Here is a 57,671-nt window from a genome sequence, read left to right on the forward strand (position 1 = left end):
GGACCGGCTCGGGACTCGCGAGCACCGGCGTAGAGACTGGCTGGACCGCCGCGGCGGCTCTCGCCCTGCTCGCCCGTCGCCCCGCAGGCGCCCTCCGAGAGCACCTCTCCCGACACCGAGGACGCCCCCACCGGAAGCTGACACCGGAAGCTGACACCCGACTACTCGCCCCACCCGCCCCGCTCGCGGCGGGAACGCCGACGGCCCGGAGGACACTGTCCCCCGGGCCGTCGGCGTCCGTCAGCGCGCGTCGCGGCGGCGGCGCGTGACTCCGAGCGCGAGCGCTCCACCGGCGAGCAGGGCGAGAGCCGCCGCGGCGGTCCAGCCAGTCTCTACGCCGGTGCTCGCGAGTCCCGAGCCGGTCCGCGGAGGAACGGCGCCGGCCGGAGCGGGAGTCGGCGTGCGGGTCGGCTCGGCCGTCGGCGCGACCGTGGGCTGCGCGGTCGGCTCAGCCGTCGGCGCCACCGTCGGCTCGACAGTCGGCCCCGGCGTCGGCACCGTCCCCGCCCCGAACACGGACTCCGCGGAGCCGAGCGATGCGAGCACCGTCTCGCCGTTCGCGTCGTCCACGCCGTCGTTGTCGGTCACCGCGAACACCTCGCCGGAGCCGGTGATCCCGAGGCCCTCGAGCTTCTCCTGGGTCCAGCCGTTCCCGGCCTGCAGCGCGGGCAGCACGTCGACCGCGAGCGTCTTCTCGAGCATCGGCAGCGTCTCGCCGACCGCCGCGCCGGCCTCCGTCGGCAGCGGCACCGTGTACACGGCCTTCAGCGCGGCATCGGGCCCGTTGAGCTTGTCGCGCTCGATCACCGCGAGCGTGCCCGCGGCGGTCAGCGTGATCTCCGAGAGTCCGTTCCAGTCGCCGTCCGCCCCGGAGACGGCCTCCAGCGGGTAGCCGAAGAAGCTCCAGGTGTCGGCGGCGACGTCGTAGCGCCCGATCCGGACCACTCCGTCGGCGTCGATCGAGGCCTCGCGCTGCAGCGCCGTCCAGACGATCTCACCGGCGGCGCCGTCCTCGACGGTCACTCCCTCGAAGCCCTGCTTGCCCAGCGCGGAGGCGAGCTCCGCGGGCAGGGCGATCCGCTCGGTCACCGCGGCGTCGGCGTCGAGCCGCAGGAGCGCGTTGCCGTCGCCGGTCCCGCCCTCCGTCACGGCCCAGAAGCCGCCGTCGACGCGGGCGGCGATCCCCTCCAGATCCAGAGCGGCGGGCTCGCCGCCCTCGGTCACCGTGAGCGTCATGTCGAGCAGCGCCGGCGAGACGGAGGTGTCGATCGAGTGGAGGGTGCTCGGCGCGTAGGCGCTGTCGCTCACCGCGTACAGGCGGTCGGGCGCCGCCGGATCGGTCGAGAGGCCCGAGAGCGCGCCCCAGGGCAGCGGCGATCCGTCGACGTCGGCCGACAGCACGGTCGGGAACGCGGGGGCGGAGGCGCCGAGCGCGTAGAGCTGCACGCTCGCGCGGACGGCGGCCTCGGCGTCGTCGGTCTCGCTCGAGACGACCAGCAGGTCGCGCTCGGGCAGGGCGAGCAGCCCCTCCGGACCCGGGGTCGACGGCAGCGCCTGCACGAAGCGCGGCGCGGTCGGCTCCGACACGTCGTAGACGGCCACGAAGTTGGCCCGCTCGGCGCCGACGAACACGTAGGGGACGCCGTCGAAGGTGGCCGAGAGCAGGCCCTCGGGCTCGGAGCCCTTCGCGTCGGAGCGCTTGTCCGGGTAGAGCCCGAGGCGCACCGCGAGGTGGTCGAACGAGTTCCCGACGTCCCACTGCACGGCCCCGGTCGCGGCGTCGAGGATCGACCAGCCGCGCGTGCCGCCCTTCCAGTCGCCCTCGTTCGCGATCGCGACGTGGTCGTCGCCGACCCAGCCGATCGCGTCGGGCTCGCGCGGGACGTCGGTGATCGAGCCGGTCAGCGAGATCGAGTCGTCGTCGAGCGTGTCGATGCCGCTGACGGAGGCGGTGCCCGCGGTGTACGAGGCGGTGACGGAGCGGGTGGCCAGGTCGACGATCGCGACGGCGTTGTTCTCCTGCAGCGTCACGGCGACGGCCGTGTCGGCCGGGTTGATCGAGACGTACTCGGGCTCCGGGTCCGACGGGGTGTCGAGGCCGGCGAGACCGGTGAGGTCGACGTGCTCCGGCACCCAGGCGGAGGGGTCGCCCGCGAGGTCCATCACCACGAGCTCCCCGGCGGGCGCCTGCGGGAGGTCGCCCTCCTCGCCGCCCTCGGGGGCGAGGTCCTCGTCGCGCTGGTTCTCGATCGCGATGACCGCGGTCGAGCCGTCGGTGGTGACGTCGATGGAGTCGGGCTGGCCGCCGAGCTCGATGCTCGCGACGGGCGCGAGGTCGTCGGCGTGCAGCACGCTGACGTGGCCGGAGGGGTTCGCGAAGTCGCCGTCGCTCGTGTCGACCACCGCGAGGACGTACTCGCCGGTCGCGTAGACCGAGGTCGGCTCGCCGCCCACGCCGACGCCGCCGCGCGGCTCGGGGGCGTCGGGGTCCGAGATGTCGAGGACGTCGATGCGCTGCCCGGCGGAGTCCGTCGAGTAGACCAGGCGGCCGTCGGGCGACGCGCTCGAGATCTCGGCGACGGCGGAGTCGGCGGACGGGTCGGCCGCGTTGAGGTAGGCCGGCACCGTGGCGATGCGGGTGAAGAAGGAGTCGCCCGCGGCGGAGGCGGGCAGGGCCGCGGCTCCGAGGGTGCAGCCGGCGAGGGTGACGGTGAGGGCGAGGGCGGCGGTGCGGGTGCGGGTGCGGGTGCGGGTGTGACGAGAGGACACGGGTCTCCTGAGCGGCTTCGAAGGAACCCGCCCACGCTGGCCGCCCCCGGTGAACGCCCCGCCGCCCGCAGGTGTCCGCCCGGCGAACGCGCGGTGGCGGAGCCGCGACCGGGCGGGGGTCTCGAGACGCCGGCACGGACGCCTCGAGATCCGCCAGGCGGCGTGGTCAGCGCGCGAGGCCCTCCGCGGCCGAGCCCCAGGAGCCGAGGGCCGCGCGGACGCGCTCGTCGCGCGCGAGCGTCAGCGCCTCCGCGTACCCCTCCTCCAGCACGTCGTCGAGCCGCACCCGCGCACCCGTCTCGGAGGAGCGGACCGCCGCCTCCACCATCGCGAGGCTCCGCACGTTCGAGTGCACCTCGCCCGAGGGGACCGCCCCCGAGCCCAGCACTCGCACGAACTCCGCGAGCGAGCCCGCGATCTCCTCGGGCACGGGCTCGAGCGTGGCGGTCCGCACCGGCTCCGACTCGCGCGACTGCCACTCCGGAGCGCCGTCGCCGTCCCAGTGCGCGGTGCCGCCGGCCCCGTTCACGCGCCAGTCGCCGTTCCACGAGGTCTCGAGGCCGTCGGCGCACCAGCTGCCGGTGTAGCTGAAGCGCACTCCGCCGGCGAACTCGAACACGGCGCTCGCCGCGGCTCCGTCGGCGTACCAGCTCCAGCCCGGGTTGTACTCCTCGCAGTAGACCGCGACCGGGTCGCTGTCGAGCAGGTACCGCGCCGCGTCGAAGGCGTGGATCGCCATGTCGACCAGGAGCACGTGGTCCATCTCGTCGCGGAAGCCGCCGAAGCGGGGTGCCTTCGCGAAGTGCACGGAGGCGGTGCCCAGCTGCCCGAGCCCGGCGATCTGCTCGCGGAAGGCGGTGATCGCCGAGTAGTAGCGGCGCGACTGGCTGGTCATCAGGAGCCGGCCCGAGGCCTCTGCCGTCGCCGCGAGCACCAGCGCCTCGGCGATGGTCGGCGCGATCGGCTTCTCGGAGAGCACGGGCAGCCCGGCGAACAGCGCCTCCGAGCTGACGGGCAGGTGCGCCCGCGGCACGGTCACGTTGACCACGGCGTCGGCGCCGGAGCGCGCGGCGACCTCGGCGACGGAGGTGCCGACCGCGACCGGGCCGACCCCCTCCTCCTCCGCGGCAGCCGTGGCGAGGTCGACGTCGAGGTCGACCAGGCCGACGAGCTCGGCGTCCGGGGAGTCGCGGATGGTGCGGATCCAGGCGCGGCCCATCGCGCCGGCGCCGACCTGGACGAGGCGGACCGTCATCGGACGAGCGCTCCCTCGTAGTCCTGGCCGTTGTGGAAGTCCTCGGTCTCGTAGCGCTGCAGCACCGGGAGGCGGCGCTCGGGGCGCGAGGAGCGCACCCACTCGACGCCGTTCGCGATCACGCGGCGCACCTCGGCCTGGTGGTAGACGGGGTAGTCCTGGTCGCCGGGGGAGAAGAAGAAGATGCGCCCGTGGCCGCGCTTCCAGGTCATGCCGGAGCGGAAGACCTCGCCGCCCGTGAAGGTCGAGAGGAACACGAGCTCGTCGGGCGCCGGCACGTCGAAGAACTCGCCGTACATCTCCTGCTGCGGGATCAGGAAGGGGTGCGGGATCCCCTGGGCGATGGGGTGCGTGGGGTCGACGGTCCAGACCAGCTCGCGGTCCTGCTCCGAGCGCCAGCGCAGCGTGCAGGTGGTGCCCATGAGCTTGCCGAAGATCTTCGACCAGTGGCCGGAGTGCAGGACGACGAGGCCCATGCCCGAGAGGACGTGGCGCTGGACGCGCTCGACGATCTCGTCGGAGACGTCGCCGTGGGCCATGTGGCCCCACCAGACGAGCACGTCGGTGGCGTCGAGGACGTCCTCGGTGAGGCCGTGCTCGGGCTCGTCGAGCGTGGTGGTGGAGACGGTGGCGCGCTCGCCGAGGTTCTCGCGGATGCCGTCGGCGATCGTGCTGTGCATGCCGTCGGGGTAGATCGCGCGGACCTTCTCCTCGATCTGCTCATGGCGGTTCTCGCCCCAGACGAGGACGCGGACGGGGGAGGAGGGTGTGGTCACGGTGTTCCTTCTTCGACGGTGGAGACGGTGCGGCAGTGGGCGGCCCGACACGGGGTTAACCGCTTTACCGGCCGCGTCTCCTAGGATGCGGGAGACGTCCGCCCCGCGTCAACCACGGCCCGGCGGCGCGAGCGGAGGAGGCGCGGTGGCCACGATGAGGGATGTCGCGCGCCTCGCGGGGGTCTCGATCGCGACGGTCTCGTTCGTGGTCAACGACACCAAGCCCGTCTCGCCCGAGACCCGCGAGCGGGTGCGGGCGGCGATGCGCGAGCTCGGCTTCCGGCCGCACGCCCTGGCCCGCGCTCTCGCGCGGCGCCGCTCCGGGATCATCGCGGTCGTCTATCCGCTCGTGTCGAGCCGGCCGCTCAACACCGCCACCTCGTTCCTGCTCGGAGCCGCCGAGGCCGCGGCGGAGCAGGACCACTCGATCGTCCTGTGGCCGACGGTCGGCGGCTCCGACCGCCTCGCCGACCTGCGCGCCGACGGCCTGATCGACGGCGTCGTGCTGATGCAGGTCACCAGCGAGGACGAGCGCGTGCCGGTCCTGCGGGACTCCGGCACGCCCTTCGCCCTCATCGGGCGCACCCGCGACCCGTCCGCCCTCGACTGGGTCGACATCGACTTCGAGGGCATGGTCGAGGAGGCGCTCGGCCGGCTCGCCGGCCTGGGGCACGCGCGGGTGGCGCTCGTGCTCGGCCCGGACCGCGACGCCGCGGCCGACTTCGGCCCCTACGCGCGCACCCAGGAGGCGTTCGCACTCGCCTGCGCGGCCCGCGGCGTCGAGGGCGTGCTGCTGCGCTGCGAGGAGTCGCCCGCCGGCGGCCGCACCCTCGCCCGCTCGTTCGACCCCGCCTCCGCGACCGCCGTGGTGATCGTCAACGGGGGCGCCGCCGTCGGTTTCGCGCACGAGGTGCGGCACCGCGGGCTGCGCGTGCCCGAGGACCTCTCGATCGTCCTGCTCGCCTCCGACCCCGACGTCGCCGACCTGGCCGACCCGGCGCTCGACCTGCTCGTCGCGCCCGGCCGCGAGCTCGGCCGCCGCGGAGTGGAGGCGCTGCTCGCCCGCCTCGCCGACCCCGCGGCACCGCTCCTCCAGGAGCGCATCGGCGGCCCGTGGCGCCCCGGCGGCTCGGTCGCCCCTCCGCACTGACGGGCGCCCCGGGAAGCCCCGGGAGCGCGCGTTACGGCACGATCGAGTCGATGTAGCCGCCGTCGACGCGCACGGCTGCGCCCGTGGTGGCCGAGGCGAGCGGGGAGGCGAGGTACGCCACCATGTGGGCGATCTCCTCCGGCTCGATGAGGCGCTTCAGCAGCGACTGCGGCCGGTGCAGGCGCATGAACTCGCGCTGCGCCTCCTCCCACGGCAGCTCGCGGTCGACCAGCTCGTAGACGAAGTCCTCGACGCCGCCCGTGTGGGTCGGCCCGGCGAGCACGCTGTTCACCGTCACCCCGGTGCCGGCGGCGGCCTTGGCGAAGCCGCGCGAGACGCCCAGCAGCGCGGTCTTCGACACTCCGTAGTGGATCATCTCGGCGGGTGTGACGACGGCGGAGTCGCTGCCGATGTAGAGGACGCGGCCCCACTCGCGCTCCATCATCCCGGGGAGGTAGGCGCGGGTGAGGCGCACGCCGGTGAGCACGTTGACCTCGAAGTAGCGGCGCCACTCGTCGTCGTCGATGGAGAGCGCATCGGCGGAGCCGAAGATCCCGAGGTTGTTGACGAGCACGTCCACGTCGGCGGCCGCGCGCAGGAGGGAGCCCGTGCCCTTCTCCGTCGACACGTCGGCGGCGACTCCGCGCACCCGCGCCTCCGGCACCGCCGCGCCGACCGCCTCGATCGCCCGGCGGATCGACCGCTCGGAGCGGGCGTTCACGATCACCTCGGCGCCCGCCTCCGCGAGCGTCGTCGCGATGGCCAGCCCGATGCCCTGCCCCGACCCCGTGACGAGGGCCGTGCGCCCGGTGAGATCCAACCCGATCATGCTGCTCCGCTCCGCGCCGCCGCCCGCCGGCCGCGCTCGGGGTCGAGCATGCCACCGAGCCCTGACATCCGGCCCACTCCCGGCTGAGGACGCCCGCGGGTCGCCGCGGCGTCGCTCGGAACGGCGGAGACCGTTGCCAACCGGACACTCGTGCGTTACGGTCTAACCAATCGGCAATACGTATTACCCGTGGGTAGTAGGCCGATGACCCAGACTGTCGACGAGGACGAGGCGGACGCGTGACCCCGATGCAAGCAGATGTCGCCGTGATCGGCGGCGGACTCGGAGGAGTGGCGGCGGCGATCGCCCTCGCCCGCAACGGCCTCTCGGTCGTGCTGACCGAGCAGTACCCGTGGCTGGGCGGCCAGCTCACCTCGCAGGGCGTCCCGCCGGACGAGCACACCTGGGTCGAGCAGTTCGGCGTCACCGCCGACTACCGGCGCCTCCGCGACGGCATCCGCGGCTACTACCGCCGCAACTACCCCCTCACCGCCGAGGCGATGCGCGACGACCGCCTGAACCCCGGCCGCGGACTCGTGAGCCGGCTCTGCGCCGAGCCCCGCGTCGCCGTCGCCGTGCTCGACGAGATGCTCGCCCCCTACCGCTCGAGCGGAGCGATCCGCGTCGTCACCGGCGTCGTCCCCTTCGCCGTCGACGGCGGCCCGGGCCGGATCGAGCGCGTCCTGCTGCGCGACGCGGTCTCGGGCGAGGAGCTCGCCGTCTCCGGACGGTACGTGGTCGACGCGACCGAGACGGGGGAGCTGCTCCCCCTCGCGGAGGTCGACTACGTCACGGGCTCCGAGTCGCGCGACGAGCACGGCGAGCCCAGCGCTCCCGCCGTCGCCGACCCGATGAACGTGCAGGCCGTCACCTGGTGCTTCGGCTTCGACAGCGCGGACGGCGACCACACCATCGAGCGCCCGGCCGACTACGACTACTGGCACGAGTACGAGGTGCCGTTCTGGGGCGGGAAGCTCCTCTCCTTCACCGCGCCGAACCCGAGGACGCTGCGCCCCGAGACCCGCACGATGCACGTCAACGCCGTGGGTGACACCCGCACCGCGGACCAGCGCGCGCAGGGCGGGGACACCGACCTCTGGATGTTCCGCCGGATCCTCGCGACCGAGACCCTCCGGCCGGGCGCGCTCGACAGCGACATCGTGCTCGCGAACTGGCCGATGCTCGACTACCTCGACAGCTCGATCCTCGACGTGTCGGAGCCGGAGAAGCACCTCGCCGGCGCCCGCGCGCTCTCGCTGTCGTACTTCTACTGGCTCCAGACCGAGGCGCCCCGGCCCGACGGCGGCCGCGGCTGGCCCGGGCTCCGGCTCCGCGGCGACGTGATGGGCACCGCCGACGGCCTCGCGCAGGCCCCCTACATCCGCGAGTCCCGCCGGATCCGCGCGCTCACCACCGTGCGCGAGCAGGACGTCTCCGTCGCCGCCCGCGGGACGGGGAGCCCCGCGCGCTTCGACGACTCCGTCGGCGTGGGCATGTACCGGATCGACCTGCACCCGACCACCGGAGGCGACAACTACCTCGACGTGGAGTGCTCGCCGTTCGAGATCCCGCTCGGCGCCCTCGTGCCGCGCACCCCGACGAACCTGCTGCCCGGGGGCAAGAACATCGGGACGACGCACATCACCAACGGCGCGTACCGCCTCCACCCCGTGGAGTGGAACATCGGCGAGGCCGTCGGCGAGCTGGCGGCCCTCGCCCTCGCCGAGGACCTGTCGCCCCACGAGATCGCCGCCGACCCCGCCCTCGTCGCCCGCCTGCAGGCGAGGCTCGAGTCGCGCGGCGTAGAGACCCACTGGCCCGACGTCGTCGGGTACTGACCGGGAACACCGAGAAGACCATTGGAGAAAGAGAGACGATGAGACCAGCGAAGAAGCTGATGGCCTCGCTCGCCGCAGTCGGAGTGATCGCCGCCCTCTCGGGCTGCGGCGCCGCCGGCGGCGGGGACGACTCAGCACCCGTCGCTCTGAGGATGTCCGTCTGGACCTCCGACGAGAAGCAGCTCGCCCTGTTCGACTCGATGGCCGACGAGTACATCGCCGACCACCCCGAGATCGAGTCCGTGACCTTCGAGTCCCTCCCGTTCGCGGACTACAACTCGACCCTGACCACGCAGGCCGCGGGCGGCAACGCCCCCGACCTCGCCTGGGTGGGCGACATCGCGAAGGACCTGATCGACGCCGGAGCGCTCGCTCCACTGACCGAGACCTTCGAGGGGACCGAGGGCTACGAGTACGACGACATCCTGCCCAGCGTGGCGCAGTCGTTCAGCCAGGACGGCGAGCTCTACGCGTACCCGTTCTCCAACTCGCCGTTCGCGCTGTACGTGAACCAGGACCTCATCGCGCAGGCCGGGCAGACCGTCGACCCCGCGACGCTCAGCTGGGAGGACGTCGACCGCATCGGCGCGGCCGTCAACGAGTCGACCGGCAAGGCCGGCTACATCATCCGCGACTTCGACTTCTCGGGCTGGCTGAGCCTCGCGAACCTCTGGGCGGGCTGGGGAGCCCAGCCTTGGAGCGACGACGGGACCCAGTGCACGATGGACTCGCCCGAGATGGTGGAGGCGTTCCAGTTCTTCCACGACTCGGTCTACGTCAGCGGCGCGACCCCCGGACCCGGCGTGACGGCGGACTTCTTCGCCGGCGACGCCGCGTTCACGACCGCGCAGGTCTCGCGCGCGAGCCTGCTCGACGGCTCGTTCCCGTTCGAGATCTACCCGCTGCCCGTCGGCCCCGCCGGCGAGTACGGCAACATCGGCCAGGCCGGCATGGCCGCGCTCGCAGGCGGCGACCACGTGGAGGAGGCGACCGGCTTCCTCTCGTTCATGACCAACCCGGAGAACTCCGCCAAGCTCGCGCAGTTCTTCCCGCCGCCCCGCGAGTCGCTGCTGTCCGGTGAGGAGCTGGCGAAGGTCAACACGCGCCTCAGCGCCGAGCAGCTCGACCGCGTCGTGGTCGACGAGCTCGCCGACGTGTCCGCCACCCCTCCGGTGACGAGCCCCGCCGAGATCACCTCGGTCGGCAAGACGGCGCTGGACCGCATGTGGTCGGCCGATGCCGACGTCGCCGAGGTGCTCGGAGGCGTCTGCGACGCCATCGCGCCCGTCCTCCAGGGGAAGTGATCCCGTGACCGCGACCTCGACGGACAGCCGCCGATCCGCTCCCGCCGGCGCCTACTGGAACCTCCGGCGCCGCGACGCGCTCGCCGGCTGGCTCTTCATCGCGCCCCAGCTGCTCGGTGTGATCGTGTTCGTGCTGCTGCCCGTCGGGCTCGCGGTCTGGTTCAGCCTCAACGAGTGGAACGTCTTCACCGGCTCCATGACCTTCGTGGGCGGCGAGAACTACGAGCGGGCGATCAACGACCCGAGCATCGGCGCGGTGCTCGGCACGACCGCGGTCTTCTCCGGGGGAGTGGTCGTCCTGAACCTCGCCCTCGGGCTGGGCCTGGCCGTGCTGCTCAACCGGAGGATCCCGGGCGGCGCCCTGTTCCGCACGCTCTTCTTCTCGCCCGTCGTCATCTCGGTGGTCGCCTGGACCCTCGTCTGGGGCTTCCTCCTCCAGGACAACGGCGCGATCAACGGCCTGCTCTCGCTGGTCGGCCTCGACGGGCCGAACTGGCTCCAGGAGGGGCCCACCGCGATGGCGAGCGTCATCGTCACGCAGGTCATCCGCAGCGTCGGCGTCAACATGGTGCTCTTCCTCGCCGCGCTGCAGGGAGTGCCGGGCGACCTCTACGAGGCGGCCCGCCTGGACGGCGCGAGCCCCCGCGCGATCTTCTTCCGGATCACGCTCCCGCTCATCTCGCCCACCCTGCTCCTCACCGGCATCCTCACGATCGTCGGCTCGCTGCAGGCGTTCGCGCAGGTCGCCGTCCTGACCGAGGGCGGGCCCGAGCTGTCGACGACAGTGCTCGTCTACTACGTGTTCCAACAGGCCTTCGAGTTCAGCGACATCGGCTACGGCGCGACGCTCTCGCTGATGCTGCTCCTCTTCGTCCTGATCCTCACGGTCGTGCAGTGGCAGCTGCGCAAGAAATGGGTCTTCTATGAGAACTGACGCCGTCGTCGAGGAGGGGACCCCGCTCACGCCACGCCTCGAAGCCGTCCCGGAGCCGCCCGTCAAGCGCCGCCGCGGCCGCAGCCCGCTCATGACCGCCCTGCTCGTCGTGACGCTGATCCTGCTCGTCCTGCCGTTCGCGGTGCCGACGTTCTGGATGATCGCCTCGTCGTTCAAGCCGGTGAACGAGATCTTCTCGAACCCGCCGACCCTGCTGCCGGACTCGCCGAGCCTGGCGGGCTACGCCGAGGCGTTCCGGTTCCAGCCGTTCGCGCTCCAGTACTGGAACAGCCTCTACATCGCGGTCACGGTCACCGTGGTGACGCTGCTGGTCTCGAGCCTGGCCGGCTACGCCTTCGCCCGGATCCCGTTCCCGGGACGCAACGCGGTGTTCCTCGTCGTCCTGACCGGCCTGCTGGTGCCGACGGAGGTGACGATCATCCCGCTGTTCCAGATCTTCCGGCAGCTCGGCTTCATCGACACCCACGTGCCGCTGCTGCTGGTGCCGATGGTCGGAGCGCCGGCGGTGCTGGGCACGTTCATCATGCGGCAGTACTTCATCGCGATGCCCGGCGAGCTCGAGGAGGCCGCGCGCCTGGACGGCCTCGGCCGCTTCGGGATCTGGCGGCGCATCTTCCTGCCGCTGTCCAAGCCCGCGCTGTCGGCCGTCGCGATCCTGACCTTCCTCGGGTCCTGGAACATGTACCTCGAGCCGACGGTCTACCTGACCTCACCCGAGCTCTTCACCCTGCCCCAGGCGCTCACCCGCTTCACCGACGCCTACGGCGGGGAGATGTGGGACGTGCAGCTCGCCGCGGCGACGATGACGGTCGTGCCCGTGCTGGCCGTGTTCCTCCTCGCTCAGCGGCAGTTCGTGGAAGGGCTCGCGCACTCCGGTCTGAAAGGCTGACCCGGTGTTCACGGATCGCCCCCTCGCCGCCCTCCGCGAGTTCCGTGCGGAGGTCGCGGAGCCCGAGGACTTCGACGCCTTCTGGCGGGCCACCCTCGCGCTCGGGCGGGAGGGCGGCCCCGCCGTGAGCGCCGCGCCGGTCGACGCGGGCCTCCCGCTGGTGCGGGTGCGGGACGTGCGATTCCCCGGCTTCGCGGGCGAGCCGATCGCCGCCTGGCTGGTGACCCCCGCGGTCGACCCGGGCGCCCCGCTCCCCGTGGTGATCGAGTACCCCGGGTACGGGAGCGGACGGGGCCGTCCGATCGAGCACCTCTGGATCGCCGCCGCCGGGTACGCGCACCTGGTCGTCGACGCGCGAGGCCAGGGAGCCGGCCGCCTCGCCCGCTCCGGAGCCACCCCCGACCCCCACGGCAGCGGACCCGCGTACCCCGGGGTCACGACCCGCGGCATCGAGTCGTCCGAGACGTACTACTACCGGCGCCTGATCGCGGACGCGGCGCTCGCCGTCGACGCCGTGGAGGCGCTCCCCGGGCTGGACCCGGACCGCGTGTCGGTCTTCGGCGGCAGCCAGGGCGGAGCGCTCGCGACCGCCGCGGCGGCGCTGCGCCCCCGGGTGCGCGCCGCGATCGCCCTGGTGCCCTTCCTCTCCGACGTCCTCCGCGCCACGACCGTCACGAACGAGGCGCCCTACGTCGAGATCGCCCGTTACCTGGCGACCCGCCCCGAGGACCTCGACGCCGTCGAGCGGACCCTCTCCTACGTCGACGGCGTCCACTTCTCGCGGCGCCTGGGCTGCCGGGTGCACCGCTCGGTCGGCCTGATGGACCCGATCTGCCCGCCCTCGACGGTCTTCGCCTCCCACAACGTCTCGGGCGGCGAGACGTCGATCGACGTGTGGCCGTACAGCGGGCACGAGGGCGGCGGGGTCGGCGACCGCGAGCGGGCGCTGGAGGTGCTGCGGGAGGTCCTCGGGTGACCGGACGGGCGTGACTCCGCGTCTCAGGACGCCGGCGCCTCCTCCATCCCGAGCCGCATCGCCAGGTCCATGGCACGCAGGCGGGCCGGCGAGACGTCGTAGGGCAGGCTCCGGATGATCTCGCCGGCGCTCCGGGCGCGGGAGCCCTGTGCGGGATCGGGGGCCGGCGCGGGGTCCTCGGGCGGATGCGCCTCGTCCCACGCGTCGAAGATCGCCTCGTCCTCCTCGAGCTGACCGGACTCCTCGACGACGCGCATCAGCCGGGCCTCGAAGGCGTGCCGCTCCCGCGCCACCTGCTCCACCCGGGGGTCGTCCTCGGCGACCGTGTCGTCGAGGGCCTCCTCGGCGGCGTCGACGCGGTCGGCCTCCGCCCGCAGCGCCGGATCGGCGGCCAGGACGACGAAGCGGCCGGCCTGGGAGACGGCGCCCAGCGGACCGAACATCCGCTCGGTGACCAGCAGGGTGTCGAGGTCGGCCTGGCGCAGCGAGCCCTCGGGCGCGCCCTCGAGGCGGCGCGAGACGATGTCGTCGAGCAGCCCCAGCCGGCCGCCGAGGGTCCGCATGCGCCGGACCGAGGCCCGCTTCCGCTGCAGCTCCTCCTCCTGCGCGGCGAGCGCGTCGTCCAGCCGCGCGAGGACGCCCGCGACCTCGTCCTCGCGGTCGGCGCTGTCCTCGGCGCCGGCCGGGGCTGCGACGGCGAAGGCGTCCCGGATGTCCTCGAGCGCGACCCCGGCGTCGGCCAGGCGGCGGATCCAGAGCAGCCGGATGATGTCGTCGTAGCCGTAGCGCCTGCGGCCGTCGCCGCCCCGCTCGCGCTCGGGGAGCAGGCCGAGCCGGTGGTAGTGGCGGATCGCCCGCGGAGTGACGCCGGCGAACGCGGCGGCGTCGCCGATCTGCACCTGGCGGGGCGGGGCGGGGAACGAAGGCATGGGGGACCTCTCCGATCGGGACGGTGTGCATCGAGCAGACCACATGACGCAGGGGCAGGAGCAAGCCGGCCCGGCCTGCTCCCGCCCCGCGTCCCCTCGCGCTCAGCGCGCCAGGCGCACCGTCGCGATCTCGAACGGGCGCAGCTCGAGCTGTACGTCGGCCGACTCCGCCTCGACGGAGCTCTCGATGCGGACCTGCTCGGTCTGGCGCTCCATCAGGTCGGTGCGGGTGACCGCCCGGACGGCGAAGGCGGCGCGGAGGGTCGCTGCGGCGCGGCGGCCGAGCGACTCGTAGAGCCGCACGATCACGTCGCCGCTCCCGTCGTCCGCCGCCTTCACGGCCTCGACGATGACCGAGGGGTCGTCGATCGACACCAGGGGAGCGACGGGCGCGGCGCCGGTGAGCCTGCGGACCGGGGTGTTCAGCGCGTAGCCGGCCTCGACGGCGTCGGGCAGATCGGCGCCGACCACGAGCGAGACGGCGAGGCGGTGGCGGCCCTGGTCGGCGTCCGGGTCGGGGAACAGCGGCGCGCGCAGGAGCGAGAGCCGGACCGTGGTCGTCGGGGTGCCGGCCGCGGCCCGGTCGCGGGTGATGTCGTGCCCGTAGGTGGAGTCGTTGACGACCGCGACGCCGAAGCCCGGCTCGCCGACGTGCACCCAGCGGTGCGCGACGGTCTCGAAGCGGGCGGCGTCCCACGTCGTGTTCACGTGGGTCGGGCGGTGCACGTGGCCGAACTGGATCTCGGACGTCGCCCGGTCCGAGAGCAGGTCGAGCGGGAAGGCGAGCTTGAGCAGCTTGCGGCGCTCGTGCCAGTCGATGTCGAGGTGGAGGTCGACGGCCGCCCGGCCGATCTGCAGCGAGACGGTCTGCACGACCGTGGAGCCGCCGAACGAGCGGGTGATCACGACCGCCGGCACCTCGCGGCCGAGCGGGTCGCTCACGGTGCCGGCGCGGACCGAGTCGACGCCGACGAGGTCCTCCACCGTGCGGCGGTAGTTGTCGTCGAGGTCCCAGGCGTCCCACTTGTTCGGGGTGTCGCGGTGGAGCTGGAGGAGCCCCGCGGCGGCGCCGGCGGGCACGACCTCCCGGCCGCTCGCGAGGTCCACGACCGACTCGAGGAGCCCGGAGGCGCCGATCCGCACCCGGACGAGCCCGTTGTCGAGGACGTGGGCGTCGCCGTCGGAGCGGAGCGTCGGGGCCGAGTGCTCCGCGGCGGGGTCGGCCGCGGCCGCGCCGAGCGCCGGCACGCCCCCGACGGCGAAGGGGGAGGAGTTCACCAGCAGCTCCGCGGAGCCCTCGCCGGCGAGGGCCCGGACGGTCTCGGCGATCATCTCCTCGATCCGCTGCGCGATGCGGGCGTAGTTCTCCTCCGCCTCGCGGTGCACCCAGGCGATGGAGGTGCCGGGCAGGATGTCGTGGAACTGCTGCAGGAGGACCGTCCGCCACATCTCGCGCAGCTCGTCGGCCGGGTACGGGACCCCGGCGCGGACGAGGGCCGTGGTCGCCCACAGCTCGATCTCGCGGAGCAGGTGCTCGCTGCGGCGGTTGCCCTGCTTGGTGCGCGCCTGCGACGTGTAGGTGCCGCGGTGGAATTCGAGGTAGAGCTCGCCCGACCAGGTGGGCGCGTCCGGGTACTCGGCCTGCGCCTCCTCGAAGAAGCGGCGGGGCGTGGACAGCTCGACGGTCGGCGAGCCCTCGAGGCTGCGCGTGCGGCGGGCGGCCGCGATCATCTCGCGGTTGGGGCCTCCTCCGCCGTCGCCGTAGCCGAAGGGCACGAGCGACATGGTGCCGCTGCCCTTCTCGGCGTACTGGCGCTCGGCTCGGGCGAGGTCCTCGCCGGAGAGGTCGGAGTTGTAGAGGTCGACGGGCGGGAAGTGCGTGAACACGCGGGTGCCGTCGATGCCCTCCCACCAGAAGGTGTGGTGGGGCATCGTGTTGGTCTCGTTCCACGAGATCTTCTGCGTGAGGAACCAGCGCCCGCCCGCTCCGGCGATGATCTGCGGCAGCGCGGCGGAGTAGCCGAAGGAGTCCGGGAGCCAGACCTCCTCCGTGTCGATCCCGAACTCGTCGAGGAAGAAGCGCTTGCCCTCGAGCAGCTGGCGCACGAGCGCCTCGCCGCCGGGCATGTTCGTGTCCGACTCGACCCACATCCCGCCGACCGGCACGAAGCGGCCCGCGAGCACGTGGCCGCGGACGCGCTCGAACAGCTCCGGGTGGTCGCGCTTCAGCCACGCGTACTGCTGCGCGGAGGAGGCGGCGAAGACGAAGCCCTCCTCGCGCTCGATCAGGTCGCAGACGTTCGAGAAGGTGCGGGCCACCTTGCGGGCGGTCTCGCGGGCGGGCCAGAGCCAGGCGGAGTCGATGTGGGCGTGGCCGACGGCGTGCAGGTGGTGCGCGCTGGCCGAGGCGGGGCGCTCGAGGACGGTCCGCAGCGCCTCCCGGCCCGCGGCGGCGGTGCCGGACACGTCGTCCGGATCGACGACGTCGACGGCGCGGTCGAGGGCGCGCACGATCTCGGCGCGGCGCTGGGAGGACTCGGGCAGCTGCCCGATCAGCCCGACGAGCACGGCCATGTCCTGCTCCAGCTCCCAGACCTCCCGGTCGAGCAGTCCGAGCTCGAGACGGCGGAGGCGGTAGAGCGGGTCGGACGGCAGGGCGCCGTCGGCGGGGCGGCCGCCGAGCGCCGTGGGGGTGAAGGACCAGTCGCCGGTGATGTTCGGGTTGGCGGCGGCCTCGATGTAGAGCTCGACCGTGCGGTCGCCCGCCTCGCGGCCGGGCAGCCGGTCGAGCGGGACCGACTGGTTGAACGGCTCGACGGCCTTCACGACCGTGCCGGTCGCGGTGAAGACGAGCCCCTCCGCCTCGAAGCCGGACTGGGCGCCGGTGTAGCCGAGGTCGACGACGAGCTCGGGCTCGCAGCCGTCGACGCCGACCCAGGAGGCGGGGATCTCGCCGCGCACGTGGAACCACACGGTGCCCCACGGGGCGCCCCACGGCTCCCCGATGCGGGCGGGCGCGTAGGACGCGGCCCGCGCCTGGTCGAAGGGGACCGGCTCGCCCGGAGCGGTCCACGACTCGATCCCGAGCGGCTCGACCGCCCGGTGGATAGCCGGCCGGAGGCTCTCGGCGCGGAAGCGGGCGATGCGGGCTTCGATGCGGGTGCTGTCGTCATGCATGCGTTCTGGTGCTCGTTCCGTGTGCAGTGGGGGAGGGCGGCGGCGCGGAGGGCGCCGCCGCCCGGGGTCAGGAGGCGATGACGACGCGGTGCCCGTCGGGGAAGACGGCCACCTTCCGCCAGGTGTCGCCGGAGCGCTCCCAGCCCTCGTTGACCTGTCCGGCCGGAGGGGTCGGGATGGTCTCGGGGGCGCGGGCGACCGTGGTGTAGCCGGCCGCGCGCTCCACCCGGCCGCGGCCGAGCTCGAACGAGGTCAGGCGTCCGTCGTCGACGATCAGCGAGCCCTCGTCCACTCCCGCGGCGCCGCGCTCGATGAACGGGTTCACGAGGCGCGTCTGCGAGGAGTCGCTGCCCAGCACGATCGCCTTCTGCTGCGGGAAGCGGCCGAGGCTGAGCCCGTAGAAGCCGCCGAGGACGGTGAGGTTGCGCACCTCGAAGTCCGCTCCGCCGTTCGTCAGGCCGACGCCGAGGCAGTTCGCGCCCGAGGTCGGGAAGAAGTTCGGGTTCACGATCATGTGGCTCGTGCCGGCCTCGATCAGCACCTCCCAGCCGTCGCGGGAGCCCTCCGAGCGGAAGTTGATCAGGGTCAGGCCGGAGTTGACCGAGCGCCGGTTCTCGTTGCGGATCGACCGGAGGCCGACCGTGCCGCCGATGGCCTGGCAGTCGAGCAGCGTCATGTTCGTCGGCGCGAGGAGGAAGCCGCCGAGGCCGGGGCTGATCGCCTCGACGTTGGTCATCGAGCCGCCGATGGAGGCCTTGCCCGAGTCCTCCACGCCCCAGCCGGCGGGGGCGACGATCTTGATCTTGTTCCAGGAGTTGGCGTACGAGTACTCGTCGTCGACGCCCGAGACGAAGGTGGCGCGCTCGCGGAAGATGCCCGACTTGCCGGTCTTCTGGATCCACAGGTTGCGGAACTCGCAGTTGACCAGCGAGCGCAGCGACATCCCGTGGCCACCCGAGGGCGTGCCCGTCATCTCGAAGTCGGCGAGGACGACACCGGTGGCCTTGTTGTTGTTGGCGGGGCCGGCCGCGTCGCCGGTCTGGCCGGAGACGGTGAAGATGTCGCGGGTCGAGCCCTCGATCTGGACGATCCTCGTCTGGCGCATGCCGGCGCCGACGATCTTCGGCCCGGCGTAGCCGTAGGGCGGCCCGTTCTCGGGCTGCACCGGGTAGCCGCGGTAGTCGACCGCGAGGCCCGTCACCCGGATCTCGCCGGCGGGCAGCGACACCTCGCCGCCCGGAGCGGTCATCGCCTTGTCGATGGCCGCCTGCACCGCGCGGGTGTTGTCGGCGCCGGCGCGGTCGTCCCAGCGGAACTCCTTGTCGAGCGGCGAGATCGGCCCCTCGGTGACGCTCAGGCGCTTCTTCTGCCCGGGAGCGTCGGCCGGGGGCGCGGCGGCGGCCGGAGTGGCGGCGCCGACGGCCCCTGCCGCGCCGGCGAGGGCGGCGGCGCCCCCGGCGAGGAAGAGGCGGCGCGAGTTGTCGGGCCTGCGCTGCGGATCGTGCTCGGGCTGGTGATCGGGCTTGTGCTGCCGATCGGGCCTCGGGGAGGCCGTGGTCTGGTTGTCTGGGTCTGCGGGATTCATCATCGTCGACGTTCCGCCCTCTCTCGCCCCGGATGGGCGTACGGCGATCCTTCGTCATCGGTAGCCTGAGGTCAAGACGTAATACCTATTACCAGGATGAAGCGGGGGTGTCCGGGTGCCGCGGATCACGCAGAAGGACATCGCGCGTCTCGCGGGAGTCAGCCAGACGACGGTGTCGTTCGTGCTCAACGACAAGGGCGAGCAGCTCGCTCGGGTCCCGGAGGCGACGCGGGCGCGGATCCTCAAGGCGATCCAGGAGACGGGGTACGTCGCCGACCCCATCGCGCGCCGCCTCAAGCAGGTCGGCACCGGCATGATCGGCGTCTACACCTACGAGAGCCTGTTCCCGCTCGACCGCGAGGACTTCTTCCACCCGTTCCTCGCCGGCATCGAGGAGGAGGCGCAGAACCGCGACATCGACCTCCTCCTGCTGACCAGCGGCCGCGTCGGCGGCCGCCGCGGCGGCCTGAGCGGCGGCACCACCCGGCTGCGCCTGGCCGACTCCTGCATCCTCCTCGGGCAGCACATGCCCCGTGAGGAGCTCGAGTTCCTCAACGCGAGCGGCTTCTCCTTCGTCAGCGTCGGCCGCCGCGACGACGCCGGCGGGCCCGTGCCCTACGTGGCCGCCGACTACGCGTCGATCGTCCGCGAGTTGATCTCCTGCGCGCGCGCCCTCGGCCACACCCGCTTCGCCTACGCCGGCCACGGCGAGGGCGTCGAGTCGTACACCGACCGCATGGCCGGCGCGCGGGCCGAGCTCGGCGACGGCTTCCTCCACCTCGTCCCGGGGCCGGAGGCGTCGCCGCGGGAGTGGATCCGCCGGATCGCCGCCGAGGGCGTCACGGTCGTCCTCGCCGAGCAGGAGGAGCAGTTCGTCCTCCTGCAGGAGGCCGCCGAGGCCGAGGGGGTGGCGGTGCCGGGCGACCTGTCGCTGGTGTCGCTCTCCGGATCGGCCGACCGCACCGGCTGGCAGGCCGGCTTCGAGCTGCCCCGGCGCGACATGGGGCGCCGCGCCGTGCAGATCCTCATCGAGGGCGACCCCGCGCGACGGGAGCAGCAGCTCCTCCGCTGCACGCTCGTCGACGGCGCCTCCCTGGCCGCGGCCCCGGCCTGACCGGCCGGCCCTGACCGCTCGGCCCTGAACGGCCGGGCTCAGCCCGAGTGGTGGCGCCCGATGGGCAGCACCAGCGGCGTCCGCGAGACCGGGTCCTCGATCACGCGCGACTCCATCCCGAACACCGCGCGCACCGTCTCCGGCGTCACCACCTCGGCGGGCGTGCCCGAGGCGTACAGGGCTCCGTCGCGCACGGCGACGAGGTGGTCGGCGTAGCGGGCGGCGAGGTTGAGGTCGTGCAGCACGATCACGATGGTCGTCCCGCGCGAGCGGTTGAGGTCGGTGAGCAGGTCGAGCACCTCGACCTGGTGCGACACGTCGAGGTAGGTCGTCGGCTCGTCCAGGAGGAGCACGTCGGTCCGCTGGGCGAGGGCCATCGCGATCCACACCCGCTGGCGCTGCCCGCCCGAGAGCTCGTCCACGGGGCGGTCGGCGAGCTCGAGCGTGCCGGTGTCGCGCAGCGCCTCCTCGACGATCGCGTCGTCGTCCGATCCGGAGCCGCGGCCGAACAGGCCCCGGTGCGGGTAGCGGCCGCGGGCGACCAGGTCCGAGACGGCGATCCCCTCCGGCGCGATCGGGGTCTGCGGCAGCAGGCCCACCTGCTGCGCGACCTGGCGCGTCGGGAGCCGGTGGATCGCGCGCCCGTCGAGCAGGACGCTCCCCGAGCGCGGGGTGATCAGCCGCGCCATCGCGCGCAGGAGCGTCGACTTGCCGCAGGCGTTCGCGCCGACGATCACCGTGATCCGGCCGGGCGGCACGGCGAGCGAGAGCCCGTCGACCACCACGCGCTCGTCGTAGGCGAGGGTGACCGCGTCGGCGGCGAGGGTGGGCGGGGCGTCGGTCACAGGGAGCCTCCGGAGCGGTTGCGGCGGGCGAGGAGCCAGAGCAGGAAGGGCGCGCCGAGGGCGCCGGTGACGACACCGACCGGGAAGCGCGCGCCCGAGAACAGCGCGCCGACGACGTACTGGGCGAGCAGGTCGGCGGCGAGCACCACGACCGCGCCGACCAGGGCGGAGGGGATCAGCAGCGTGCGCGCGCTCGGCAGGATCCGCCGCGCGATCGGCCCCGAGACGAAGGCGACGAACGCGATCGGGCCGGTGGCGGCGGTCGCGACGGCCACGAGGCCGACTCCGACCGCGAGCAGGGCCAGCCGGCTGCGCCGCACGTCGAGCCCGAGCGCGGTCGCCGACTCGTCGCCGAGCTGCAGCACGCCGAGCCGGCCCGAGAGCAGCAGCGCCAGCGGCACCAGCACGAGCATCGTCAGCGCGAGCGGCGGGACGGAGGGCCAGGCGGCCGAGTTGAGGCTGCCGGTCAGCCAGCGCAGCGACTCCTGGACGTCCTCGAAGTCGGCGCGGGTCTGCACGTAGGCGATCACGCTCTGGAACATCGCCGCGACGCCGATGCCGATGAGGATCAGCCGCGCCCCGATCACTCCGCCGCCCTCGGCCAGCCCGGCGATGATCAGGGCCGTCGCGAGCCCGGCCGCGACCGCGATCACCGAGACCGCGCCGCCCGAGAGCCCGAAGAACGCGATCGCGACGACGGCCGCCGCGCTCGCCCCCGACGTGATGCCGATGATGTCGGGGCTGGCGAGGGCGTTGCGCAGCATCGTCTGGAAGATCACGCCGCCCATCCCGAAGCCCACGCCCACCAGGACGGCCGTGATGGTGCGCGGCAGCCGCAGCGTGCCCACGGTGAAGGAGGCGCCCGGCACGGTCTCGCCGAGGATCACGCGGACGACCTCCGGCACCGAGTAGACCGTGCTGCCGACCGTGAGCGAGACGACGACGAGCGCCAGCGCGAGCACCGCGAGGACCGCGCAGCCGATGACCGTGCGCCGACGGCGCAGCGTGCGGCCGGCCGCGATGCCGACCGCGGCGGGCGCCTCCGCGGTCCTCACAGCGCCCGCACCTTCGAGCGGCGCACGATCGCGATGAGCACCGGGGCGCCGATCAGCGCGGTCACGATGCCCACCTCGACGTCGCTCGGCCGGGCGACCACGCGGCCGACCACGTCGGCGACGAGCAGCAGCAGGGCGCCGAGCAGAGCGGAGGAGGGCAGCAGCCAAGCGTGCGCGGGGCCGGTGACGCGGCGGGCGAGGTGCGGGACGACCAGGCCGATGAATCCGATCGGTCCGGCGATCGCGGTCGCGGCGCCGCAGAGCAGCACGGCCGCGAGCCCCGCGACCAGGCGGATGCGCCCCACGCGCCGGCCGAGGCCGGTCGCCAGGTCGTCGCCGAGCGCCAGGGCGTCGAGCCCTCGCGCGCTGGAGAGGGCCAGCACCGCGCCGACCGCGAGGAACGGGAGGACCTGCAGGATGCTCGCGGTCTCGGCGCCGCCGACTCCGCCGACCTGCCAGAAGCGGAAGCGGTTCAGCGTGGTCTCCTGGGTGAGCAGGACCGCGCTGATGAGGGAGGTGAGCGCGGCGGCGGTGGCGGCTCCGGCGAGGGCGAGCTTCAGCGGAGTGGCGCCCTCGCGGCCGAGCGAGGCGACCGCGTAGACGAACGCCCCGGCGGCGGCGGCTCCGAGGAACGCGAGCCAGATGAACTGCGGCAGGCTCGTCGCGCCGACCCCGGCGATCCCGAGCACGACCGCGAGCGAGGCGCCCGAGTTGAGGCCGAGGATGCCCGGATCGGCGAGCGGGTTGCGGGTCAGGCCCTGCATCACGGCTCCGGCGAGCCCGAGCGCGGCGCCGACCAGGATCGCGAGGACCGTCCGCGGCACCCGCCCCTGCACCGCGGCGTCGACGATGGACGCCGGATCGGGGGAGGTCAGCGCCGGCCAGACCTCGCCGAGCGGGATCTCGCGGGAGCCGTACACGAGCGAGAGGACCGAGGCGACGGCCAGCGCGACGAGGGCGACCGCCAGCGCGGTCGCCCTCGTCTTCCGGGTGGGTGCGGTGCGGGTCACGACACCTTGTCGGCGGCCGCGGCGAGGCCTGCGGTGTACTCGTCGAGCACCCACGGGATGCTGAGCAGGTTCGGCGACGAGGTGGCCATGGCGGCGGAGGAGCCGTCCTCCAGCACGTAGACGGAGCCGCGCTCGACGGCCGGGATCTTGGAGAGCAGCGGGTCGGCCTGCAGCGCGGCGAGGGTCGTGTCGTCGCCGTAGACGACGAGCACGTCGGCGTCGAGCTGGTCGGCGTTCTCGGAGCTGATGGTGCCGCTGAACGCCTCCGAGTCGCCGGAGAGCTCGACGACGCTCGGGGCGACGTCGAGCCCGAGGTCCTCGACGAACTTCACGCGCGCGTCGTTCGGCGTGTAGTAGGTGAAGGTGCTCGCGTCGGTCGGGTCGTACCAGCCGTACATGAACGTGGTGCCCGCGAGCTGCGGGTAGGACGCGGTGGTCTGCGTGATGTCGCTCTCGATCTCGCCGACCTTCGCGACGGCCTCGTCCTCGAGGCCCAGCGCGGCGCCGTCGAGCTTCGCGGAGTCCTGCCAGGTCGTGCCCCAGGGCAGGCCCGGGTAGGCGACGGTGGGGGCGATCTGGCTGAGGGTGTCGTAGTCCTGCCGGGTGATGCCGGAGTAGGCCGAGAGGATCACGGTCGGGCTGAGGTCCGAGATCGCCTCGAAGGGCACGCCGTCGGTCTCGTCGAACAGGGTCGGGGTCTCGGCGCCGGAGGCGTCGAGCGCCTCCTTCGTCCACGCCAGCAGGCCGTCGCCGTCCTCGTCGCCGTAGGAGGCGCGGGTGAAGCCGGCCGGGGTCACGCCCAGCGCGAGCGCCACGTCCTGGTTGGTCCAGCTCGTCGCGACGACGCGGTCGGCCGACTCGACGGTGGTGCTGCCGAAGGCGTGGTCGACGGTGACGGGGAAGCCCTCGCCGCTCTCGGCGGCGCTGCTCTCGGACGTGCCCTCGGAGCCGGCGTCGGCTCCTCCCGAGCAGGCGGTGAGCAGCAGCGCGGCGAGGCCGAGCGAGGCGACGGCGGTCAGGCGGAGGGGGGTGCGAGTGGCGGGCACGGCGATCCTTCGAAGGGGGTGGTGGGGGTTGCGAAGGTTAACCTAACCTAACCGCCTGGACGGGGCCAGTGGCCGGTGGGATCAGCGGCGGTGGGACGCGACCAGGCGGCGCAGGTGCTCGCGGGGAGCGTCGACGATCCGGACGGGGTCGTCGAGCACGAGCGTCGTGCGCTCGGATCCGTACTCGGGCCAGCCGGCGTCGCCCGTCGCCGCGAAGGCGGCCCAGCGCGACGAGACCTCGTCGCTGAGGCGCTGCGGGGCGGGCCCGATCGTGCCACGGGCGTCGTCGAGGCTGCGGAAGAGGAAGGGCAGCTCGAGGGAGTGGGTCGCGCCGCGGGAGTCGTCGGCGCGCCAGGCGAACAGGGCGGCGCGCGTCGATCCGGTCGCTGCGGTCCGGGCGTCGAGCAGCCGCAGACTCGGCTGCCGGTAGATCTCGTCGGCGAGGCACGCCTCCAGGGCCTCGGCGTCCGAGGGGGTGCGGCCCAGGTCGGCCGCCAGAGCCTCTCGATAGGACCCCGCGTCCCCTCCCGGAAGCAGGTCGGCGACGTGCCGGTCGAGCTGTGCGCGCAGCTCGACGGAGTCGGGAGCCCGGAGGTCGACGGAGCCCGAGCCCTCGTTGACGTTCGTCGTCACGACGAGATCCACTCCGCTCGAGGCTCCCGCCGCGACGGCGGACACCGGGTCGCGGGTCAGCAGGCGGCCGTCGAGGCCCGCCCGGAACACGGCGACGGTGTTCGGACCCGCGGCCGAGCGGCGGGCGAGCAGGCGGTCCTGCGCCTCGATCAGGCGCGTCCAGGGCAGGTCCAGGAGCCGCTCCGGCGGCGCGCCGAGCAGGTCGAGCAGCTCCGCCGTCGCCTCCTCGCCGTACTCGCGGGACCCGACGCGCTCGGGGTTCGCGCTCTGCAGCACTGCTCGCGCGAAGAGGCCCTCGGCGCGGGGCGCTGCGAGCAGCATCGCGGCCGACGTCGCGCCGGCGGACTGGCCGGCCAGCGTGATCCGACCGGGGTCTCCTCCGAACGCCGCGATCTCGTCGCGGACCCACTCGAGCGCGGCGACGGTGTCGTGCAGGCCCGCGTTCGCGGAGTCGCGGTACTCGTGGCCGAGGAGGTGGTCCACGGTGAGGAATCCGAGCGCGCCGAGCCGGTGGCCGAGCGCCACGACGACGGTGCCGGTCCGGGCGGCGAGCCGTGCTCCGTCGCAGAAGGGCTCGGAGGGGGAGCCGGCGACGTGCAGCCCCCCGTGGATCCAGACGATCACCGGGCAGGCCTCGGCTGCCTCCGGCGTCCAGACGTTCACGGTCAGGCAGCCGGTCTCGCTTCCACCCGACGTCTGCGGAGCCCGCGGTCCGGGCTCCAACGCCTCGCGCCGTCCGCTCCAGGCCTCGAGCGGCGGAGCCGGGAGGAAGCGCCGGGGGTCGCCCGCGTAGGGCACCCCGAGGAACGCGTGCGCCGCTCCGTCCGGCGTCTCGACGGTCCGCCCGAGCAGCCGGCCGGCGGAGACGACGGCCTCAGCCATCGCGCCCTCCGGGCTGCAGGAGCACCGGCCCGTGCCCGGGCGAGAGGGTGCTCTGCAGCACGAGGGAGGACGCTCCGACGGCGGCCGCGTCGCGCGGGTTGGTCGAGAGCTCGACCTCGATCGGGTGGGCCCGGCGGGCGAAGCGGCGCTCGTCGAGGCGGGCGCGGATCGCGCGGGTGTGGATCGATCCGGCGATGGCGACTCCGGGGCCGGTGAGGACCAGCTCGTCGAGGTCGAACAGGTTGGCCAGGATCAGAGCGCCGTCGGCCAGGTGCCCGGCCGCGCGCTCGATCAGGGCGAGGGCCGCCGGATGGCCGTTGATCGCCGCCAGGCTGAGCACGTCGAAGTCGCGGGCGTGCTCCTCGGCGCGGAAGGCGAGGTCGAGGTCGGCGAACGCGGCGCGGTCGGAGCGCGCCTCCTCCACGACCACCGTCGGCGAGGCGTACCGCTCGAGGCAGCCGATGTTGCCGCAGAAGCACTCGCGCCCGCCCGGCACGATCGTGACGTGGCCGATCTCGACCGCGTTCGAGCTCGCCCCGCGCAGCAGTGCGCCGTCGAGGACGACGCCGGCCCCGATGCCGGTGCCGACGTAGATGCTCCCGAAGGTGCGGTGCCGCGAGACGCCGCGGCTCCAGAACTCGCCGATCGCGGCGGCGGCGGCGTCGTTGTCGAGCAGGATCGGCGCGCCCAGACCGGCGCCGAGCTCCTGGCGGAGCGGGTGGTCGCGCCAGTGATGCAGCGTCGGCGGGCCGAGGACGCGGCCCGCGGCCTGGTCGATCGGGCCGGGAGCGACGACCGCCACGCCCGCGATCGAGCCGCGGTCGATCCCGGTCCCGCGGATGAAGTCGTCGTAGGCCCGGACCAGGCGCGCGGTGACCTCCTCCGGGGAGGCGAGCGCGGCGCCGTCGATCTGCTGGCGTGCGATCACGCCTCCGCCCGTGTCGGTCGCGACCAGGGTGATCGACTCGAAGCCGAGCTGCAGGCCGATGGCGATCCTCGCCCGCGCGTTGATCTCGAGCAGCTGCCGCGGCTTGCCCCCGGTCGAGGTCGAGCCGGTCTGGCGGACGATGCCGTCGGTGAGGAGCTTGCGCACGATCATCGAGATGGCGGGCTGGGTGAGGCCGGTCGCGGCGGTCAGCTCGACGCGGCTGATCGGCCCGGAGGAGCGGATCAGGTCCACGACGAGGGCGCGGCTCCCGGGGGCCGCGGGTGTCGATTCGCGCCGTGCCATGCCGTCACCTCCCGTTCCGCTCGTCAGCGTACGGGACGGCTCCGGCGCCGATCGGCCCCCTACTCTGGACGGGCGACGAAGGGCGGTGGCGATGACGCGGACGAGACCGATCGGCCTGGCCCTGGTGCGGGCGACCGAGATCATGGGCGCGGAGCCGTACTTCCACGAGTTCATCGCCGGTGTCGAGCGGGCGGTCCGCCCCTCGGGCTACTCGGTGCTCCTCAACGTCCTGCCCGACGCCGACGCCGAGCTCGCGACCTATCGGCGGTGGAGCGAGGACGGCGAGGTGAGCGGCGTGATCCTGGTCGACCTCGAGGACGGGGATCCGCGGCCGGAGTTCGTGCGCGGCCTCGGCCTCCCCGCCGTCGTGATCGGCCCGCCGAGCGCCGCCGTCGGCTTCCGCGCGGTGTGGACGGACGACGACAACGCGATGCGCGCGGCCGTCGACTTCCTCGCCGGTCAGGGCCACTCCCGGCTCGGCCGCGTCGCCGGACCCGCGGAGCTGCTGCACACGCGCATCCGCGAGGAGACGTTCGCGCAGGAGTGCGCGCGGCACGGAGTGTCCGGACCGACGGCCGGGGGCGACTACTCGCGGGCCTCCGGGGCCCGTGCTCTGGCGGCCCTGCTCGACGGCGACGAGCGGCCGACGGCGGTCGTCTTCGACAGCGACCTGATGGCGCTCGGCGGACTCGACGAGGCCCGCGATCGCGGTCTCGTCGTCCCGGGCGAGCTCTCGCTCCTCGCCTGGGACGACTCCGCGCAGTGCCAGCTCAGCGAGCCCCCGCTCTCAGCGGTCTCGCACGACGTGCAGGTCATCGGGATGCTCGCCGGCCGGGAGCTCCTGGCCGGAATCGCGGGTGGCGAGAGCCGCGCGATCAGCAGCCCCGCCGTCGTGATCGTCCCGCGCGGATCCACGGGCGCGCCGGCGGCCTGAGCATCTCCGACCGCCGGTCGACGGCCGTCGCCACGCCCCGCGTGCTCGCACTGCCGTCTCGATTCGTTACATAAATTATTTACTTTTGATATTGACCTCGACGGGGAGAACAGGGGAGTCTGTCCGAGGACCGGCCGACGAGGGCGGGGCGACGAGCCCCGTTCCCGAGAGCGGAACGACGCGAGCCGGTCCTCCACCCCGGTCGAAGGAGCCCTGGAACACACATGACCCGTGCCGCAGCACCGCTCGCCCCGAGGCGCTCCCGCCTCCGCTCGGCCCTCGCCGGCGGAGCGATCGCCGCCGTCGTCACCTCGACCCTCGTCGCGACCGCGTCCTCCGCCCAGGCCGCCCAGGCCGCGCCGGCCGACTGGACCAGCGCCAACACCGCGTTCGTCCAGCGCGACGGCAGCGCCCTCACCCTCGACGGCGAGCGCTTCCGTGCCAGCGGGACGAACATCTACTGGCTCGGCCTCGACGAGAACGTCGGCGGGATCGACTACCCGACCTACTTCCGCATCAAGGACGCCCTCGACACGGCGGCCGGGCTCGGGGTCACCGTCGTGCGCTCGCACATGATGACGTCGACCAGCCAGGACGACGCCGACCCGCTCGCGCTGATGCCGCGGCTCGGCGAGTACAACGAGGAGGCGTTCCGCACCATCGACTTCGCGGTCGCCTATGCGGGCACTCTCGGCATCCGCCTGGTGCTGCCGCTCACCGACCAGTGGGAGTACTACCACGGCGGTCACCGCGACTTCACGACTCCGCTCGGCCTCGAGTCGGACGACTTCTACACCGATCCGGCCGCGATCGCGGCATACCAGGACTACGTCGACCACGTGCTCGACCACACGAACACGATCACCGGGACGCGCTTCGTCGACGACCCGACGATCATGGCTTGGGAGCTGGGCAACGAGCTCGAGGGCATGACCCGCGAGTGGATCGACGCCCAGGTCGCGCACCTGAAGGAGAAGGCCCCGGAGCAGCTCGTCGCCGCCGGCCGCCGCTTCGACATCGATCCCGACACCCTCGCGTCGCCGGACCTCGACATCGTCGACGTCCACTACTACCCGCCGACCGCCGAGCGGGTCTCGGCCGACGCGCGGACCGTCGCGGACGCGGGCAAGGTCTACATCGCGGGGGAGTACGCCTCGACGGCCGCCTCCGCCACGCTGCTCGACGCGGCCGCGGCCGACCGGAACGTCTCGGGCATGTTCTTCTGGTCGCTGTTCGGGAACAACGACCGCGGGGGCTTCGTCCCGCACGACGACGGCTTCACCCTCCACTACCCGGGCGATTCGGTGCGGGAGCGGGAGAGCGTGGACGCGGTCGAGCGCTACAGCGCGGCCGTCGGCAGCACGCCCGGCCGGCACGAGCTCGGCGCCCCGCTCGTCACGGCCCTCGACCAGGTGTACGGCATCACCACCGTCTCGTGGCGCGGGACCGCGGGAGCGCAGGGCTATCTCGTGCAGCGCTCGGTCGACGGCGGTGCCTGGAGCGACGTGACCGACGGCGCCGTCTCCGCCTCCGCCTCCCCGGTCACCGACTACGACTCGCCCGACGGAGCGCGCTACCGCGTGGTCGCGGTCGGCGAGGGCGATCGCCCCGGCCCCGCCTCCGACCCCGTGGCCGCGCCCGAGGCCGGCACGGTGCTCGTCGACCCGCTGCAGACCTGGACCCTCAGCTCGGCACACGAGAACGCGCGGCTCGAGCCGACGCCGGCCGGCGGAGTCGTCGCCGCGACGGGCGCTGCGAGCATCACCTGGCAGCGTGACGGCGTGACCGCCGCCGAGTTCCTCCTCTCGGACCCCTCGGCCGCGACCGTTTCGTCGAGCACCGACGGGACGACCTGGACTCCGGCCGCGACCACGGTCGACGGCGGCGCCCTCCGAGCGGACGGCCTCGACGGCGACGCCGTCCGCCTCTCCTGGAGCGGCAGCGCCACCCTCGAGCGCGCCACCGTCACGAGCGCGGCGGAGGCGGTGGCCCTCGCGGACCCGCTCGACGACTTCTCGAAGGTGTCGGCCCGCACGGGCAGCCTCGCGATCGACTCCGGCTCGCCCGCGCAGTTCGGCGGAGACGTCTCCCGCGTGAAGCGCGAGAGCACCGATCCGGCGAGCCTCACCTGGAGCTTCGACGACATCAGCGGCGCCGACGTGACGGCCTGGTACTGGCCCGACCAGCCGGTCGCCCCGCTCACCGTGGAGGGCTCGGCCGACGGCGCGACGTGGGCGCCGATCGCGGTCGACACCCGCGGCGGCACCGGGAACTGGAAGCAGTACACGCTGTCGGTGCGCGGCCTCTCCGGCGTGAACCAGCTGCGCGTCTCGTGGCCGCAGGGCCCGGGCGAGGCGTGGACGCCGCAGATCGGCTCCGTGAACCTCTTCTCGCCGAACGCCGCTCCGCTCGGCGCCCCGGCCGCCCCCGCGCTCGTCGCGCCGGCCGCCGGCGCCGACGGGATCACCGCGACCCCCGCGTTCTCGTGGGAGCCCGCCGCCGACGCCGCGTTCTACCGCTTCACCCTCTCGGCATCGGAGGACCTCTCCGACCCGATCGTGGAGACGACCGGGCTCACCGCGACCACCGTCCGCCCGGACGTCGACCTCGCCCCCGAGACGCGCTACTCCTGGCGGGTGACCGCCGTGAACGGCGTCGGCTCCGCCGTGTCCGAGGTCCGCTCGTTCGAGACCTCGGCCGTGCCGACGGAGCCCGTCGTGGTCGACGACTTCGAGGGCTACGCCGACGACGCGGCGGTCCGCGAGGCCTACGTCCGGAACAGCGGGGGCGGCACCATCGCGCCGACGCTGGTGCCCTCCGGCGCCGGCAGCGCCGCGCGCTTCGACTACGACACGGGCACGGCCGGCTACGCGGGCGTCGTGAAGACGTTCGATGCTCCGCAGAACTGGTGGGGCTACTCCGGGCTGACCCTCGACGTGGACGCCGCGGCCCCGTTCTCGGTGCAGTTCGTCGCGAACGGCGCCTACTGGGAGGCCTCCGTCACCCCGGCGACGGAGGGGCCGACCGTCGTCCCCTTCTCAGCCTTCGCTCCGCCGTCGTGGGCCCCGGAGGCCGATCTCGACCTGACCTCGGTGACCCAGTACGCCCTCTACGTGAACGGATCGGGGACCGGAGTCCTCACCGTCGACGACGTGGCGACGGTGGTCGCCGCCGGGCCCGCCCCGACGCCGACGCCGACCGCTCCGCCCACGACGACGCCGACCACCCCGCCGACGACGACGCCCACCGCACCGCCGACGACTCCCACCGCGCCGCCGACGGCCGGACCCTCGCCCCACCCCCACGTGCCGTCGTGGCTGGAGTCGCTGGTGCGCCAGTACCTCCCGACGATCCGGCACTGGTGGCAGGCCCGTCACTGACCTCCGTCCCGCACCCACTGCACTCACCGTCGCACCGCGACGCCCTACCGAGGAGAACACCCGTGCAACGACCCACCAGAAACCGCAGGACCACGCTGACCGGCATCGTCGCCGTCGCCGTCACGTCCTCCCTCGCGCTCGCCGGCTGCTCCGGCGGATCGGCGGGGAACGACTCCGGCGAGCCGGCCGGCGAGATCACTGTGCTGACCAACCGCACCGACCTGGTCGACACGACCTTCGCCGACTACGCGACGACGTTCGAGGGGAAGTACCCCGGGACGACAGTGAAGTTCGAGGCCCTGACCGACTACGAGGGCGACACCAAGATCCGCCTGAACTCGAAGGACTACGGCGACGTGCTGCTCATCCCGAGCTCCAACGTCACCAAGGACGACTACTCCGACTACTTCGAGCCGCTGGGCTCGACGGAGGAGCTGTCGAAGACCTACCGCTTCACCAACGAGGGCTCGTTCGACGGCACCGCCTACGGAGTCTCGACCTTCGGCTCGGCCATGGGCTACGTGTTCAACCGCGACGTCTGGACCGCGGCGGGCATCACCGACCCGCCCGCCACGGAGGAGGAGTACCTCGCCGACCTCGAGAAGATCAAGGCCGACGGCGTCGTCCCCTATTACACGAACTACAAGGACGGGTGGCCCCTCGCGACGATCGAGGGCAACCTCGGCACGGTGCAGGGGGCGGACGTCCGCACCGAGATGATCGCGGACGACGCGCCCTGGACCGAGGGCAACGACCAGTACAACATCGACGGCCTGCTCTACGACACGGTCGCGCAGGGCCTCAGCGAGGCGGACCCGACCACCACGAACTGGGAGGAGTCGAAGGACCTCCTCGCGAGCGGGGAGATCGGCTCGATGGTGCTCGGCTCCTGGGCCGTCTCGCAGATGCAGGACGCGGCCGAGAAGGCCGGGAAGTCCCGCGACGTCATCGGCTTCTGGCCGATGCCGTGGGCGCAGGACGGGACCTTCACCTCGGTGACCGCCTCGGACAAGTTCCTCGCGATCAACAAGAACTCGGACAACAAGGCCACCGCCCGCGCGTGGATCGACTGGTTCACGAACGAGTCCGGCTACGCCGAGAGCCAGGGTGCGATCAGCCCCGTGATCAGCGACCCCGCTCCCGACACCCTCGCGGACTTCGACGCGCTCGGTGTGCAGTACCTCGAGCTCGCCCCGGACCCGGTCGGCAAGGAGGCGGTCATCAACGACATCGCCAACGAGGCCGAGATCGACCTGTTCGGCAACGCCTACCGCCAGGAGCTGATCGACGCCGCGCGCGGTGCGGGCGCCGGCGACAAGGAGTCGCTGTTCGCCGACCTCAACTCGCGCTGGGCCGCGGCCCGCGCCGACGTCGCCGAGTAGTCCCCGCGGGCGGCCGCCTCCCGCGGCCGCCCGCCCCCTCCCTCCGGAGCTCCACGGCTCCTGCACCCCCGAACGAGTGAAGGATCGACCATGGCGATCACCGACGCTCCGCCCATCGAGGTCGGAGCGAGCAAGCGGATCCGGCCCCGCCGCCGGCAGCGCCTCACCGGCAGGCGCATCACCCCCTGGCTCTTCCTGGCGGTCCCGCTGGCGTTCCTGGTCGTGCTGACGTACATCCCGGTCGCGAACATGTTCTGGTACAGCGTCACCGACTGGGACGGCCTGGACCCCGACAAGACCTTCGTCGGCCTCGAGAACTACGTCGAGATCTTCACCCGGCCCGAGATCTTCCGCGTCTTCTTCGTCAGCCTGTTCTACCTCGTCGGCGCGATCGCGCAGCTCGGCCTCGCCCTCTTCTTCGCGACGCTGCTGAGCTTCCGCACCCGGTTCCGCAACTTCTTCAAGGGCGTCATCTTCTTCCCCTACCTGATCAACGGCGTCGCCATCGGGCTGATGTTCCTCTACTTCTTCCGTCCGGACGGCACGCTCGACGCGGTGCTCGGCGTCTTCGGCGTAAAGGACACCCCGCAGTGGCTCGGCGACCCCTCCGTCGTCAACGTGTCCCTCGCGGCCACCTCGGTCTGGCGCTACATGGGGCTGAACTTCGTGCTGTTCCTCGGTGCGATCCAGTCGGTCCCGGAGGAGCAGTACGAGGCGGCGGATCTCGACGGCGCGAGCGCGTTCGACAAGTTCCGCTACATCATCGTGCCGAGCATCCGGCGCATCCTCGGGCTGTCCTTCATCCTCGCGATCGCCGGGGCGCTCTCGGCCTTCGAGATGCCCTACATCATGACCGGCGGCGCGAACGGGTCCGAGACCTTCGTGATCCAGACCGTCGACACCGCCTTCCGCTACTCCAAGGTCGGCCTCGCGTCGGCGATGGCCGTGGTGCTGCTGGCGATCGTGCTGATCATCACGGCCGTGCAGCGGCGCGTGTTCCCCGACGAGAAGGCGAGCCAGGAATGACCAGCACCCAGCAGCGCCCCCCGGCGGTCACCGGTCTCCCGGTGACGCGGCAGGCGGCCGTGAAGGAGCGGCGCACCCGCCGGTCGGCGGGATCCGTCCTCGGCTCGATCGGGAAGTACGGCTCGCTGATCGTGGCCTGCCTCTTCGCTCTCGTGCCGATCGTCACGATCGTGATGCTCGCGTTCAAGACCTCGGCGGAGTACCGGGGCACCGGACCGCTCACGCCGCCCTCGAACTGGTTCAACCTCGAGAACTTCGCCATCGCCTTCACGCAGGGCGGGATGGTCACCGGGTTCCTCAACACCGGGATCATCCTCGTCGTCTCGATCGTGGGCACCGTGCTGATCGGCACGATGGCCGCCTACGCGATCGACCGGTTCCGCTTCCGCGGGCGGAGCCTGGTGACCGGGCTCTTCCTGCTCGCGACGCTGGTCCCCTCCGTCACCACGCAGGTGGCGACGTTCCAGGTGATCAACGCCCTCGACCTCTTCAACACCCGATGGTCGGCGATCCTGCTGTTCACGGGCACCGACATCGTCGCGATCTACATCTTCCTGCAGTTCATGCAGTCGATCCCGGTCTCGCTGGACGAGGCCGCGATGCTCGACGGAGCGAGCCGCTTCACCGTGTACTGGCGGATCGTGCTCCCGCTGCTGAAGCCCGCGATCGCGACCGTCGTGATCATCAAGGGCATCGCGGTCTACAACGAGTTCTACATCCCCTTCCTCTACATGCCCTCGCGCGACCTCGGCGTGATCTCGACCTCCCTCTTCCGCTTCATGGGGCCCTTCGGGGCGCAGTGGGAGGTCATCGCCGCCGGCACGATCCTCGTGATCGTCCCGACGTTGATCGCGTTCCTCTTCCTCCAGCGCTTCATCTACAACGGACTGACATCAGGAGCTACGAAGTGACCCACACCCTCGACACCACTCCTCGCACCGCGGCGGCCACCAGCCGTCCGCTGCACGACGGCTGGAGTGTCCGCGCGACCCGCGGGCCGATCCCCGCCGAGCTGGTCTCGGCCGTCGTCCCCGCGGTGGTCCCCGGCCTCGTCCACACCGATCTGCTCGCGGCCGGGCTGATCCCCGACCCGTATCTCGACCAGAACGAGAAGAAGGTCACCTGGATCGGCGAGACGGACTGGGAGTACTCCTCCTCGTTCGACTGGGGCCCCGACGGCCGCGACGTGCACGAGCTCGTCTTCGAGGGCCTGGACACGGTGGCCGTCGTCACGCTGAACGGACGGGAGATCGCCCGCACCCGGAACCAGCACCGCACCTACCGGATCCGCGTCGACGAGGCTCTGCAGGAGGGGGCGAACGAGCTGGTCCTCGCCTTCGCCTCGCCCGTCGCCGAGGCCGACCGAGCGAGCCTCGAGATCGGCTACCGGCCGCACACCTACTCCCACCCCTTCAACGCCCTGCGGAAAGCCGCCTGCAACTTCGGCTGGGACTGGGGGCTGGACGCCGCCTCCGCCGGCATCTGGAAGCCGGTGACCCTCCAGGCCTGGAGCGGTGCGCGCCTCGCCTCGGTGCGCCCCGTGGTCACGGTCGACGGGACGACCGGCCGCGTCGAGCTGCACGTGGGGCTCGACCGGGCCTCGGACGCCGAGGTGGAGGTGCGCGCCTCCGTCGCCGGCGCGGAGGCCGTGGCGAGCATCCCCGGTGGCGAGCGCACCGCGGTCCTCCACCTCGAGGCGGCCGACGTGGCCCTCTGGTGGCCGCGGGGCTTCGGCGGGCAGCCGCTCCACGACCTCGAGGTCGCGCTCCTGCAGGGCGGAGCCGTCATCGACGAGCGCTCCCAGCGGATCGGCTTCCGGACCCTGGAGGTGCAGCTCGACCGCGACGACGAGGGCACCTCGTTCCGCTTCGTCGTCAACGGCGAGCCCGTCTGGATCCGCGGAGCCAACTGGATCCCGGACGACGCCTTCATCACCCGGGTCGACCGCGAGCGCCTCGCCCGCAGGATGGACCAGGCCGAGTCCGCGAACCTCAACCTCCTCCGCATCTGGGGCGGCGGCTACTTCGAGTCCGACGACTTCTACGACCTCTGCGACGAGCGCGGCATCCTCGTCTGGCAGGACTTCCTCTTCGCCTGCGCGGCCTACGCGGAGGAGGAGCCGCTCCGCAGCGAGGTCGAGGCGGAGGTCCGCGACAACGTCACGCGGATCATGCCGCACCCGAGCCTCGCGCTCTGGAACGGCAACAACGAGAACATCTGGGGCTTCGAGGAGTGGGGCTGGGAGAAGCGCCTCCAGGGCCGCACCTGGGGCCTGGGCTACTACCTCGATCTGCTCCCGCGCCTGGTCGCCGAGCTCGACCCGGCGCGCTCGTACACGCCCGGGAGCCCCTGGTCGGGCGACCCGCAGATCTTCGCGAACGACCTCGACCACGGCTCCGTGCACCTCTGGGAGCTGTGGAACCGCGTCGACTACCCCGCCTACCGGGACGCCCACGCGCGATTCGTCGCCGAGTTCGGCTGGCAGGGGCCGGCGTCGTGGTCGACCATCCAGCGCTCGATCTCGGACTCGCCGCTGACTCCCGAGTCGCCCGGGATGATCCACCACCAGAAGGCGACCGACGGCAACGACAAGCTGACCGACGGTCTCGTCGCTCACCTCCCGCTGCCCGACGACACGGAGGACTGGCACTGGGCGATGTCGCTCAACCAGGCGCTCGCGGTGACGCTCGCGATCGAGCACCAGCGCTCCGAGAGCCCGCGCTGCATGGGCTCGATCGTCTGGCAGCTCAACGACTGCTGGCCGGTCACCTCGTGGGCCGCGGTGGACGGCGACGGCACCGCCAAGCCGCTCCTCTACGCGCTCAAGCACGTCTTCGAGGACCGTCTGCTCACCGTGCAGCCGCGCGGGGAGGGGCTCGCCGTGGTCGCCGTGGGCGACTCCCCCGAGGAGTGGGCCGGCGAGTGCGTCGTGCGCCGCCTGGCGTTCGACGGGACGGTGCTGGCGGAGGAGCGGCAGGAGCTCGCGGTCGGGGCGCGCTCGGTGCGCACCCTGCCGATCGGGTCCGGCGTGGCGACGCCCGAGGACGCCGCCGCCGAGCTGCTCGTCGTCGACTTCGCCGGGACGCGCGCGTTCTGGTTCTTCGCCGAGTACCGCGACTCCGCCCTGGAGGCCGCGCGCCTGCGCACGAGCGCCGCCCCCGTCGAGGGCGGAGTGCAGGTGACCGTCACCGCCGAGAACCTCGTGCGCGACGTCACCCTCCTGGTCGACAAGGTGGACCCGTCCGCCGTCGTCGACGACCAGCTGGTCACGCTGCTGCCGGGCGAGAGCGTCGTCTTCACGGTGCGCGGCTCCGGTCTCGACACCGAGGCGCTGGTGTCGCCGAGCGTGCTGCGCACGGCCAACCAGCTCGTCGCCGACTGGGCCTGATCCGCGGTGAGCACGCAGCCCGCCCTGGCCGTCGACGTCGGCGGCACGAAGATCGAGACCGCCCTCGTCGACGCCGGGGGCGGGCTCGTGCCCGGCACGCGGCACCGGCGCGCGACCGGCCCCGCCCTGACTCCTGAGGAGTTCGAGCGGGCGCTCGCGGAGTGCGTCGCCGCCTCGACGGCCGGGGCGGACGTCGTCGGCGTCGGCGCCGGATCCGCGGGGCCGATCGACCTCGACGGCGGCCGGATCCGACCGAAGAACCTCCCGCTGCTCCACGGCGTCCCGCTCCGGGAGGCGCTCGAGCGGCTCGTGCCCGGTCGGCCGGTCGAGCTGCGCCTCGACGGGACCTGCATCGCCCTCGCCGAGCACTGGTACGGGGCCAACCGGGGCGCCGTCTCCTCGGTGAGCCTCGTCGTGTCGACCGGGATCGGCGGCGGGATCGTCCTCGACGGCCGGGTGCTGGCGGGCCGCTCCGGCAACGCCGGCCACCTGGGCCAGGTGCACGTCGCCGACGCCGACCCCGAGGAGGGGAGCGACGGGACGCTCGAGAGCATCGCCTCCGGACCGAGCACCGTCGCCTGGGCCCGGCGCCGGGGCTTCGCCGGGAGCACCGGGGAGGAGCTCGGGCGCGCGGCCGCGGACGGCGACGCCGTGGCCCTGTCCGCGGTCCGCCGCTCCGCCGAGGCCGTCGGCACGGCGATCGCGGGCGCGGCGACCCTGCTCGACGTGCACGACTTCGCCGTCGGCGGCGGTTTCGCGGGCGTGACCCGCGACTACCTCCACCTCGTGCAGGCGAGCGCCCGGGAGCACGCTGTCCTGGACTACGCCCGCGGTCTCGACGTCCGCCCGTCCGGGCTCGGCGGGGAGGGGCCTCTGATCGGCGCGGCCGCCCTGATCCTCCGATCGACGGCGGCGGCGCGCGAGCCCGCCCTCGTGCCGTGAGCGGCATCTCCTCCGAGCATCCGCTCCGCTCGGCCCTGCGCCCGTCGCGGCACCGGGTCGTCGGGGCGGCGCTCGCCTACGTCGTCAAGGACAGCCCGCTGTGGATCCTGCCGCTCGTCACCGCCGCCGTGGTCGACGCCCTCGTCGACGGCCGGTCGCCATCGGCGCTCGTCGTGCCGGCCGCGGCCGCCGCGGCGACGATCTTCGCGAACATCGGGGCGAACGCGGTCTACGTGCGGCTCTCCTCGTCCGCCGTCCGCGCGCTGGGCCTGCGGCTGCGGGAGGCGCTCGCCGAGCGGCTGCAGAGCCTCTCGCTCGACTACCACTCGCGAGGCAGCGCCTCCATCGCCCAGACGAAGGTGGTGCGCGACGTCGAGAACCTCGAGCTGATGCTGCAGCAGGCCTTCGGGCCGGTGCTGACAGCGCTGGTGGTGCTCGTCGGAGCCGGAGTGGCGACGGGCACGAGGGTGCCGCAGTTCCTGCTGGTGTTCGCGCTGACCGTCCCGCTCGCGGCCGCACTCGTGCTCTGGCTCCGTCGGCGGACAGCGGCCGGCAACGAGGCGTTCCGGCGCCACGTCGAGACGATGTCCGGCACCGTCGGCGAGATGTCCGCGCTCCTCGAGGTCACCCGCGCCCACGGCCTCGAGAAGGTCTCGGTCCAGCGGGTGGTGGAGGCCGCCCGCCGCGTCGAGCGGGCGGGCGTCGCCCTCGACCGCCTGAACGGGCGCTTCGGGGCGCTGTCGTGGAGCAGCTACCAGCTCATCACGCTCGGCTCGCTCTTCGGCGCAGCCGTCATCGCGATGATGGGCGTCCTGCCGGTGACGGTCGGCGAGGTCGTGCTGCTGAGCTCCTACTTCGCGCTGCTCACCGGGACGATCACGGCGGCGTTCCAGACTGCTCCGCTGGTCACCCGCGGCCTCGAGTCGCGCCGCTCGATCGCCGAGGTCCTGGCGGACCCCGACGTGGAGCACAACGAGGGCGAGCCGGTCGTCGACGCCCTCGCCGGAGGAGTCGAGCTCGACCGGGTGAGCGTCGACTACGGCGACCGGCGCGTGCTGCACGACGTGTCGCTCCGGATCGCCCCGGGGGAGACCGTGGCCTTCGTCGGCCCCTCCGGCTCGGGGAAGTCGACGCTGACCCGGGTGGTCCTCGGATTCGTCCGCCCCTCGCAGGGCCGCGTGCTGCTCGACGGCCGTGACATCGCCGCCCTCGACATGCGCACGGCCCGCCGCTTCGTCTCGGTCGTGCCGCAGGAGTCGGTGCTCTTCCGCGGCAGCATCCGCGACAACGTGCTCTACGGGACAGCGGACGCCGACGACCACCGGCTCGAGGCGGCGCTGCGGGCGGCGAACGCGGAGTTCGTCCTCGAGCTGCCCGACGGCTGGGACACGGTCGTGGGGGAGCGGGGCGCCCTGCTGTCGGGAGGCCAGCGCCAGCGCCTCGCGATCGCGCGGGCCCTGATCCGCGACCCCCGTCTGCTCGTGCTCGACGAGGCGACCGCCGCACTCGATCCGCGCACCGAGCGCGAGGTCCGGCTCGCCCTCGACCGGCTGCGCGAGGGGCGCACGACGCTGATCGTCGCCCACCGCCTGAGCACCGTCCGCACGGCCGACCGGATCGTGGTGCTCAGCGAGGGGCGCGTCGTGGAGCAGGGGACGCACGATGAGCTGCTCGCGACGGGCGGCGCGTACGCCGCGCTGCACGCGACGGCCTGAGCGGGCCGCCGCCGCGTCCATCCGTCGTCCGCGGCCCGTGCCCTCCGCCGGGACGGGCCGCTGCTGACGGATCGATCGCGGGTGCGGCCCAGCGGGACGCATCGTTAGCGTGGAGGTCCGCGCCGATCGCCGGCGCCGAGGGGAGCCCCATGGATCAGACCGTCGAGATCGACGCCCGGGCGGAGGCCCTGCGCGCCGACCCCGAGAGCTTCGCCGCGATGGACGCGCTCTGGCGCAGCGTCTACGCCCTGCCGATGTGGTGCTTCATCGCGCGGGGGCCGGACGACGCGCCCACCCCCTTCGTCGGCGGCCTGGAGTCGGGGCCGATGGTCTTCGCCTTCACCACGGGGGAGCGCGCCCGCGCCGGGGCGCTGCACGCCGGCCTCTCCGACGAGGACGCGTCGCGCGTGCTGAAGGTGCCGATGCCGGCCGCGCTCGAGTGGATCGCGGCGATGGGGTCCTCCGGAGTCGCGGGAGTGGTCTTCGACCTGCCCCGCTTCGGGTACTTCGCGCCCCTCCAGAACCTGCTGCCGATGCGCGACTTCATGGCGGCGAACCCGCCGGCCTGAGCCCTGCCCCGTCGAGACCAGCGGATCCGCCGATACCAGCTGATCCGGTGGTTGTCGCCGCCCCGAACTGGTCACTGGACGACAGCCGAGGATGGTGGGCCGGAGGCGCGCCCGTCCTCCGAGGACGAGGCCGGGAGACGCCGATGGGGAAGCTGCACTACGACGGATCGGTCGAGATCGACGTCGAGGACCGGGTGCTCGCCCACCTGCAGATCGTCCTCACCGCGAAGCTGCGCCGGGGGGAGTCGTGCCTGCTCACCTGGCGCGACGAGAACGGGATGAGCGACGGCCGCAGCGCGATCTGGCTGCACCCCTCGCACACGCTCCGCTACACCTACGCCGGCGGCCGCATGCCCCGCATCAACCCCGCCTGGATCGCGGCGCTCACCGATCTCGCGAACTCCGCCGGCGGCCTCCGCTTCGTCCCCGAGCCGCCGGAGCCCGTGCGTCCCCCCGGCGGGAGCGCTCGCCGGTGACCGGCGTCCGGCCCCGTTCCCGGCCTCGGGCTCAGCAGCCGGAGTCGGCGGCGTCCGCGTCGAGCGCCGCCGCGGTGCCGAGCGCGATCAGCGACTGATCCGTCGCGACCGCGACCCTCGGGAAGCCCAGCGCTCGCAGCAGCCCGGCGCGCTCGCGGTCGCCGGCGTAGGCCCCGGCACCCTTGCCCGCGCGCCGGGCCGCCGCGGCGATCCTCGGCAGCGGGTCGTCCGGTCCGTCCGCGGCGAGCAGGTCGGACAGGTCCCGTCCGAGGCCGATCGCGAGGTCGAACGGGCCGACGAAGACTCCGCTCACGCCCGGCACCGCGAGGATCCGATCGACGGCGTCGAGACCGGCCTGCGTCTCGATCATGACCCAGAGCGCGGTGCGCGCCTCGGCGGCCGACGGGGGAGCGGCGCCCCAGAGATCGGACATCGGCCCCCAGCTGCGGCGGCCGAGCGGCGGGTAGTGCGCGGCGCGGACGGCCGCGAGCGCCTCCTCGACCGTCTCGATCATCGGGACGACCACGACGTCCGCTCCGGCGTCGAGCGCCCTGCCGATCAGCGCGTCGGAGAGCCCGGCGACCCGGACGCCGACGGGCGGCCTCCCGCTCACGGCGCCGAGCGCGCGCAGGGAGGCGAGGACCGCGGCGTCGTCGAACGCGCCGTGCTGCGCGTCCAGGCACAGCCACGCCGGCCCGCCGCGCGCGATCTGCGCGACGGTCAGCGGCTCCCCGAGCCGGCACCACACCCCGTCGGCCCGACCGTCTCCGAGAACCCGTTCCGCATCCACGGGTCCGATCCTCGCGCACGGAGCGCCGCCTAGGCGAGGACCGCCAGCGCCGTCGACAGGATCCCGAGGACGACGCCCGCCCCGAGCAGGATCAGGCCGGTCAGGCGCAGCGCCCGCACCGCGTCGCTCCACCGGTGCAGGCGGATGCGGTGCGGATCCTCCTCGCGGTAGTGCACCTCCCGCTGGTCCGACCGCGTCGGCGTCAGCGGGTCCCCGGCGGACAGCGGACGCGATCGCACCTCGCCGGCCCGGGTCACCCAGTGCAGCGCGAGGGGCGGACCCTCCTCGAGGTAGGCGGTCGTCGTCAGCCAGCGTCCGTCGATCAGCGCCGCGACGAACGCGGCGAGCAGGAACAGCACGCCGAGGGGGAGGGTGACCAGCGAGAGGGCCTCGGAGATCGTCTCCAGCATGCAGCGTCCCTCCGACCGGATCCGGTGCTGAGCGTACCGAGTCGGCGGCCGGCGCGTCCGCAGTGGGACGCGCCCCGCCGCCGAGCCCGCGGGCCTCAGCCCCAGGCGACCTCGAGGTCGACGACGAACGTCACTCCGAAGCGGTCGCGCAGCATCCCGTAGAGGGGCGACCAGGCCGCCGGGGCCAGGGGCACGACGACCGCCGCCCCCTCCGAGAGGCCGTCCCAGAGGCGGTGCAGCTCGGCGGCGTCGGAGCCGCGCAGCGACACGAACACCGGGATCGTGCCCGGGTCGTAAGCCGTGTGCGCGGGGACGTCGTACGCCATGACGCGGAAGCCGGCCTCGGAGACGACCTGGCCCCACATCAGCTGGTCGGCCTCGTCGGGCAAGGTGACAGCGTTCGCGTCCGCGTAGGACATCGTGTCGATCCGGCCTCCCGTGACCGAGGCGTAGAACTCCAGCGCCTCGCGGGCCTGTCCGCGGAAGTTGAGGTGGGTCGTCGTGGTGATGCTCATGGTGCGCTCCTCGCAGTCGTGCCGGGTCGATCACCCGGTGCTCCGACGCTCCCAGGAGAAGAGGACGGTGACGGTCCTCTTCTCGGAATACCCTCGGGACGTGCCCACGACGACCGAGCGGCTCCTCCTGCTCCTCTCCCTCCTGCAGACCCGCCGCGACTGGCCGGGCGGAGTGCTCGCGGAGCGCCTGGGGATCGCGCCGCGCACGGTGCGTCGCGACGTCGACCGGCTCCGCACGATGGGCTACCGGATCGACGCGGCGAAGGGCCCCGACGGCGGGTACCGGCTCGAGGCCGGCGCCGAGCTCCCGCCGCTGCTCTTCGACGACGAGCAGGTGCTCGCCCTCACCGCCGCCCTGCGCGCGCCGATCGCGGGGCTCGAGGAGGCGTCGGCCCGTGCGCTGGCGACGGTGCGGCAGGTCCTGCCCGCCCGGCTCCGGCCCCGAGCTGATGCGCTGCGCTTCACGGTCGCGGCGGCGCCGGCCCCCGCAGTCCCTCCGGAGCGGCTGGTCGCGGTCGCGGCGGCCGTCCGGGCCTCGGAGGTGCTCCGCTTCGCGTACGCGGAGGCGGTGCGCCGCGTCGAGCCCCACCACCTGGTCGCGCGTCAGGGCCGCTGGTACCTCATCGGCTTCGACCTCGACCGCGACGACTGGCGGGTGTTCCGCGTCGACCGGCTCGAGCCGCGCTCACCCCGCGGTGCCCGCTTCCGCCGCCGGGCGCTGCCGGTCCGGAGTCCCGCCGAGTTCCTGGAGGCGCGGTTCCGCGGCGGAGCGCCCGGGGAGGGGTGGCCGTGCCGCGGCTCGGTGGTGCTGGAGGCGCCCGCCGCCGAGGTCCTGCCCTACGCGGGCGACGGGGAGGTGGAGGACCTCGGCGACGCGGGCTGCCGACTCGCCCTCGGCGCCTGGTCGTGGGAGGCGCTCGCCGCGTCGTTCGGCCGGTTCGACGCTCCGATGGCCGGGGCCGAGCCGCCCGAGCTGGCCGCCGCGTTCCGCGTGCTCGCGGAGCGGTACGCCGCGGCGGGAGCCTGACCGGACCGCGGCGGCCGTCCGGCGCCGCTACTTCACCGAGTACCGGGCGCTCCCCGTGCTGCCGTCCGCCGTCGTGACCGTCAGCGTCCAGCAGGTGCCCGCCTTCGCGGGCACCGTCCACGCCTTCACGTAGCGGTTCGTCGCGGTGTCGTAGCGGAGGCGTCCGGTCAGGGTGATCGTCGGCGCTCCGGTGAGGACGGCGCCGGCGGTGCAGGAGGTCTGCCTCTGCGCGACGCTGCGCACGTCGGCGAGGGCGGAGTGGCGGAACGTTCCCGCGGAGGACGTCGAGGTCACCTGGAACGTCATGCCGGTCGCGGCTCCGGCGGCCACGCTCTTCACCGAGGTGCTGAGCCCGCCGATCGCCCACGGGGTCACGGTGTAGGACGCGGTGAGGGTCGAGACGTTGCCCGCCCGGTCGGTCGCGGTCGCCCGGTACACGTGCGGTCCGACGGAGCGGCCGCCGCCCGTGATCACGCAGTCGCCGGTGAGGCCCGAGAGCGCGTCGTCCGCGAGGCAGCGCGCCTCCGGGAGCACGGTGCCGAAGGGGTAGGACCCCTCGGGCCTCGACGTGAACGAGAGCTGCGGCTTCGTGGTGTCGATGTCGATGCCGCTGCGGGTCGTCGTGGCGCGGTTGCCCGCGTTGTCGACGGCGGTGCCGGTGACGCTCTGGCCGGGGCCCTCGCGCAGGATCCGCGCGGGGGTGCAGCTGCGGATCCCGGAGCCGCTGCCGTCGGCGCAGGAGAAGCCGACGGAGACGGGGGAGCGGAACCAGCCCGCGGCGTTCGGAGCCGCCGGCGCGGTCGTCGCGGTGATGGTGGGGACGCCGGTGTCGACGATCCGGTAGGTCGCGGTGGCGGTCGTGGTCAGTCCTCCGGGGTCGGTCCAGGTGCAGGTCGCCGTGCGGGTGCCGAGGCCGTTCACGAGCGTGCCGGTGACGACGGCCTCCTCGCTGAAGGTTCCGCTCTCCGCATCCGTGATCGCGCAGGCGGCCCTCGGCTCCGAGCCCTTCTCGTAGGAGGCGCCGTCGGTGGCGGAGGCGACCGTCACGACGGGCGGGGTGTTCGCGGGGACCACGGTGACCGTATACGGCACGCCGGCCGTGGTGCCGTACGCGTTCCGCGCGCTCACCGTGAAGGTGGAGTCGCCTGCGGTGGTCGGCCTGCCCGAGACGACGCCCTCCGGCGAGAGGGCCACCCCCGCGGGAAGGGCGCCGGACGAGACCTCGAAGGTCGCGGCCGGGCCGGACGCCGTGAAGGTCGCGGAGTAGCGGGTCCCGGTCTTGACGAGCGTCTCGGCGGTGTCGGCGGTGAGGGTCGGCAGCGGGCCGATCGCGAAGGCGTGGTTGAAGCCGACCGCGATGCCGGTGGCGCCGGTGATCCCGGCCGGAACGTCCAGCTCCGTGTCGCCGTCGGGGTGCAGGGAGACGACGGTGCCGTCGGACGTCAGCAGGACGCTGAAGCCGATGCCGGCGGCGATCGCGGTGATGCCGCCGAGATCGGCGGGGACCCGCGGCAAGCCGGAGTCGGCGGGGTCGCCCCAGGTGACGACGGTGCCGTCCCGCTTCAGGGCGAGGCTGTGGGAGTAGCTGACCGACACGGCGACGACGTCGCGGAGGCCTGCCGGGGCGGTGTACGCGCCCCTGTCGTCGCCGCCCCACGCCACGACCGTCCCGTCGGCGCGCAGCGCGAGGCTGTTCCAGCCGCCCGCGGCGATCGCGACCACTCCGGAGAGACCCGCCGGCACGTCGGTCGCTCCGAACTGATCGGAGCCCCAGGCCGCCACGGTCCCGTCGCCCCGCAGAGCGAGGGTGTGGTAGCTGCCCGCGGCGACGGCGGTCACGCCGCCGAGTCCGGCCGGGACGTCGGTCTGGCCCTGACGGTCGTCGCCCCACGCGACGACCGTCCCCTCCATCGTGAGGGCGATGCTGTGGAGGTACCCGGTCGAGATCGCGGTCACCTCGCGGAGCCCGGCCGGCACGTCCCGCTCGCCCTCCAGATCCGCTCCCCAGGCCTCGACGGTCCCGTCGGTGTGGAGCGCGAGGGTGTGGCTGTAGCTGCTCGCGACGTCCGTGAGGTCGGACATGCCCGCCGGCACGTCCCACTCCCCGTTGAGGTAGCGCCCCCAGGCGGCGACGCCGTTGGCGAGGTGGTCGTTCCCGACCGGCACCGGGTCCGGCTCGGCGGAGGCGAGGGGAGCCGCGGTGCCGGCGAGCAGCGCGACGGTCGCGGTCAGAGCGAGCAGAGTGCGGCGCAGACCCGCGGCGGTGCGGGCGGGGCGCGGAGAAGCGGGGTCGGTCACGGGCTCACGCTAGGCGCCGGCTCTCCTCCGCGGCGGGGGCGGGGCGCCCTGTAGCGGACATGTCCTCTAGAGGGCGGAGCGCCGCTCCTCCAGGGCGGAGCCTGGCCCCTCGGGGCCCGCGGCGGAAGGGCTTGCCCGGATCCGCGGCGGGCGATTGGCTGGAGGGCAGGAGAGAGAGGTGTCACCATGACGCAGACCTTCCCCGCCTGGTTGCGGGATCAGCAGAAGAGGGACGACGAGGTCGGCCGCTTCGCGCAGGCCTTCGGCGGTCGCGACGACCTGCCCGAGCACGGCGGCCGCGCGATCTACGACGGCTACTTCGCCAGCGAGCCCGAGTCGGCGCAGGCCGATCTGGACCGCGCCTGGATGGAGTTCGAGGCGCACCCCGAGCCGTCCGCCACGTCCGACGAGCCGGAGGGACTCCGATGACCGACCAGACACCGAGCCCCGTCGAGGACCCGGACGACCAGTCCGACAAGCCGTCGCAGGCCGAGGGCGAGGACGAGCGCGACACCCCGCACGAGGTCCTGCCCGCCGAGGGCAAGCCCTCGAAGGCCGAGGGCTGAGCCGACGCACTCCCCGGAGGGGCGCATCCTGCAGAGGGTGCGCCCCTCCGTCGCGTCAGCGCCCGGTGACCGCCAGCAGCTCGTGCGCCGCGGCGCTGTCCGGGTAGCGGGAGAGCACGCGCTCCAGATCGCGCCGAGCCGGAGCCGTGCGCCCGTCCGAGAGGAGCGTGCTCGCGCGCTCGAGCAGCGCCTCCGCCCGCAGCTCCACGGGCCGCGCACTGGTGACGGTCGGGCGCACCACGCGGTCGAACGCCTCGAGGGCGCCCTCGATCAGGCCGAGCTCGCGGAGAGCGACGCCGCGGCGGATGAGCACCGCGGCGGAGGCGGCGTCCACGTTCTCGACGGGCGCCGAGAACTCGGCCACGTCGCTCCAGCGGCGGCGGGCGGAGTAGAGGGAGGCGAGCGTCGACGCCGCGAGGGTCGACGGCTCCAGGGTCTCGACCGCCACGACAGCCGCGGTCGGATCCATCGGTGCTGCCAGCTCGGCGTAGAGCAGGCGCAGCGCCGGGGCGTCGAGCGGCACCTCCACGTCGAGGCCGCCGCTCAGCGGCAGGCGGACGGTCAGCGCGATCCCGTAGCGGCGGAGGAAGGAGTCGGCCGACGGGTCGTAGCGGATGCGCACCAGCCAGCCGGTGAGCCGCAGAGCGCGATCGTCGTCCGCGGAGTGCAGGGCGTCGCGGACGAGCTCGACGACGGCCGCGAGGCGCGAGCCCTCGGGGGAGCCGGTGGTCGCCTCGTGCAGGTCCTCCGCCGGCGCCCCGGCGCGCACGAGCCGGAGCAGGGGCGCCTCCCACGCCGGAGCGAGGGCGGAGGGGCGCACGAGACCCGGCCCGCCGGGCATGCTGAGCCAGCCGGACAGCCGGGAGCGGTGGTCCTCGGGGGAGAGCGGGTCCCCGGCCGCCCGGAGCCGGGGGCGTGTGAGGGCGCGGAGCTCACCGCTCCGTCGGAAGCCGACTGCCACGGCCGATCCCCCTCCGCGTGCGACGGCGGCTGAGGACCGTCGATCCGCCGAGTCTACGGCGTCGCGCCCCGCCGTCACCCCCGAACGGGGAGCGACGCGCTGGCGGCGATCCCCCGCCTCCCGTCGTCGCCCCCCGGCGCTGTCAGGCGCCGATCGAGCCCGCCGTGCGCAGCGGCATCACGTCGGGCTTCTCGGCGGTGCTCGCGATCGTCACGACCGCCTTCTCCTCGTTCGAGCGGAGCACGGCGTCCATGATCTCGAGCACGTGCAGGGCCACGCGGCCGGAGGCGCGGTGCGGGCGGTCCTCCGCGATCGCCTCCGCGAGGTCGGCCAGTCCCACTCCGCGACCGGTGTCGATCACGCCGGCGGAGTCGGGCACGACCCGCCAGTCCTCGTCGCGGACGGCGACCTCGACCGGGTCCGAGAACATGTTCGGATCCGGGACCGAGATGGTGCCCTCGGTGCCGTAGACCTCGAACTTCGGGGCCCGGCTGCGCCAGACCTCGAAGCTCACGGTGACGGTGGTGGCGACTCCGCTCGCGTGCTCGAGCAGCGCGGTGATGTGCGTGTCGATCGTCACCTCGATCGGCGTGCCCGCCTTCGGTCCGGTCTCGATCGTGCGCGGGCGGTCGGAGCGGGTGGCCAGGCCCGTGACGCGGACGACCGGCCCGAAGAAGTGCACGAGCGCCGTCAGGTAGTACGGGCCCATGTCCAGCAGCGGGCCGCCGCCGGGCTGGTAGTAGAACTCGGGCGCCGGGTGCCAGCGCTCGTGGCCGGGCGCGGCCCAGTGCACCTGCGCGGCGATCGGGGTGCCGATCGCTCCGGAGTCGAGGGCGAGGCGCGCGGTCTGCACGCCGGTCCCGAGCACCGTGTCCGGGGCGCTCGCGAAGCGCAGGCCCAGCTCGTCCGCGAGGTCGAGCATCGGCGCGGCCTCGGCCGGGTTCAGCCCGAGCGGCTTCTCAGCGAAGACGTGCTTGCCCGCCTTCAGGGCGCGGGTGCCGATCTCGACGTGCGCCGCCGGGATCGTGAGGTTCAGCACCGCGTCGATCTCCGGGTCGTCGATCAGCGCGTCGACGGTGAGGGCGCGGACGCCCTGCTCGTCGGCGACCTGCTGCGCCCGCTCCTGGTTCAGGTCGGCGACCGCGACGAGGCGGAGGCCGGGGAAGGTCGGGAGGTTCGCGAGGTACTGCTCGCTGATCTTCCCGACGCCGATGATGCCGACTCTCAGCGGGACGCCCACAGCATTCCCCTCTCGATGATCGTGCGGACGTTGTCGTCCTGGAGGATCTCGACGCGGTGGCCCGGCGTCGAGACGAAGATGCGGCCCTCGCCCCAGAGGCGGGTCCAGATCGCGGGGGAGGTGATGGGGCGCTTCCACGGGTCCCACGGGCGGACGGCCTGCGTGGTCGTGGCGAGCACGTCGTTGTAGTCGTCGTGCAGCACCCAGTACTGCTCCGTGACCAGCTCGAAGTCGGAGATGCCCTGCGTGATCGGGTGGTCGGCGGCGAGGGCCGTCATCTCGATCGTGTGCGGCATGTAGTTGTCCGACTGCTCGCCGGTGCGCTCGTCCGGGTGCTTGCCGGGGTGCGAGGCGAACTGGCCGCCGATCAGCTGCAGGTAGTCGGAGTTGTCGCGGTAGGAGTCGGCGATCCCGCCGTGCCAGCCGGCGAGGCCCGTGCCGCGCTCGACCGCCGCGCGGAGGCCCAGGAACTCCTCCCACTGGATGGAGGTCATCGTGTTCGACTGCACGATCAGGTCGACCGTCCGCATGTACGCCTCGTCGGCGTACACGGCGGTCGACTCCTCGACGCGCACGTCGTAGCCGTTGTCGCGGAGGAACGGCAGGAACAGCTCGGTCGCCTCGACCGGTTGGTGGCCGTCCCAGCCCCCTCGGACGACGAGAGCCGTCTTGCCGGGAGTGGTCGGGGAGTGGTCGGTCATCGTCGTCCTCACGTGCGGGCGGATCGCTCCGCGGTTCGTCATCGAACAGGACTTGCGCAACTTCTGTGCGGGAGCCCCGGCGTCCGACCATCATGCACCGCGGTTCCCGGCGGAGCAAGCCGTCCTGGCGCAGGGCTAGTTGCGAAAGTCGGTATCCGCTACGGTGAGCACATGCCCGACCACGACGACGTCTCCGGAGCGACCACCCGCCCGACCATGGCGCTCATCGCCGAGCGCGCCGGGACCAGCGTCCCCACCGTCTCGAAGGTGCTCAACGGCGGCACCGACGTCTCGGAGGCGACCCGTCTGCGCGTGATGGAGGCGGCGCACGCGCTCGGCTACCGCCGCCGTCCGCGCCTGCGCCCGCCGGTCGAGGATCCGCACTCCGCCCAGATCGTCGACGTCGTCGTCGGCCACATCGGCGGCACCTGGATCGGCCCGGTCCTCGAGGGCATCGAGGCCGAGGCCTCCGCCGCCGGGGTCGACCTGGTGCTCACCCGCGCCCGCGACGACGGCGCCTGGATCAGCCGCCTCCTCCGCCGCCCCTCGCTCGGCGCCATCGTGGTGCTGGTCAACGTCTCGGCCGCGCAGCTGCACCTGCTGACCACCGCCGAGCTGCCCGTCGTCGTCGTCGACCCCAGCACGCGGCCGCCGGCCGACGTCGCGAGCGTCGGCGCGACCAACTGGGACGGGGGTCGCATGGCCGCCGAGCACCTCCTCGACGCCGGCCACACCCGCTTCGGCGTCCTCGGCGGCACCCGCACCCAGCTCTACAGCAGCGCCCGGATCGACGGCTTCACCACCGCGCTCCGCGCCGCCGGGGTCGAGGATCCGCGGGTCGCCTACTGCGACTGGGACCGCGAGCTGGCCCGCGAGGCCGCCGGGCTGATGCTCGCCGAGCCCGACGCGCCGTCTGCCTTCTTCGCCTGCTCCGACGTGATGGCGCTCGGCGTCTACGAGGCCGCCGACGACGCCGGCCTCCGCATCCCCCGCGACCTCAGCGTCATCGGCTTCGACGACGTCGAGGAGTCGGCCTGGGCGACCCCGCCGATGACCACGATCCAGCAGCCCATCGGCGAGATGGGCGCCATCGCCTTCCGGATGCTGCACCAGGCGCACCGGTCGGCGACCCCGCTCGCCTCGGGAGCCTCGGCCACCCGCATGGAGCTGGAGACGCGGCTGATCCGCCGCGCCTCCGTCGCACCCGTGCGCGTCTAGCCCGCCCTCCGCGGGATCGATGCGTCACGATCGGCCCCTCTCCCGCGCCCGTGACGACCGTTCGTGACGCATCGACCCCGGCGGGCGCCGCGGTCGGTGGCGACCCGGGTCGCACCGCCTATGCTGCCCGGATGCGCAGCGCGACCGGGGGGATGGTGGTCGCGTCGTTCGTCTCGCGGATCCTCGGGTTCGTCCGGCTGGCGCTCCTGATCGTGGCGGTCGGCGGCACGAGCGCGTCGGTCGGCGGGCAGGTGTTCGAGGTCGCGAACTCCGCGCCCACCTACCTGTACGGGCTCATCGCGGGCGGGGTGCTCGGCGCGGTGCTCGTGCCGCAGATGGTCCGGGCGCGGGCCGACGGACCGGAGGGCGTGCGGACCCTCGAGCGGCTGCTCACCGTGTGCCTCGGCGGAGCGGCGCTCCTCACGGCCGCCTGCACGCTCGCGGCGCCGCTGATCGTCGGGCTCTACGCCGGGGGCTGGTCGGCCGACTGGGCTCTGCTCGCCACCCAGATGGCCTACTGGTGCCTGCCGCAGATCTTCTTCTACATCGTCTTCGCCGTCTTCTCGCAGCTGCTCAACTCCGCCGAGAAGTACGGGCCGGGCGCGTGGGCGCCCGCCTGCGCGAACGTGATCTCGGTGCTCGGGATCGCGGTGTTCCTCCTGATCCACCCCGAGGCGGCGTCGACACCCGCCGACGAGTGGACGCCGGAGATGGTGGCGCTCCTGTGCGGCACTGCCACTGCGGCGATCGTGGTGCAGGGGGTGATCGCGGTCGCGTTCTCGCGGTCCGTCGGCGTCCGCCTGCGGCCGCGCTTCGGCGTCGCCGGGCTCGGCGGAGTGTCGCGGGACGCGGTCTGGGTGTTCCTCGGCGCCCTCGTCGCAGAGGTGTCGTACATCGTCGTCTCGAACGCGGCGACGGCGGCCGGCCAGGCCATGAACCGCGCCGGCGTCGACGGGCCGAGCCTCAACTCCTTCTCGAGCGCGCAGCTGCTGCTCCTGCTGCCGCACGGCATCCTGGTCGTCTCCGTCGCCACGGCGATGTTCACGCCGCTCAGCCGGGACCTGCACCGCGGCGATCGGGCGGCCGCGGCGGTGAACCTCCGACGGACCGAGGACGCGGTGCTCGCCGTCACTCTGCTCGCGACGCTCCTGTTCGTCGCGGCGGCGCCACTGCTCACGCAGCTCGTCTTCGGCACACCGGTGATCGGCGGAGTCCTGCAGCTGCTCGCCCTGAGTCTGGTCGGCTTCAGCCAGACCTACGTTCTCAACCGGGCGATGTTCGCGCTGGGTCGGGCCCGCGACTCGCTGGCGACCCAGGTCGTCTCGGCCGTCGGCGTCGCGGCGGGGGCGCTCGTCGGCGGGCTCCTCCTGCCTGCCGAACTCGTCGTGCCGGCGATCGCGGGCGGCACCGCCCTCGGGACCACGGCCGCGTGGGCCCTCGCCCACTGGCTGGTCCGGCGCCGGATCGGCGTCGTGCCGCAGCCGACCCGGGACCGCCGCGCCGCTCTCGTCGCGGCGCTGGTCGCAGCCTGCGCGTCGGTGCCGCTCGGCCTGCTGCTCGCCGTGCCCGCCGACCGCCTCGCGGCCGGCGCCGTGCTGCTGCCGGTCGGACTCGCGATCACCGCCCTGTTCGTGGTCGTGCACCGGGTCGTCGGCGGGCGCTGGCTCTGGTCGCTGGTGCTCGCGCCGCTCTGAGGGGCTGCGCGTGCGGTCCCGCAGCCCCGACCCTCAGTGCCCCGCGCCGAGATTCCCGGCGAGGCGGCCGTGCATCCGGGTGGAGGCGTCGTTCATGCCCGCGATCACGGCGCGGGTGCCGTGGCGCTCGTACTTGGTCGTGACGGCGTCCAGCGCGGCGACGGTCGAGGCGTCCCAGATGTGGGAGCCGGAGAGGTCGATCACGACGTGCGCAGGGTCCTCCGCGTACGAGAACTGCGTGGTGAGGTCGTTGCTGGAGGCGAAGAACAGCTCGCCGGTGACCGTGTAGTGGGCCGTCGATCCGTCGGCCGAGAGGGTGCGCTCGACGGTGGCGAAGTGGGCGACCCGGCGGGCGAAGACGACCATGGCGGCGAGGACGCCGACGACGACTCCGATCGCCAGGTTGTGGGTGAGGACGACCACGACGACCGTGGCGATCATGACGACCGTCTCGCCGACGGGCATCCGCCTCAGGGTCGACGGGCGGATGCTGTGCCAGTCGAACGTCGCCACCGAGACCATCACCATCACCGCGACCAGCGCGGCCATCGGGATGATCGCGACGAGGTCGCCGAGCGCGACGACGAGGATCAGGAGGAACACGCCGGCGAGGAAGGTCGAGATGCGGGTGCGGGCGCCGGACGCCTTCACGTTGATCATCGTCTGGCCGATCATCGCGCAGCCGCCCATGCCGCCGAACAGGCCGGAGAGCACGTTCGCGGCGCCCTGCCCGAGCGACTCGCGGGTCTTCCGGGAGGGGGTGTCGGTGATGTCGTCGACGAGCTTCGCGGTCATCAGCGACTCGAGGAGTCCGACGAGCGCCATCGCGACGGCGTACGGCGCGATGGTCGTGAAGGTCTCCCAGGTCAGCGGTACGTTCGGCAGGAACAGCTCGGGGAGGCTGCGGGGCAGCTCGCCCTGATCGCCCACGGTGGGGACGGCGACCGCCGTCACGACGACCGCCGCGGTGATGAGGACGATGGCGACGAGAGGCGCCGGAACGGCCTTCGTCAGGCGCGGCATCACGACCATGATCACGATGCCGACGGCGACCAGCGGGTAGACCAGCCAGGGCACGCCGATCAGGTTGGGGATCTGCGCCGAGAAGATCAGGATCGCCAGCGCGTTCACGAATCCGACCATCACGCTGCGGGGGATGAAGCGCATGAGCTTCGCCACTCCGAGCAGCCCGAGCGCGATCTGGAACACGCCCGCGAGGATCACCGTCGCGATGAAGTAGTCCATCCCGTAGTCGCGGGCGACGGGGGCGATCACGAGGGCGACGGCGCCGGTGGCGGCGGTGATCATCGCGGGGCGTCCGCCGAGGAACGCGATCGACACGGCCATCACGAACGACGAGAAGAGGCCGACCCGCGGATCCACGCCCGCGATGATCGAGAACGAGATCGCCTCGGGGATGAGCGCGAGCGCGACCACGAGGCCGGCGAGGACCTCGCGGGTCAGGATGCGGGGGGTGCGCAGCGCCGTCATCACGGTGGGCTCGGCGTGGGGGCGGGCAGGGGTCTTCGAGGCGAGGGCCATCGCGGCGGCTCCAGGGAGTGGGAGGGGTGCTCGACGAGGAGCGCGGAGGGCTGCGGCATCGGGTCGGCGGAAGCGGGCGGGGATGCCAAGCTTGCAGAGGCGTGTCAGCAGCACGGGCAACCCTACCCTCACGTAAGGGTAGATCTGAAGGGGTGAGCAGGATCGGCACCATGCACATCGGCGAGCTCGCCGAGCGGACCGGCCTCTCGCTCCGGACCCTGCGGCACTACGACGAGATCGGCCTCGTGAAGGCGTCCGGCCGCACCGAGGGCGGCTTCCGCCTCTACACGTCCACCGACTACGACCGCCTGATCCTCATCCGCCGCATGAAGCCGCTCGGCTTCTCGCTGGAGGAGATGGCCGCGCTGCTCCGCGTGATCGACACCCTCGAGGCCGAGGGCGACGACGCGCCGGCCGAGGTCCGCGCGCAGCTCGACGCCTTCGTCGCGCAGGCCCGCGAGCGCCGCGAGGCGCTGAGCGCCCAGCTCGCGATGGCCGACGAGTTCGTCGAGCTGCTCACCAGCCGCTGAGCCCGGCCGCCTGCGCGATCGATGCGTCGCGAACGGCTCCCCTTCGCCTCCGATGACGACCTTTCGCGACGCATCGGATCCCGGGAGCGCGGGAGAGCCGCTCAGGTCGCGCTCGCGTCGGGCAGCTGCTCCGGGCAGTCGCCGCCCGGCTCGGTGGCGAGCTCGAAGTGCCAGATCTCGTTCGCGTAGATCTGGCAGAGCCCGTAGTCGGTGCCGTGCTGCGCGAGCCAGCTGTCCGCGTCCGTGTAGCCGATGTCGACCGCGCCGCCGGTGAGGTGGGCGGAGGAGGTGACGGATGCGACGCGGCGGCCGCGGCCTGACGGCGGCTCTCAGCCGCGCGGGCCGCGGGCCAGCAGGGCGTGCAGCAGCGGCAGTGCCGACGCGATCATCAGCACCGTCCCGAAGCCGCTGTCGTCCGGGCGCACGACGGCGCCGGCGATCAGCAGTCCCGCGAACAGCACGGCCGAGATCACGCGGCGGACGGTGCCCTCGAGCCGGTTCAGCCGGCGCTCGATGGTGGGGACGGTGACCGCGAGCTCGCCGTCGTCGAGGGTCGTGACGAGCTCGTCGAGCCGGCGCGGCAGGCGCCAGATCAGGCCGAGCGTGTCGACGGCCTGCTTGCCGACGTCCTGCACGACGGAGCCGCGCTCCTCGCGGATCAGCTGCTGCGCGTAGGGCTCGACCGAGTCCCACAGGTTGAAGGCCGGGTCGAGCGCGCTGCAGACGCCCGAGGTCAGCGACATCGCGCGGATGACGAGCAGGAAGTTCTCGGGGAGCTGGAACGGCAGCGCGCGCACCACGTCGCCGAACTGCACGGCGAAGTCGCGGAACTCGCGCGGATCCACCTCCCGCAGCTCGGCGAAGCCCATGCCGCCGAAGCGGGCGAAGAGCTGCGTGAGCGCCCGCTCCAGCTCGCGGGAGTCGGCCGAGGGGAGGAGGACGCCGACCGCGCGGGCCGCGTCGACGAGCCCCTTGCCGTCGCGGGATGCGGCGGCGATCAGCATCCGGCGCAGTCCTGCGCGGGTGCTCGGCGGCACCTCGCCCATCATCCCGAAGTCGATGAAGGTGAGGCGCCAGGGCAGCTCGCCCCCAGGGGTCGGCGTGACGAAGACGTTGCCGGGGTGCGGATCCGCGTGGAAGTAGCCGTTGGTGAAGAGCTGGTCGAACATCACGGCCGCGAAGACCGGAGCGACCTCCCGCGGGTCGATCCCGGCGGCCAGCAGCGCGGCGTGGTCGGTGATCTTGATCGCGGTGACGTCCTCGAGCGTGAGGACCTTGCGGGTCGAGCGCTCCCAGACCACGTCCGGGACGGCCACCCGGGCGTCGCCCGCGAAGTCGGCGGCGAAGCGGACGGAGTTGGCCGCCTCCTGCAGGTAGTCGATCTCCTCGAGGCTGGTGACCGCGAACTCCTCGACGAGCGCCGGGGCGTCGACGCGGTCCGAGACCAGGCGCACGTGGCTGAGCCAGCCGCCGACGCGGCGCAGAGCCGCGAGGTCGACCTCGACGATCTGGTCGATCCCCGGCCGCTGCACCTTCATGATGGCGGCGGAGTAGCCGGTGTCCTCGGCGTCGACGGGGGAGAGCCGGGCGCGGTGAGCCTGCCCGAGAGAGGCGGCGGCGACGGGCGACTCGTCGACTCCGGCGTACGCGCGCTCGAGCGGCAGCCCGAGCTCGGACTCGGCCAGCACCCGGATCCGCGGGAACGGGACGGGCGGGACCTCGTCCTGCAGCCCCTCCAGCTCGCGGGTGATCTCGGGCGGCAGCACGTCCAGGCGCGACGACATGAACTGGCCGACCTTGATCATCAGGCCGCCGAGGTCGACCGCGAGCACGTGGAAGCTGCGGGCGAAGCGGCGCATCCGGCCGGGCCGGGTGCGGAGCGCGACGCGCGTGAGCCCCACCCGCGGCAGGAGCAGGTCGAAGAACCAGGTGACCGCGAGATGCCACGCGGCGAAGCGGAGGATCCGGCGGTAGCGCCGCCGGTCCTCCCGCTCTCGGTGGCCCGGGGCGGCAGGACCCGGGCTGACCGAGGCCACCCGGGTCAGTCCTGCGCGAGGATCGCGTACAGGCGGCGGCGCACGTCCTCGAGTTCGGCGACGGCCTTGCGGATCTGCTCGGGGGTGCCCGAGCGTCCGACCTGGGCCGCGGCCTGGGCGAGCTCGAGGCCCGCCTTGGGCAGGGCGCCGAAGTCGACGTGGTCGGAGTCGTTCCACGGGGTCGAGGTGCCGTGCTCGGCGACCGTCGCGCGGCCGGCATCGGTCAGCGTGTAGGTCTTGCGGCCGTTCTGCTCGTCGGCCGTGATGAGTCCCTCGTCCGCGAGGAGCTGGAGGGTCGGGTAGACCGAGCCGGGGCTCGGCTTCCAGTCGCCTCCGCTGCGCTCCTCGATCTCGCGGATGATCTGGTAGCCGTGCATGGGCTGCTCGGCGAGGAGCGCGAGCACCGCGGTGCGCACGTCCCCGCGGCCGACCCGGGAGCCGACGCGCTTCTCCATGCGGGAGCGGGCCTGCTCCATCGCGCGCCAGATGCTCTCGATGGGCGTGCCGGTGCCGAACGCGCCGGTCGATGACGATCCGTTCATGATGACCTCCTGTTTCTCCGAACGATACTCAGCGATATGGGTGGCGACTGTGAACGACTGCCGCGTCGGCTCAGAGCTTCGCGAGCTTCGCCCGGGCGACGAGGAACAGCCCGTACATGACCAGTCCCGCGCTGACGAGGGTCAGGGCGATCGTGCCGTACGGAGGGACGTCGAGGAAGCGGATGGCCCCGTCGAGCCCGGTCGCCTGGCGGGCGTCGCCGGTCAGCGCCGCGACCACGAAGATCCCGCCGGCGAGGCCCAGAGCGAGCCCCTTCGTGATGTAGCCGGTCGCGCCGAGGATCAGCACGGCCGTCCCCGTCGGGCCCTCGGGGATGCGGACGAGCTTGCGGAAGCCGCGCCGGATCCCGATCGCGACGAAGCCGATCCCGCTGCCCAGCACGATCCCGCCGACGATCACGAGGATCACGACGCCGACCGTGCTCGTCAGCAGCTCGGTGTTGATGCGGCGGATCGTCGCCGACGAGCTCGTCGAGCCGCCGAGCGCGAAGACGAGCGTGGTGCCCGCGAGCGTGAGCGAGGCGAAGCCCTTGCCCGACTCGACGATCCGGCGGCCTAGGCGGGCGGGGAGCCCCGGCGCGGAGGAGCGCCCGCCGAGGGAGAGCTGCCAGAGGCCGAGCGCGACCAGCCCGACCAGCGCGGCCCAGACCACCACGAGCCCGACGGGGGAGTCGGCCATGCGCCCGATCGCTCCGGACGCGTCCGCCTCCCGCGAGGTCTCGTCGCTGACCGCGACGCGCAGGGCGAGGCCGCCGATCAGGAGGTGGATCAGTCCGTTCACGGCGAAGCCCGTGCGGGCGAGGCGCCGGAAGCGCCGGGTCCGGACTCCGGCGCGCGGCGACGGCACGCTCGCTGTGGACATCGCGCAACCCTCTCATCCCCGGCGGCCCCGGCGCCTCCTGACCCGCCGACGCGCGCGTGGCAACCCTCTCCCCGGCCGGGTGCCCGAGTCGTGGGATGGAGGTGCGGCGCGGTTCGCACCGCAGCAGGACGAGAGAAGGAACCCATGCGTGCACGCCGACGTCGCGCGGGCGGTCGCCGAGGGCCGAGGCGGGGCGGACGTCCGGTACTGAGCAGGGGAGGGCGGCGACGATGACCGGAGCGACGCTCCTCGTCCGCCGCCCGTCGAGCCCGGCCTCGCGGGTGCTGGTGCTCCACGCGACGGCGGTCGAGCTGGAGCTGCTGGTGGCCGCGCTGCTCGGACTCGCCGAGGCGACGCCGTGCCTCGACGTGCGGGTGGCGGCGAGGTCGCGGGCGGCGCTCCTGCTGGCGACCGTCGATCCGGAGGCGGTGCTGCCGCTGGCCGAGGCGCGGCGGGTCCGCGTCGGGCTCCGCCGCGAGCGCGAGGAGCTGGAGCGCGGCGGGATCGGGTGCCGGCACGTCGTCGAGGCGCGGGTCGGCCGTCGGTGGCTCCGGAGCGGGTCCGATCGGCCGCCGGCCTCGCGACGAAGTCCTGACGGAGGTTGTTCACCGCCGATGTGCGCCGCGCCGTCCCTCCATCTTCAGCAGCAGCCGCAGGCCTC

Annotated in this window: 48 protein-coding genes (1 of these 48 running past the window's edge); 23 read left to right on the plus strand and 25 right to left on the minus strand. The window is 73.4% G+C overall.

The window, feature by feature from the left end; genetic code table 11:
- Window positions 1-240 precede the first annotated feature (240 nt).
- The 3 genes from C5B92_RS12535 to C5B92_RS12550 all read right to left on the minus strand — a co-directional run bounded on the left by C5B92_RS12535 (window position 241) and on the right by C5B92_RS12550 (window position 4,800).
- A complete protein-coding gene (locus tag C5B92_RS12535; protein WP_146079310.1) occupies window positions 241-2,769 on the minus strand; it encodes an esterase-like activity of phytase family protein in 2,529 nt (842 codons plus the stop codon).
- Between the two features lie 166 nt (window positions 2,770-2,935).
- Window positions 2,936-4,024 (minus strand): Gfo/Idh/MocA family protein, encoded by a 1,089-nt coding sequence (locus tag C5B92_RS12545; protein WP_104255936.1) that lies wholly within the window; start codon window positions 4,022-4,024, stop codon window positions 2,936-2,938.
- Window positions 4,021-4,800: a ThuA domain-containing protein gene (locus C5B92_RS12550; protein WP_104224317.1), complete on the minus strand. Its 780-nt coding sequence runs from the start codon at window positions 4,798-4,800 to the stop codon at window positions 4,021-4,023. The genes C5B92_RS12545 and C5B92_RS12550 overlap by 4 nt, the downstream gene beginning before the upstream one ends.
- 154 nt (window positions 4,801-4,954) lie before the next feature.
- Here C5B92_RS12550 and C5B92_RS12555 point away from each other — a divergent pair, with 154 nt between their 5' ends.
- Entirely contained in the window at window positions 4,955-5,950 is a 996-nt protein-coding gene (locus C5B92_RS12555; RefSeq protein WP_258061427.1) for a LacI family DNA-binding transcriptional regulator, read from the plus strand.
- A gap of 31 nt (window positions 5,951-5,981) precedes the next feature.
- Here the strand turns inward: C5B92_RS12555 and C5B92_RS12560 are convergent, their stop codons facing one another.
- Window positions 5,982-6,776, minus strand: coding sequence for an SDR family NAD(P)-dependent oxidoreductase (locus tag C5B92_RS12560; protein WP_104255965.1), 795 nt, complete (start codon window positions 6,774-6,776; stop codon window positions 5,982-5,984).
- A 251-nt stretch (window positions 6,777-7,027) separates the two neighbouring features.
- Here C5B92_RS12560 and C5B92_RS12565 point away from each other — a divergent pair, with 251 nt between their 5' ends.
- From C5B92_RS12565 to C5B92_RS12585, 5 genes are read left to right on the plus strand one after another with little or no spacing between them, the layout of a single operon-like run.
- Window positions 7,028-8,617 (plus strand): FAD-dependent oxidoreductase, encoded by a 1,590-nt coding sequence (locus C5B92_RS12565; RefSeq protein ID WP_104255966.1) that lies wholly within the window; start codon window positions 7,028-7,030, stop codon window positions 8,615-8,617.
- 38 nt (window positions 8,618-8,655) lie between these two features.
- Complete coding sequence (locus C5B92_RS12570; RefSeq protein WP_104224315.1) at window positions 8,656-9,921, plus strand: sugar ABC transporter substrate-binding protein; 1,266 nt, start codon at window positions 8,656-8,658, stop codon at window positions 9,919-9,921.
- 4 nt (window positions 9,922-9,925) lie between these two features.
- Window positions 9,926-10,855 (plus strand): carbohydrate ABC transporter permease, encoded by a 930-nt coding sequence (locus C5B92_RS12575; RefSeq protein ID WP_159912158.1) that lies wholly within the window; start codon window positions 9,926-9,928, stop codon window positions 10,853-10,855.
- The gene (locus C5B92_RS12580; RefSeq protein ID WP_258061417.1) at window positions 10,845-11,765 is read left to right on the plus strand and encodes a carbohydrate ABC transporter permease; all 921 of its coding nucleotides are present in this window, start codon (window positions 10,845-10,847) and stop codon (window positions 11,763-11,765) included. Before C5B92_RS12575 ends, C5B92_RS12580 begins: the two co-directional genes overlap by 11 nt.
- 4 nt (window positions 11,766-11,769) lie before the next feature.
- A complete protein-coding gene (locus C5B92_RS12585; protein WP_104255939.1) occupies window positions 11,770-12,741 on the plus strand; it encodes an acetylxylan esterase in 972 nt (323 codons plus the stop codon).
- 23 nt (window positions 12,742-12,764) lie between these two features.
- Here C5B92_RS12585 and C5B92_RS12590 read toward each other — a convergent pair whose 3' ends face one another.
- The 3 genes from C5B92_RS12590 to C5B92_RS12600 all read right to left on the minus strand — a co-directional run bounded on the left by C5B92_RS12590 (window position 12,765) and on the right by C5B92_RS12600 (window position 18,435).
- The gene (locus C5B92_RS12590) at window positions 12,765-13,670 is read right to left on the minus strand and encodes a MerR family transcriptional regulator (protein WP_104255940.1); all 906 of its coding nucleotides are present in this window, start codon (window positions 13,668-13,670) and stop codon (window positions 12,765-12,767) included.
- A gap of 102 nt (window positions 13,671-13,772) precedes the next feature.
- The gene (locus C5B92_RS12595) at window positions 13,773-16,847 is read right to left on the minus strand and encodes a glycoside hydrolase family 38 C-terminal domain-containing protein (protein WP_104255941.1); all 3,075 of its coding nucleotides are present in this window, start codon (window positions 16,845-16,847) and stop codon (window positions 13,773-13,775) included.
- A 67-nt stretch (window positions 16,848-16,914) separates the two neighbouring features.
- Window positions 16,915-18,435 carry a hypothetical protein gene (locus C5B92_RS12600; protein WP_104255942.1) on the minus strand — a complete coding sequence of 507 codons (1,521 nt, stop codon included), beginning with the start codon at window positions 18,433-18,435 and terminating at the stop codon, window positions 16,915-16,917.
- A gap of 112 nt (window positions 18,436-18,547) precedes the next feature.
- On the opposite strand from C5B92_RS12600, the gene C5B92_RS12605 reads away from it, so the two are divergent.
- A complete protein-coding gene (locus C5B92_RS12605; protein WP_104255943.1) occupies window positions 18,548-19,546 on the plus strand; it encodes a LacI family DNA-binding transcriptional regulator in 999 nt (332 codons plus the stop codon).
- 38 nt (window positions 19,547-19,584) lie between these two features.
- Here C5B92_RS12605 and C5B92_RS12610 read toward each other — a convergent pair whose 3' ends face one another.
- From C5B92_RS12610 to C5B92_RS12635, 6 genes are all read right to left on the minus strand, one after another.
- Window positions 19,585-20,391 (minus strand): ABC transporter ATP-binding protein, encoded by an 807-nt coding sequence (locus C5B92_RS12610; RefSeq protein ID WP_104224308.1) that lies wholly within the window; start codon window positions 20,389-20,391, stop codon window positions 19,585-19,587.
- Complete coding sequence (locus C5B92_RS12615) at window positions 20,388-21,446, minus strand: iron chelate uptake ABC transporter family permease subunit (RefSeq protein ID WP_104238784.1); 1,059 nt, start codon at window positions 21,444-21,446, stop codon at window positions 20,388-20,390. The genes C5B92_RS12610 and C5B92_RS12615 overlap by 4 nt, the downstream gene beginning before the upstream one ends.
- Window positions 21,443-22,456, minus strand: a complete 1,014-nt coding sequence (locus C5B92_RS12620; protein ID WP_104224306.1) for an iron ABC transporter permease — start codon at window positions 22,454-22,456, stop codon at window positions 21,443-21,445. The genes C5B92_RS12615 and C5B92_RS12620 overlap by 4 nt, the downstream gene beginning before the upstream one ends.
- Entirely contained in the window at window positions 22,453-23,502 is a 1,050-nt protein-coding gene (locus C5B92_RS12625; protein WP_181028823.1) for an iron-siderophore ABC transporter substrate-binding protein, read from the minus strand. The genes C5B92_RS12620 and C5B92_RS12625 overlap by 4 nt, the downstream gene beginning before the upstream one ends.
- An 81-nt stretch (window positions 23,503-23,583) precedes the next feature.
- Window positions 23,584-25,017 (minus strand): carboxylesterase/lipase family protein, encoded by a 1,434-nt coding sequence (locus C5B92_RS12630; RefSeq protein WP_104274380.1) that lies wholly within the window; start codon window positions 25,015-25,017, stop codon window positions 23,584-23,586.
- Window positions 25,010-26,248, minus strand: coding sequence for an ROK family transcriptional regulator (locus C5B92_RS12635; protein WP_104350448.1), 1,239 nt, complete (start codon window positions 26,246-26,248; stop codon window positions 25,010-25,012). The genes C5B92_RS12630 and C5B92_RS12635 overlap by 8 nt, the downstream gene beginning before the upstream one ends.
- A gap of 91 nt (window positions 26,249-26,339) precedes the next feature.
- Here C5B92_RS12635 and C5B92_RS12640 point away from each other — a divergent pair, with 91 nt between their 5' ends.
- The 10 genes from C5B92_RS12640 (at window position 26,340) to C5B92_RS12685 (ending at window position 40,060) form a co-directional block, all read left to right on the plus strand.
- On the plus strand, window positions 26,340-27,182 hold the full coding sequence (locus C5B92_RS12640) for a LacI family DNA-binding transcriptional regulator (RefSeq protein ID WP_208543346.1): 843 nt from the start codon (window positions 26,340-26,342) through the stop codon (window positions 27,180-27,182).
- Window positions 27,183-27,406: 224 nt separating this feature from the next.
- Window positions 27,407-30,562 (plus strand): carbohydrate binding domain-containing protein, encoded by a 3,156-nt coding sequence (locus C5B92_RS12645; RefSeq protein ID WP_104350449.1) that lies wholly within the window; start codon window positions 27,407-27,409, stop codon window positions 30,560-30,562.
- A gap of 62 nt (window positions 30,563-30,624) precedes the next feature.
- Window positions 30,625-31,944 (plus strand): ABC transporter substrate-binding protein, encoded by a 1,320-nt coding sequence (locus tag C5B92_RS12650; protein ID WP_244230529.1) that lies wholly within the window; start codon window positions 30,625-30,627, stop codon window positions 31,942-31,944.
- Between the two features lie 90 nt (window positions 31,945-32,034).
- A complete protein-coding gene (locus C5B92_RS12655) occupies window positions 32,035-32,970 on the plus strand; it encodes a carbohydrate ABC transporter permease (protein ID WP_104255947.1) in 936 nt (311 codons plus the stop codon).
- Window positions 32,967-33,881: a carbohydrate ABC transporter permease gene (locus tag C5B92_RS12660; protein ID WP_104238482.1), complete on the plus strand. Its 915-nt coding sequence runs from the start codon at window positions 32,967-32,969 to the stop codon at window positions 33,879-33,881. Before C5B92_RS12655 ends, C5B92_RS12660 begins: the two co-directional genes overlap by 4 nt.
- Window positions 33,878-36,358, plus strand: coding sequence for a glycoside hydrolase family 2 protein (locus C5B92_RS12665; protein ID WP_181028824.1), 2,481 nt, complete (start codon window positions 33,878-33,880; stop codon window positions 36,356-36,358). The genes C5B92_RS12660 and C5B92_RS12665 overlap by 4 nt, the downstream gene beginning before the upstream one ends.
- A gap of 6 nt (window positions 36,359-36,364) precedes the next feature.
- Window positions 36,365-37,300, plus strand: a complete 936-nt coding sequence (locus C5B92_RS12670; RefSeq protein ID WP_104238483.1) for an ROK family protein — start codon at window positions 36,365-36,367, stop codon at window positions 37,298-37,300.
- Window positions 37,297-39,015 (plus strand): ABC transporter ATP-binding protein, encoded by a 1,719-nt coding sequence (locus tag C5B92_RS12675; RefSeq protein WP_104295818.1) that lies wholly within the window; start codon window positions 37,297-37,299, stop codon window positions 39,013-39,015. Before C5B92_RS12670 ends, C5B92_RS12675 begins: the two co-directional genes overlap by 4 nt.
- Window positions 39,016-39,164: 149 nt before the next feature.
- Window positions 39,165-39,584, plus strand: a complete 420-nt coding sequence (locus C5B92_RS12680) for a hypothetical protein (protein WP_104224305.1) — start codon at window positions 39,165-39,167, stop codon at window positions 39,582-39,584.
- Between the two features lie 143 nt (window positions 39,585-39,727).
- The gene (locus C5B92_RS12685; protein ID WP_104282604.1) at window positions 39,728-40,060 is read left to right on the plus strand and encodes an ATP-dependent DNA ligase; all 333 of its coding nucleotides are present in this window, start codon (window positions 39,728-39,730) and stop codon (window positions 40,058-40,060) included.
- A gap of 31 nt (window positions 40,061-40,091) precedes the next feature.
- On the opposite strand, the gene C5B92_RS17355 is transcribed toward C5B92_RS12685, so the two are convergent.
- From C5B92_RS17355 to C5B92_RS12695, 3 genes are all read right to left on the minus strand, one after another.
- Window positions 40,092-40,850, minus strand: a complete 759-nt coding sequence (locus tag C5B92_RS17355) for an HpcH/HpaI aldolase/citrate lyase family protein (RefSeq protein WP_159940053.1) — start codon at window positions 40,848-40,850, stop codon at window positions 40,092-40,094.
- 29 nt (window positions 40,851-40,879) lie between these two features.
- Window positions 40,880-41,260 (minus strand): hypothetical protein, encoded by a 381-nt coding sequence (locus C5B92_RS17360; protein WP_104267914.1) that lies wholly within the window; start codon window positions 41,258-41,260, stop codon window positions 40,880-40,882.
- Window positions 41,261-41,355: 95 nt separating this feature from the next.
- Window positions 41,356-41,775, minus strand: coding sequence for a VOC family protein (locus tag C5B92_RS12695; protein WP_104350451.1), 420 nt, complete (start codon window positions 41,773-41,775; stop codon window positions 41,356-41,358).
- Between the two features lie 100 nt (window positions 41,776-41,875).
- Between C5B92_RS12695 and C5B92_RS12700 the strand changes: the two genes are divergently transcribed.
- Entirely contained in the window at window positions 41,876-42,802 is a 927-nt protein-coding gene (locus C5B92_RS12700; RefSeq protein ID WP_258061423.1) for a YafY family protein, read from the plus strand.
- Between the two features lie 27 nt (window positions 42,803-42,829).
- Here C5B92_RS12700 and C5B92_RS12705 read toward each other — a convergent pair whose 3' ends face one another.
- Complete coding sequence (locus tag C5B92_RS12705) at window positions 42,830-45,100, minus strand: PxKF domain-containing protein (protein WP_104350452.1); 2,271 nt, start codon at window positions 45,098-45,100, stop codon at window positions 42,830-42,832.
- A gap of 186 nt (window positions 45,101-45,286) precedes the next feature.
- Here C5B92_RS12705 and C5B92_RS12710 point away from each other — a divergent pair, with 186 nt between their 5' ends.
- Both C5B92_RS12710 and C5B92_RS17365 read left to right on the plus strand, forming a co-directional pair.
- Window positions 45,287-45,529 carry a hypothetical protein gene (locus C5B92_RS12710; RefSeq protein ID WP_104227148.1) on the plus strand — a complete coding sequence of 81 codons (243 nt, stop codon included), beginning with the start codon at window positions 45,287-45,289 and terminating at the stop codon, window positions 45,527-45,529.
- Window positions 45,526-45,666, plus strand: coding sequence for a hypothetical protein (locus tag C5B92_RS17365; RefSeq protein ID WP_181028825.1), 141 nt, complete (start codon window positions 45,526-45,528; stop codon window positions 45,664-45,666). Before C5B92_RS12710 ends, C5B92_RS17365 begins: the two co-directional genes overlap by 4 nt.
- Window positions 45,667-45,721: 55 nt before the next feature.
- Here C5B92_RS17365 and C5B92_RS12715 read toward each other — a convergent pair whose 3' ends face one another.
- The 3 genes from C5B92_RS12715 to C5B92_RS12725 form a co-directional block, all read right to left on the minus strand.
- Window positions 45,722-46,627, minus strand: a complete 906-nt coding sequence (locus C5B92_RS12715) for a tol-pal system YbgF family protein (RefSeq protein WP_104350453.1) — start codon at window positions 46,625-46,627, stop codon at window positions 45,722-45,724.
- A 142-nt stretch (window positions 46,628-46,769) separates the two neighbouring features.
- Window positions 46,770-47,867, minus strand: a complete 1,098-nt coding sequence (locus C5B92_RS12720) for a Gfo/Idh/MocA family protein (protein ID WP_104238491.1) — start codon at window positions 47,865-47,867, stop codon at window positions 46,770-46,772.
- Window positions 47,852-48,568, minus strand: coding sequence for a ThuA domain-containing protein (locus C5B92_RS12725; protein WP_104224320.1), 717 nt, complete (start codon window positions 48,566-48,568; stop codon window positions 47,852-47,854). The genes C5B92_RS12720 and C5B92_RS12725 overlap by 16 nt, the downstream gene beginning before the upstream one ends.
- 171 nt (window positions 48,569-48,739) lie before the next feature.
- Here C5B92_RS12725 and C5B92_RS12730 point away from each other — a divergent pair, with 171 nt between their 5' ends.
- Window positions 48,740-49,786, plus strand: a complete 1,047-nt coding sequence (locus tag C5B92_RS12730) for a LacI family DNA-binding transcriptional regulator (protein WP_104255954.1) — start codon at window positions 48,740-48,742, stop codon at window positions 49,784-49,786.
- A 131-nt stretch (window positions 49,787-49,917) separates the two neighbouring features.
- On the plus strand, window positions 49,918-51,480 hold the full coding sequence (gene murJ / locus C5B92_RS12735; RefSeq protein ID WP_104255955.1) for a murein biosynthesis integral membrane protein MurJ: 1,563 nt from the start codon (window positions 49,918-49,920) through the stop codon (window positions 51,478-51,480).
- Between the two features lie 33 nt (window positions 51,481-51,513).
- On the opposite strand, the gene C5B92_RS12740 is transcribed toward murJ, so the two are convergent.
- Entirely contained in the window at window positions 51,514-53,022 is a 1,509-nt protein-coding gene (locus C5B92_RS12740; RefSeq protein WP_104255956.1) for a SulP family inorganic anion transporter, read from the minus strand.
- A 170-nt stretch (window positions 53,023-53,192) separates the two neighbouring features.
- Here C5B92_RS12740 and C5B92_RS12745 point away from each other — a divergent pair, with 170 nt between their 5' ends.
- Window positions 53,193-53,552, plus strand: coding sequence for a MerR family DNA-binding transcriptional regulator (locus C5B92_RS12745; protein ID WP_104227142.1), 360 nt, complete (start codon window positions 53,193-53,195; stop codon window positions 53,550-53,552).
- Between the two features lie 329 nt (window positions 53,553-53,881).
- On the opposite strand, the gene C5B92_RS12755 is transcribed toward C5B92_RS12745, so the two are convergent.
- From C5B92_RS12755 to C5B92_RS12770, 4 genes are all read right to left on the minus strand, one after another.
- A complete protein-coding gene (locus C5B92_RS12755) occupies window positions 53,882-55,588 on the minus strand; it encodes an AarF/ABC1/UbiB kinase family protein (RefSeq protein WP_104255957.1) in 1,707 nt (568 codons plus the stop codon).
- 5 nt (window positions 55,589-55,593) lie between these two features.
- Window positions 55,594-56,130 carry a PadR family transcriptional regulator gene (locus tag C5B92_RS12760; protein ID WP_104224292.1) on the minus strand — a complete coding sequence of 179 codons (537 nt, stop codon included), beginning with the start codon at window positions 56,128-56,130 and terminating at the stop codon, window positions 55,594-55,596.
- Between the two features lie 70 nt (window positions 56,131-56,200).
- Complete coding sequence (locus C5B92_RS12765; protein ID WP_104227140.1) at window positions 56,201-57,010, minus strand: DUF1206 domain-containing protein; 810 nt, start codon at window positions 57,008-57,010, stop codon at window positions 56,201-56,203.
- A 640-nt stretch (window positions 57,011-57,650) separates the two neighbouring features.
- Window positions 57,651-57,671: the final stretch of a cation diffusion facilitator family transporter gene (locus C5B92_RS12770; RefSeq protein WP_104255958.1), read on the minus strand. Its footprint extends 651 nt past the window's final position; only the last 21 of its 672 coding nucleotides appear in the window; the start codon falls outside the window, past its right edge; it ends in the stop codon at window positions 57,651-57,653.

The sequence above is a fragment of the Rathayibacter sp. AY1A4 genome (assembly GCF_002930955.1).
GTDB lineage: Bacteria > Actinomycetota > Actinomycetes > Actinomycetales > Microbacteriaceae > Rathayibacter.

Bases quoted from the DNA above. Each gene is read 5' to 3' on its own strand.
- C5B92_RS12545 (WP_104255936.1), bottom strand. From the start codon at position 4,024: ATGACGGTCCGCCTCGTCCAGGTCGGCGCCGGCGCGATGGGCCGCGCC.
- C5B92_RS12555 (WP_258061427.1), top strand. From the start codon at position 4,955: ATGAGGGATGTCGCGCGCCTCGCGGGGGTCTCGATCGCGACGGTCTCG.
- C5B92_RS12565 (WP_104255966.1), top strand. From the start codon at position 7,028: ATGCAAGCAGATGTCGCCGTGATCGGCGGCGGACTCGGAGGAGTGGCG.
- C5B92_RS12570 (WP_104224315.1), top strand. From the start codon at position 8,656: ATGAGACCAGCGAAGAAGCTGATGGCCTCGCTCGCCGCAGTCGGAGTG.
- C5B92_RS12580 (WP_258061417.1), top strand. From the start codon at position 10,845: ATGAGAACTGACGCCGTCGTCGAGGAGGGGACCCCGCTCACGCCACGC.
- C5B92_RS12590 (WP_104255940.1), bottom strand. From the start codon at position 13,670: ATGCCTTCGTTCCCCGCCCCGCCCCGCCAGGTGCAGATCGGCGACGCC.
- C5B92_RS12595 (WP_104255941.1), bottom strand. From the start codon at position 16,847: ATGCATGACGACAGCACCCGCATCGAAGCCCGCATCGCCCGCTTCCGC.
- C5B92_RS12600 (WP_104255942.1), bottom strand. From the start codon at position 18,435: ATGATGAATCCCGCAGACCCAGACAACCAGACCACGGCCTCCCCGAGG.
- C5B92_RS12630 (WP_104274380.1), bottom strand. From the start codon at position 25,017: ATGGCTGAGGCCGTCGTCTCCGCCGGCCGGCTGCTCGGGCGGACCGTC.
- C5B92_RS12635 (WP_104350448.1), bottom strand. From the start codon at position 26,248: ATGGCACGGCGCGAATCGACACCCGCGGCCCCCGGGAGCCGCGCCCTC.
- C5B92_RS12640 (WP_208543346.1), top strand. From the start codon at position 26,340: ATGACGCGGACGAGACCGATCGGCCTGGCCCTGGTGCGGGCGACCGAG.
- C5B92_RS12645 (WP_104350449.1), top strand. From the start codon at position 27,407: ATGACCCGTGCCGCAGCACCGCTCGCCCCGAGGCGCTCCCGCCTCCGC.
- C5B92_RS12655 (WP_104255947.1), top strand. From the start codon at position 32,035: ATGGCGATCACCGACGCTCCGCCCATCGAGGTCGGAGCGAGCAAGCGG.
- C5B92_RS12660 (WP_104238482.1), top strand. From the start codon at position 32,967: ATGACCAGCACCCAGCAGCGCCCCCCGGCGGTCACCGGTCTCCCGGTG.
- C5B92_RS12680 (WP_104224305.1), top strand. From the start codon at position 39,165: ATGGATCAGACCGTCGAGATCGACGCCCGGGCGGAGGCCCTGCGCGCC.
- C5B92_RS12685 (WP_104282604.1), top strand. From the start codon at position 39,728: ATGGGGAAGCTGCACTACGACGGATCGGTCGAGATCGACGTCGAGGAC.
- C5B92_RS17360 (WP_104267914.1), bottom strand. From the start codon at position 41,260: ATGCTGGAGACGATCTCCGAGGCCCTCTCGCTGGTCACCCTCCCCCTC.
- C5B92_RS12695 (WP_104350451.1), bottom strand. From the start codon at position 41,775: ATGAGCATCACCACGACGACCCACCTCAACTTCCGCGGACAGGCCCGC.
- C5B92_RS12710 (WP_104227148.1), top strand. From the start codon at position 45,287: ATGACGCAGACCTTCCCCGCCTGGTTGCGGGATCAGCAGAAGAGGGAC.
- C5B92_RS17365 (WP_181028825.1), top strand. From the start codon at position 45,526: ATGACCGACCAGACACCGAGCCCCGTCGAGGACCCGGACGACCAGTCC.
- C5B92_RS12725 (WP_104224320.1), bottom strand. From the start codon at position 48,568: ATGACCGACCACTCCCCGACCACTCCCGGCAAGACGGCTCTCGTCGTC.
- C5B92_RS12730 (WP_104255954.1), top strand. From the start codon at position 48,740: ATGCCCGACCACGACGACGTCTCCGGAGCGACCACCCGCCCGACCATG.
- murJ (WP_104255955.1), top strand. From the start codon at position 49,918: ATGCGCAGCGCGACCGGGGGGATGGTGGTCGCGTCGTTCGTCTCGCGG.
- C5B92_RS12740 (WP_104255956.1), bottom strand. From the start codon at position 53,022: ATGGCCCTCGCCTCGAAGACCCCTGCCCGCCCCCACGCCGAGCCCACC.
- C5B92_RS12745 (WP_104227142.1), top strand. From the start codon at position 53,193: ATGCACATCGGCGAGCTCGCCGAGCGGACCGGCCTCTCGCTCCGGACC.
- C5B92_RS12760 (WP_104224292.1), bottom strand. From the start codon at position 56,130: ATGAACGGATCGTCATCGACCGGCGCGTTCGGCACCGGCACGCCCATC.
- C5B92_RS12765 (WP_104227140.1), bottom strand. From the start codon at position 57,010: ATGTCCACAGCGAGCGTGCCGTCGCCGCGCGCCGGAGTCCGGACCCGG.